The sequence below is a fragment of the Desemzia incerta genome, from assembly GCF_900115825.1.
Lineage (GTDB): Bacteria > Bacillota > Bacilli > Lactobacillales > Carnobacteriaceae > Desemzia > Desemzia incerta.
In genome coordinates this window covers 1-57,671 of record NZ_FOXW01000009.1, presented here as the reverse complement: position 1 = coordinate 57,671, position 57,671 = coordinate 1, and the positions used below count along the sequence as shown (strand labels likewise).

Here is a 57,671-nt window from a genome sequence, read left to right as displayed (position 1 = left end):
GCAGAAGACAGCATTTAATGGAGAAAATCTTACCAGCTTTGGATCGTGGTGAAATCGTTTTATGTGATCGGTTCGTAGACAGTTCGTTGGCTTATCAAGGACATGCTCGCGGGATTGGAATGGAAGAAGTAGCTTCTATCAATCGTTTTGCGACAAATGACATTGAACCGGATTTTACACTTTATTTGGATATTGAAGCAAGTGTAGGATTGGAACGCATTCATAAAGGGAAAGCTGATCGTCAGTTTGACCGTTTAGACCAAGAAAAATTGGAGTTCCATGAAAAAGTACGTGAAGCTTATCTGAAATTAGCAGATGAACACACAGAACGCATCACACTGATTGATGCTGCTCAAGAGCTGGATGAAGTAGTGGATGAGTGCTATAAAATTATCGTGGAAAAATTGAAAAACAGAGTATAAGTGAAACAGGAGGGTGTTAAGGATGAAACTGATATTAGCGATTGTTCAAGACAAAGATGGAAACCGGTTATCAAACGAGTTTGTAGAAAGAGGTATTCGAGCTACGAAGTTATCTACAACAGGTGGATTTTTAAAAGCGGGAAATACGACTTTTATCGTAGGGGTAGAAGAAGAACGAGTGGATGAAGTGTTGGACGTTATTCGCGAAAATTGTTCTGCAAGAGAACAATACATGCTTCCTCCTACTAGTTTTGATGTTTCTCTTGAAACGAGTTTCCCTTATCCTGTTGAAGTTGAAGTCGGAGGCGCTACGGTTTTTGTTATGCCTGTCGAACAATTTGAACGTTTCTAACAACGAAATGAATTTAACAAATGAAATAAAAATTTCAGTACAGCAAGGTCGTGAAATCCAATCAAAAATAGAATAAATCGGCTTCAGCCTGTATTAATACAGCAATTTCAAAAAAACATGCAACACAATAAGTTGGCTCACGCTTATCTATTTGAAGGCGCACGAGGGACTGGTAAAAAAGAATTGGCTCTATGGGTCGCAGCGGGCATTTTTTGCGAACACAAAAATGAAGGTCTGCCGTGTACAACTTGCCAAAATTGTACACGAATATTGGAAGGACATCATCCTGATGTCGTGGAAGTGGAACCGAGCGGGCTGTCGATCAAAGTGGAACAAATACGCTACTTAAAGTCTGAATTCGGCAAACGTGGAGTGGAAGGAAACAAAAAAGTGTTCATTGTAACGGACGTTGAAAAAATGACGGCTGGAGCAGCGAATAGTCTATTGAAGTTTCTAGAAGAGCCCAACGGAAATGTGACAGCATTTCTGTTAACGACGGCTAAAAATCGTGTCTTGCCTACTATCTTATCCAGATGTCAGCTGATTCACTTTTCGCCTCTTCCAAAACCGGTACTGCAAGAAGAATTAGAGAACACTGGAGTTACCCCAAACCAAGCAGCGTTATTAGTCCACTTGACTAATGATGTAACAAAAGCTGTTGAGATGAGCCAAGATGAATGGTTTATAGATGCCCATCAATTGATATGGAAATGGTTTTTGAAAATAGCGAAAAAAGACAAACAAAGCTTTGTGTTTGTCCAAACGTCTATCATGAACCATTTCAAAGAACGTACTCACTATCAAATGGCTCTGGAGTTGCTATTGATTATTTATCGTGACGCTTTGAAGCTGGCTTTTGATGCTGATACTAAGCAGTTGGCTTTTCCTCGATACCGTCAGGAATTGACGCGATTTGCGGAGGATAAATCTTCAAGGATCATCGTTTCATCCTTGGAAGAAGTTTTAACCAGTCAAAAAAAATTAGAGAGTAATGTCAATGCGCAAGGCGTATTTGAACAGTTAGCTATTCGTTTGATGGACGAAAGAGCCCTTTTATCAAGAGAATAACTTATTTTGAAAGGAGATCAATGATAAGCGTGGGTGAGAAAATGGATAAAAAAGCATTGTTTGATAGTTTCAATCGTTTGGAAAATGATGCAGGCGAAACATTGAATCGAATTTCAGAATTAAAAGATGAAGTCGAAGCACTTGTTGAAGAAAATGCATCATTGAGAATCGAGAATCAACATTTAAGAGACCGTCTGACAGATTTGGAAAAACAGCAAGAAGATGCAAACAAAGAAGCAAGCGGAACGGAAATGTCAAAATCCCGACTGAATTTGGAAAAAATTTATGAAGATGGATTCCATGTCTGTAATGTGTTCTACGGCTCAAGAAGAGTCAACGATGAATCGTGCGCGTTTTGTTTGAACGTTATTTATGGTGAGCGTCGCTAATTTAAAACGTATTAGAATACTCAGACAATACCAGTCTAATGATTGGTAATGGATGGGTATTTTTTGTGGGTCAAATAAATGCTGCTAGAATCGCAAAAGACAAAGGAAACCATTTATCAGCCATGAGGATCTAGAATTGAGACCTCATGGCTAATATTGGATTCATTTCGGCCATGAGAGCGAGCGACAAACTCTTCATGGCCGAAAAGGCAGCAACGAACGGCCATGAGCACTAATGCATAACAACTCATGGCCGAAAAATAGAAATTCGCCCAGTTTTGAAGCTGTGGCATGCGAATAGATATCTAAAAAATGACGTGTTATAGTAAATAAACAAAAGGACCCAGAAAGGTGAGATAACATGAAAGCTGTTAGTATCAAACAACCAGGAAGTGCAGAGGAACTAGTGATTGAAGACCGTGAAAAACCTGTAGCTCGTGAAGGAGAGCTGCTAGTGAAAGTGGCTGCAAGTGCTATCAACAGAACAGACATTTTGAAACGAGAAAGCAACCAGCTGCAGCCTCCTTATCCTATCTTAGGTGTCGAAATGGCTGGGGTAGTGGAAGAAAACAACAGTGGAAATCCTGGTTTTGCTCCAGGAACTCGAGTAGCGAGTTTAGTCAATAATGGAAGTTATGCAGAGTATGTGACGATACCTGTGGAAAGAGCTATCGTGTTGCCAGATGAGTTTTCATTTGAAGAAGGGACGGCTATCCCTGAGGTATTCTTGACGGCGTACCAGACATTGTACTGGCTGGGTGAGTTAAAAGAAGGCGAAACGGTGCTGATTCATGCAGGCGGGAGCGGAGTAGGAACTGCTGCCATTCAACTAGCCAAAGTTTTGACAAAAGCAACCGTGATCACTACTGCCGGGTCGCAAGAAAAGTTGGATTTTTGCAAAAGCTTAGGGGCGGATGCAGCGATCAATTACAAAACAGAGGATTTTTCTGAACGCGTTGAAGAAGTGACTCAAGGCAGAGGAGTCGATTTGATTTTAGACTTTGTAGGGGCTTCTTATTGGGAGAAGAACTTCCGCTCGATTAAAGTGGATGGTCGTTGGATCGTCATTGGAACATTAGGCGGAGCAGTGATAAAAGAAATGAACTTGTGGGAATTGATGGGAAAAAGAATCACGCTTAAAGGAACTTTGCTGACTGCTAGAAGTGATGAATACAAAGCTGAATTGACAGCCGATTTTGTCAAAGATGCCTTGCCTCATTTCAAAAATAAGAAGATCCATCCGATCATAGACCGCGTGTTTCCATTTGAAGAAGTGCAAGAAGCACACCGCTATATGGAGTCCAATAAAAATATCGGGAAAATCATTCTATCTTTAGATAAATAACGCTGTGAAGGCAAAACTTCTATCAAATGGGATACCTTCATTATGCTATAATAAAAAAGTATAGTGTATGGAGGAAGTGTAAAAATGGATCAGTTATTACAAAACGACGAAAGGCTCGACCGATTGATCAGCCATGATTTAAGTATTATCCAAAGTCCATCAGTGTTTTCATTTTCACTTGATGCGATTTTACTAGCAGATTTTGCTCAAGTTCCTAAGCACCACAAAGGAAAAGTAGTGGATTTATGTGCAGGAAATGGCGTTATTGGGTTAATCCTTAGTCAAAAAACAAAGAGCCCAGTGATCGGAATCGAATTGCAAGAGCGATTGGCTAATATGGCTGAGCGCAGTATTCGCATGAATAATCTGCAAGATCAGGTGTCGGTAATTAAAGGAGCTATTGGAGATGTATCGAATTGGATACCCAAAGATACGGTGGATGTAGTGACGTGCAACCCACCTTATTTCGCAGCTACTGAGAAAAGTACGCGCAATCCGAATCAACATTTAGCGATCGCCCGTCATGAACTGCACACGAACTTGGAAGAAGTGATGGAAGTGACCAGCGGATTGCTGAAAATGAATGGCAAAGCTTATTTTGTCCATCGTCCGGATCGGTTGCTGGAGATTTTAGAAACGATGAAAGCTCATCGATTAGCACCGAAAAAACTACGGTTTGTGTATCCTAAAATTGGGAAAGAAGCCAATACGATTTTGATTGAAGGAATCAAAGATGGTAAAGATACTGGTTTTAGAGTGTTGCCTCCTTTGATCGTCTACAACGAAGAGAATGAATACTTGCCGGAAGTGAGTGCTATGTTATTTGGAAAAGAAAGTGATTAGCTACTTTTATGTATTGTTTTGTGCGGACGGAACATTTTATGGCGGTTATACAACCGATTTAAAGCGCCGAGAAGCTGAACACAATGCTGGAACAGGTGCTAAGTATACGAAGCCGAGTAACAGGCGTCCAGCAAAGATGATTTATGCTGAGGGCTTTTTTACTAGAAGCGAAGCCACAAAAGCAGAATACGCATTTAAGAAGCAAACCCGTAAAAAGAAAGAAAGCTATCTCATGCAACGAGGGGTGAAATTCCCGCTCGATACCCGGCAGGCATGCGTGGTGAACTTGGAAATGGTAGAAACTAAGGAGGAAACTGCACATGTTTCAGCAAAAGAGTTTTGAGGTTCAGTCCACAGGAACGTTGTATCTTGTTCCGACTCCAATCGGAAATTTAGAAGATATGACTTTTCGGGCGATTCGAACCTTAAACGAGGTAGACCTTATTGCCTCGGAAGACACGCGCAATACACAAAAGTTATTAAATCATTTTGAGATCAAGACAAGTCAAATCAGTTTCCATGAGCACAATTCTCAAGAAAGAATTGGGCAATTGATCGAACGTTTAGAAAATGGATCAGATATTGCTCAAGTGAGTGATGCTGGAATGCCTTCTATTAGCGATCCAGGCCATGATTTAGTAGTAGCTTGTATTGAGTCGGGAATCACAGTCGTGCCGCTTCCAGGAGCTAATGCAGCTCTTACAGCATTGATTGCTTCTGGACTCAGCCCACAGCCTTTTTATTTTTATGGATTTTTACCACGCAAAAAGAAAGACCAGATCGAAGCGCTAGAAGAATTGAACCAGCGTCCAGAGACGGTTATCTTATATGAGTCGCCGCATCGCTTAAAAGAGGTGTTGAAAAATATGGGAACCGTATTAGGTGACACTAGAAAAATCGTTTTGTGTCGTGAACTGACGAAACGTTATGAGGAATTTATTCGCGGAACCCTGAGTGAAGTACTTGAATGGGCTCAGACCTCAGAAATTCGCGGAGAGTTTTGTTTGATTGTAGAAGGCAATAGTGAAGGCTCTTTATTTCCTGAAGAAGATACAAGTTGGAACACATTGACGATACAAGAACACGTTCAACTAATGATGGAAGAACATAACTTGCGCAGTAAAGAAGCGATAAAAGAAGTAGCCAAAGTACGTGAACTGAAAAAACAAGAAGTGTATGCTGCTTATCATGAAATAGATTAGTAAAGAAAACAGGTATGAGCCTTTTAAGGCCCATACCTGTTTTGGTATAAATTTAGGACAAAAAATAAAAAATTCAAAAAAAAATATGCTCACAATGTAACAATGTTTTGAACTGTTTTTTGAACATTCAATTATGTACAACACATTAAATAGAAGTTTTTCCTTTCTTTTCAAACGAAAATGATTGAACAGACTGAAACAGGAAGAACGAATTTGTGATACAGATTCAAGTGAATTTAATCACAAAAATGCTTTACTTTCCGAAATTAGCGAGCTATAATCATATGTGAAAAACATAACAAGTTATGGAGGGAAAGTAATGTTAAAAGAAGTTGTAAAAGAAATGAAAAAGTCAGAAGTTACTGTAGAAGAAATGATTCAGAAATATACCAATAAAGCGAAGCATGCTTTGGTTGAATTGGAAGATTTCAATCAAGAGCAGATCGATCATATTGTTCATCAAATGGCGTTAGCTGGATTGAACGACCATATGCGCTTAGCAAAAATGGCTGTAGAAGAAACAAAAAGAGGGATTTACGAAGACAAATGTGTGAAAAATATGTTTGCGACAGAATCCATCTGGCATGACATTAAAAATGATAAAACAGTAGGGATCATCCAAGATGATGAACAAGCAGGCGTAATGACGATCGCTAGTCCAGTTGGTGTAGTTTGCGGAGTGACTCCAGTGACAAATCCAACTTCAACTACAATGTTTAAAGCATTGATTGCGGTTAAAACAAGAAATCCAATCATTTTTGCATTCCATCCAAGTGCGCAAAAATCATCTGCCGAAGTAGCTAAAGTGTTGTATGAAGCTGCAGTAAAGGCAGGCGCACCAAATAATATTATTCAATGGATCGAAACACCATCTTTAGAAGCGACTAATGGTTTGATGAACCATCCGGATATTGCCATCGTTTTAGCTACAGGTGGTTCAGGAATGGTCAAAGCAGCGTATTCAACAGGCAAGCCAGCTCTTGGGGTAGGACCGGGAAACGTTCCAAGTTATATTGAAAAGACAGCAAAAATCAAACGTGCTGTAAATGATGTCATTGTTTCTAAAACCTTTGATAATGGAATGATCTGTGCTTCTGAACAGGCAGTGATCGTCGACAAAGAAATTTACTCAGAGGTCCGTTTTGAATTTGAGGGTCAAGGTGTTTACTTCGTTTCTAAAAAAGAGTTGCCTTTATTGGAAGATGCAGTCATGACAATGGATAAAACAGCAGTTAATCCTGCTATTGTCGGACAGTCTGCAGACACGATTGCACAGCTTGCAGGCATCAAAGCTCCGAAAGGAACAAAAATACTGATGGCGGAGTTGGAAGGCGTAGGAAGCGATTATCCTTTATCCAGAGAAAAATTATCTCCTGTGTTAGCCATGTTAAAAGCAGAGACTACTGAACACGGATTTGAATTGTGCCAAAAAATGTTGGAGCTTGGCGGCTTAGGCCACTCCGCTGCTATTCATACAAAACGAATGGATCTTGCAGCAGAATTTGGTGAAAAAATGAAAGCAGGCCGGATCATCGTCAATTCGCCAACTGCTCAAGGCGGGATCGGGGATATTTATAATAATATGCTTCCATCATTGACACTTGGTTGCGGAAGTTACGGTCGTAACTCAGTTTCTACAAACGTTTCAGCAGTCAATTTGATCAATTTGAAAACAGTAGCTAAAAGGAGAAACAATATGCAATGGTTTAAATTGCCGCCAAAAATCTACTTCGAAAAAAATTCTGTTCAGTACTTACAGAAAATGCCGAATGTTAAACGCGCTTTTATTGTGTGTGATCCAGGAATGGTTGAATTCGGATATGCAGATATTGTGGAAAATGAATTGAACAAGCGTCAAGATTCAGTAGCTGTACGCATTTTTTCAGATGTTGAACCGAACCCTTCTATTGAAACGGTTGAACGCGGTACAGCAGCAATGAAAGAATTCCAACCAGATACGATCATTGCTTTAGGTGGCGGTTCAGCAATGGATGCTGCTAAAGGAATGTGGCTGTTCTACGAGCAACCAGAATCCAGCTTTAGCGGAGCGAAACAAAAATTCATGGACATCCGTAAGAGAACGTATAAGATTCCAGATCTCAAAAAAACGACCTTTGTTGCGATACCAACAACATCAGGTACAGGATCAGAAGTAACTCCATTTACAGTCATTACAGATAATGCCATCAATGTGAAATACCCATTAGCAGACTATGCTTTGACACCTGATGTAGCAATTATCGATTCCCAGTTTGTCATGACTGTGCCCAAATCAATCACAGCGGATACAGGTATGGATGTGTTGACCCACGCAATAGAGTCTTACGTATCTGTTATGGCAAGTGACTTTACAAAAGGTCTGAGCTTGCAAGCAATCAAATTGGTCTTTGAATACTTGGAAGAATCTTATGCTTATGGTACAGAAGAAGCAAGAGAAAAAATGCATAATGCTTCTACTTTAGCTGGTATGGCATTTGCAAATGCATTCCTAGGGATCAATCATTCGTTAGCTCATAAAATTGGTGCTGAATTTGAAATACCGCATGGTAGAGCAAATGCGATTCTTATGCCGCATGTCATTCGCTACAATGCATCAGCTCCAACGAAACATCAAATTTTTCCAAAATATGAGTACTTCAGAGCCGATGAAGACTATGCTGAGATTGCTCGTTACCTTGGATTAAAAGGAGAAACTACAGCTGATTTAGTAGAAGCATTGGTTCAAAGAATTTACGCACTTGGTAAAAAGTTGAATATCCAAATGAGCATGAAAGAGCAAGGTGTATCGAAAAACCAATTGGATAAAGCGGCAGATAGACTAGCAGAGTTGGCTTTTGAAGATCAATGTACGACGGCTAATCCAAAAGAACCGTTGATTGCTGAATTAAAAGAAATTTTATACGCCACTTACGAAGGTTAAAAAGGCACGAAAAAACACTTCTCTCTAAATTTAATTTTAGGGAGAAGTGTTTTGTTTTGCGCACTAGATAATATCATCTTTGGATTCATCTTTGGCAAGTAAATCGCGTATTTCTTTTAAGTATTGCTCAGCAGGTGGGACTTCAACTTCGATCTCTTCTTCATCCATTTGCTTCGTAAATTTATTCTGAGCATTATTGATGACTTTTACAAACAAAAAGATAACGAGTGCAATAATCAAGAAGTCAATCACTGAACTGATAAAAGCTCCATAAGTGAGTTCAACTCCAATAATTGTAAAAGATAAATTCGATAAATCTGAGCCACCAGTAAGAGCGCCAACAATAGGGCTGATAATGTTGTCTACTAGCGAAGTTACGATTGCTGTAAAAGCAGAACCAATCACAACCCCAATTGCTAAGTCTAAAACATTTCCTCTAAAAGCAAATTCTTTAAATTCTTGCATAAAATTTTTCATATTCTTTCACCCCCTTATTTACTTATTATAGTATTATATGGATTTAATTGACAGTGAAATGAGAGAGTGTAAAATATTTTGTGTTAATGAATAAAATCCATACAAAAAAGGAAGTCCCTTCTGTAGAATAAAATCAATGAATAGCGGAGAGAAAAAAGACGGGATTGATTGGTGTATGATGGAACCGGAGCGGATTTTTGATAACAGATAAATAAAAAGTGTAAGAATAGCAGGTAGAACTCTTGATGGAGTCTACTGGCTATTTTTTTCTTTTTCTTGATGCACGTCAATTATTTTACCGAAAATCTATCCTATACTAAATACAACAAAGAAAAAGGAGGCGCAAATCAAGGCTGAAAGGAATAAAAAATGAGATAAACCACAGGAGGAATGAATCATGGTAAAAAATAAAACAGCTCAAGAAAGATTGCAAGCAGAACAAGAACACAAGGAACATGTTCATCATACGAAAATTAATGCAGCGGCCATTGCGGATCATCTTTTAGGCAACATGCATACATTACATATGAAACTGCACCAATATCACTGGTATGTAAAAGGAGCCAATTTCTTTACGTTGCATGAAAAATTTGAAGAGTTGTATAACGAAAATGAAAAATGGTTCGACAAACTTGCGGAGCGTCTAATTACTTCTGGGCATAAACCTGCTTCGACAACGGTTGAATTTGAAAAATATTCGATGCTTTCGGAAGATGCAGTTAATAAATACGCTAAAGCAGAAGACATGGTTGAAAATATTATCGAGGACTTCAGAAGCACTCGTGACCTAACTATTCGCACGATTCGTTTAGCTCAAGACGAGGGTGACGATGCTTTAGAAGATACATTGATTGCTTTTAAAAATGACTTAGACAAGAACATTTGGATGCTGCAAGCGTTCATTGGTAAAGAAGCATTAGAAGATGATGACGCTCTTGATGAGGATGAAGATTAAGGTAAAAGTAGAAGCTGATTTAGGGATTGGAATTCTTTCCAGTCCTTTTTCCATTTTCTTGATGTGCATCAATTTTTTTGTAGTAAGAGACTTATATAATAAAAGCAGCGAATATAAACAAAATAAATAAAGGGGGAGAATGAATTGACTAAACATACCCATCATGAAATTGGTGACCACGCAGCCTGTATCCGCTTGGTTCCAATATTCAATCACTTAGAGGATAGCGCGATGAATTACATTGCTGAAAAAGCCCACACGAAACAGTATCAAAAAGGAGAGTTTCTGTTTCGTTCACAAGAAAAAGAGGATACTTTATATATTATCAATCGTGGGAAAATCCGTATTTATCGATTGGCAGACTCTGGCAAAGAGCAGCTAGTGCGGATCTTGAACCCTGGTGATTTCACCGGAGAATGGACCTTGTTCAACCCGGATGCAGTACACGAGGAATATGCCGAAGCAACCCGAGATACCGTTGTCTGTATGATTCAGCAAAAAGATGTCCAAGATTTTCTGGAACAATACCCAGCTATTTCTTTAAAACTATTGGCGGAAATGTCTAAACGGTTAGAAAGTTCAGAACGTCAAACGACACAAGTAGCAGTAGAACAAGTAACTACCCGTTTAATTTTATTTTTGGCAGAAAGTGTGGAACCTGAAATGGACAACTCTCCAACCATCACTTTACCAATGGCAAAAAAAGATATTGCTTCCTATTTAGGAACAACACCTGAAAGCATCAGCCGCAAATTTACTGAACTAGAAAATGAGGGATTAATTCAACAGCTGCCTGGTAAAAAGATTAAGATTCATGATTTAGATGACTTATTGCTTTATGGCGAATAAAGAAGGTTTTATGTTTAAAAGACAAAACTTGATGAGCGTCAAGTTCCATTTGCCAGAAATGGACTATACTACAGTTGTAAAGAGGAAAAGCAGTGCTTATCAAAGCCACTGCCGATAAATACACACACGAAGGAGAAATGAATCATGGAAAAAGCGACCTTGCAATTAGAAACGTTGTCTTGTCCAAGTTGTATGCAAAAAATCGAGGCTGCCGTAAAATCGGTTAATGGGGTGGATAAAGACAGTATTAAAGTCTTGTTCAACTCCAGCAAAGTCAAAACTAATTTTGATGCAGGCGTCACATCGATTGACGCCATACAACAAGCCATCGAAGAGGTAGGTTATCCGGTTCTGAAGACAAGAGTTAAAGCCGGCTAATGCTGAATCGCTAGCGAAGTATGAGCAATCCTGGAAAAAAGCCATTTTCCGGGATTGCTTTTTTTAATGCTATCAACTTTGAGCGGATTAGAAAATATCCCTTTTTTAAACTTGATAGCTATCAAGTTCTATCCGCCGAAAAGGCTCTATAGTAATCAGTGTAGAGAGGCAGTGGAATTCAAATTAAAAAATAAACTCTTTTTTCAAAACTTGACGGCAGTCAATTTGTTGCTGAAGCGATTATTCTATACTAAAGACATCAAGAACAACACTAATAAATTTGGAGGGAAAAATCATGCAACACTATATATTAAGTAAGAAAAACAGTATTACTGTCATCAGTGGATTGTTGATTGCAATAGGATTCTTTAGTCACTTTGTTTTAGGAAATGTCGCTCTTTCTGAATGGTCTTTGATCATCGCATCTATCTTTGGGATTGCACCGATTGCTATCCAAGCGGTGCAAGCAATGAAAGTGAAAGTCATTAGTATTGATGTCTTGGTCAGTATCGCGGCAATTGGAGCACTCTTCATTCAAAACTATGAAGAATCTGCTATTGTTACCTTCTTATTCTTGTTTGGTCACTATTTAGAACAACGAACATTGAAGCAAACGCGCTCCGCTATCAAAGAATTGACTGAAATGGCACCCGAAAGCGCCTTGAAACAAATGGACAATGGCGAATTTGAAGAAGTCGAAGTGGATGATGTTGATGAAGGAGATATTCTGCTTGTTAAAACCGGCGCTAAGGTACCGGTTGACGGTACGGTGATTTCAGGCGATGGCCATATCAATGAAGCTAGTATTACCGGTGAATCAGTGCCGGTCACTAAAGCTGCTGACGCTGAAGTTTTTGCGGGAACCATTTTAGAAAATGGGACGCTTCAAATTCGAGCAGACCGTGTCGGTGAAGACACCACCTTTGGGAAAATTATTGAACTTGTGGAAGAAGCGCAAGATTCGAAATCGGAAGCTGAACGCTTCATTGACCGCTTTTCCAAATATTACACCCCCGCTGTCTTGGTACTGGCATTTGTCGTTTGGGTGGTCAGTCAAGATGTAGAATTAGCCATTACGATTTTAGTTCTCGGTTGCCCAGGCGCATTAGTCATCGGGGTTCCCGTTTCAAATGTGGCGGGCATCGGAAACGGCGCACGCAACGGGGTTTTGTTGAAAGGCAGCGAAGTCATCCAAGATTTCAGCAAAGTGGATGCGATTGTATTTGATAAGACAGGTACGTTAACTGTTGGAAATCCAACCGTTGCAGCGACTGAACTGTATGAAAAGGATTCTGCTGAAACGCTTGGCTACTTGGCAAGTGTGGAACGCGAATCCGACCATCCCTTAGCAAAAGCGGTCTTACAGCAAATTGGCGAAACAACCATTTCTCCTGTTGAAGGAACTGAGGTCGTGAAAGGCGGCGGAATCGTTGCAAGTGTAGCTGGACATAGAGTGGCTGTTGGAAACGTAGCCTTGATGGAAAAAGAACAGGTTATCCTCAGCAAAAAAGCGCAAAAAGATGTTAAACGGTTTGAACAAAATGGGAATTCTCTTGTTCTGACAGCGGTAGACGGCGAATTGAAAGTACTGATGGGCATTCGCGACCAAGTTCGTCTGGGAGTAAAAGCTAATTTGCAAGAATTAAAAGATTTAGGTGTTAAAGATCTAATTGTTCTTTCGGGAGACAATCAAGGAACTGTTGATGTTGTAGCAAATGAACTCGGTTTGACCGAAGCACATGGGAACATGCTGCCAGAAGATAAGTCAGCTTATATCGGAAAGCTCCAAAAACAAGGTCAAATCGTAGCCTTTGTCGGAGATGGAGTCAACGATAGTCCGTCCTTAGCTTTAGCGGATATCGGTATCGCAATGGGCAGCGGGACAGACGTCGCGATTGAAACATCCGATGTGGTTTTAATGAACTCGGACTTTAGTCACTTGCCTCATGCATTGGGCTTAGTAAAAGCTACCGCAAGTAATATGAAACAAAATATCGTGATTGCAGTTGGAGTAGTCTTAGTCTTGTTGGCCAGCGTTTTCTTTAGTGAGTGGATGAATATGTCTATTGGTATGCTGGTCCATGAAGGCAGTATTTTAGTGGTGATCTTCAACGCGATGAGATTGATGAAGTTCAAGTTGAAAGGCCGAAAAGAGCAGAAAGAAGTTTTAGAACCAGCAGAAATAGTGAAAATATCTTAAGGTTAAGTTGACAAATCAATGTAGAATACTCGGAATTTTAGAACTATTCAACTTGTTGAACTCCCGACTTTTCATTAAAAGTCGGATCGGTTGTTTAAAATGACTGGGTATCCAAAAAAGGGGCTGAGACAATAATCTTATTCTCCAGTGTAAAACCAAACGTCTGCTTCCAGAATACGAGCCAAAATGCAGCCCTAGTCTCAAATAAGCCAAAAAACGAACGAGAAGGTATTCTCTCGTTCGCTTTTTGGCTTATTTGAGTTATTCAGAGTACATATTTCCTCTATTTACACAAAATTATTGACGCTCCCGAAAATGACTAAATCAGTGGAAAACAAATTTTAATAGTAATTTAGTTTTATTATTATATAATTGAGTTAAGGGATTTCAACTTTATTTCCATTCCGAAATAAAGAGTGAGATTTGAAGCTAATGGATTGTGTTTAAGAGTGTGTTAGTTTTAAACTAAAAGAAATAAGGAGGCTACATCATGAGAAACAAAAAAGTTGCAACGGCAGTTCTTTTTCTAAGTACGCTTGTTATTGGGGCATGTGGAAATGGTGGAGATAGTGCAAATAGCGCAAGTTCTGCAGAAAGTCAGTCGAGTTCTGAAGTTACTCAATCAGAAGAAATTTATCAAAATATGTATGATGATGGTTTAATTTTATTTGAATCTGAAAAATATAGTGAAGCTGGCGGAATTATTGATTTGTTGTTGCAAAACGATCTTTCTGAGTATGCTGATTTAGAGGCGCAAGCTCAAGAATTAAGAGAAAAAATCAGCAGCGCACAAGTTGAAACAATCAAAGAAGAACCTACTTATGAATTAGTTGAAAATTCTGCATATAAAGATGAACGAAATTCTGTTTTAATCAGTGAAGATTATATGAAAGCTACAGGAAAGAGTATTATGGAAGCTTCTGATGAAGAGATTGAAACTTGGTTAGCAAGTAAAGAGCAAGAAACTAGTCAACCAGAAGTTAATCAATCCCAAAGCAACAGCGAAAGTGAAAGTACAGAGAGTAGTGAAAGTACTGAAACAGAGGAATCAGAGAGTACCGAACCAGCTTTGACTCCTGAAGAAGAAGAAGTTTTTGTTTTAGAACAAGTTGTTGCCTTAACTGGAATTTCTCCAGAAAACAACCAATTCTTCACTTCCAAGTTGGATGAAGATACCTATCAAGTTGAGATTCGTAATTCTCATGAAGTAGATGGAGTAGAAATATCCAACATGGTTGGTATGTTTGAATACACGTTGTCTACAAATGAAGTTGAGAAAATGAACCCAGTGACGGGTGAATACGAAGTCGTTGATCCTCAATAAAAAAATCTGTCTGAACGCTAAGAAAAGGGCTTCCTCTAAATGAGGGAGTCCTTTTCTTGTTGTGCAGTGGTGTTAACTTAGTGAGAAGGCCCGTAACGGTAGTATCAACATAGTTGAATGTCACTAACGATCCGAATAGCCTCCCTATCGATTATGTAAAATGTCTGGAAGGCACTAACGACCAATTAAGTTATCAGCAAAGAACGAAATTATCCTCGTCTCGTCAGACTAGATATCTAAAAATAAGCATAGCTCAAAAGTAACTTTACTTTGGGTTATGCTTATTTGCTGATCAAAAAAGCCAGTTCTTATTGTAGTTTTGAAAATGGGGAATAGTTGGTTGAACTGGAAAAACTTGAGAAATGCCGCTTTTTTTAAGCGAACGATAAAAGGGTGTTTAACAATAATAGTTAGTTTTTAGTTAAAGTCTCCAGTACTACAATATATAACAAACCTTTATTAAACGCAATATGTTTACAAAAACAAAATAAATGAAGTTATCAAATCACGAACTTTACAATAAATTTATGTATCCAAATTCGTTTTGGTTTGTTACAATGTTTTTGGATAGGAAAGCCATCAAGAAAAAAATAAGAGGTGAAAAGTGTGCAAGTTCATTTTGAAGATATTGCCATGGATTATGGAGACAAAGAAGTGTTACATGATCTGAATTTTGTTATTCCCGAACATTCACTAGTTTCTATATTAGGACCAAGTGGGTGTGGAAAATCAACTACATTAATGTTGATTTCAGGCTTAACATTTCCCACAAAAGGGAAAATATTTTTTAATGACAAAGAAGTTACCAAGCAAGATGCTGTAAAAAGAAAAGTCGGAATGGTTTTTCAGAATTACGCCTTGTATCCTCATTTATCTGTTCTAGAAAATATTATGTTTCCGTTGAAGATGGCGAAAATGCCTAAAAAGAAACGGAAAGAAAGAGCACTAGAGTTAGCAAAGCTTGTACAAATTGAAGATCATATACATAAAAAACCTAAACAACTTTCTGGTGGGCAACAGCAACGAGTTGCAATCGCCCGAGCTTTAGCAAAAGAGCCGGATATCTTATTGATGGATGAACCGTTATCCAACCTAGATGCTCGTTTGCGGATCGAAATGCGTGAAGAGATTCGCCGGATACAACAAGAAACAAACGTTACCACCATTTTTGTCACACACGACCAAGAAGAAGCGTTAAGTATCTCAGATCACGTGATGGTATTAAATGAAGGACATATTCAACAAATTAGTGAGCCACAAAAGTTGTATGAGCACCCAAGCAATTTATTTGTAGCTGAATTTTTAGGGAATCCAGCTATCAACACATTTGATGTAGAAGATTCGCGAATAAATGTTTCTGCTTGGAACATTCCTGAAACCCTGCAGCAGCAAGTGAAGAAAATCGGTATTCGTCCTGAAAACATTGAACAAACATTGGATCCAGCTAAAGCTTTTTACACAGGAGAAATTACTCATGTTGAGCGAATTGGGAAAGACACATCGATTAAATTAAATCAAGATGGTCTAGTCGTTGTCACTAATAATATAGCAGGAGAATTTCATACGGGAGAGACTCTTCAGCTGACAGTTGATGCAAAAGACATTCTCTACTTTGATGGTGTTGGACAAGCGTTATTGATGGAGGAGGTTGCTCAATGATCCAGAAACCAACCTGGAAAAGTTCTTTGAAAGCTTATATGTACCTAGCTCCGATGTTGATTATCATGTTGACGTTTAATATCTACCCGATTTTTAAATCTTTGGCGATGAGTTTATATACGGATTACAATTTTTTCCAGGATATCGTCAATGAATATGGTATTGGAAACTTTGTGGAGATATTCCAAGATCCTAATTTTCATATTGCATTAAAAAATACCTTCATTTTTGTATTAGGTGTAGTCCCTTTATCGATTGGGTTATCCCTACTTATTGCCCTGATGTTGAACAAAATAAAATTGCTATCTAGTTTTTTCAGAACCATTTATTTCTTGCCTTTTGTAACGAGTACCGTAGCAATCTCATTGGTTTGGAACTGGATTTACCATACACGATTCGGATTGATGAACTACTTTTTAGGCTGGTTTGGCATCAACCCAATCAACTGGCTGACGGATCCGGATTACGCTTTACTGGGATTGATTATTATGTCCGTTTGGAAAGGATTAGGCTTTAACATCATCCTCTTTTTAGTGGGATTGAACAATATTGATGAGAGTTATTATTCAGCAGCTAAGATTGACGGCGCAACTCCGTGGCAACGATTTTTAAACATTACAATTCCATTGTTGAGTCCGACAACATTTTTAGTGACGGTTACAGGATTCATCAATAATTTTAAAGTGTTTGATGAAGTGTATGCGATGTTCCAAGGCCGACCGGGTCCAGGAAACTCTGCGTTGACAGTGGTGTACTACTTGTATGAAAAATTTTATACCGAATTCAATTACGGTGAAGCGGCAGCAGCGGGAGTAGTCTTATTCGTTATTATTTTACTTGTGACTGTTCTGCAGTTAGCTTACAATCGCAAATTTGTCCATTATTAAGAAAGGAATTGGCTAAATGAGTGAAAAAGTACAAAAATCCATTTTATATATTTTACTAACGCTTGGTGCCATTACGATGTTGATTCCTTTTGTATGGATGTTGTCAACGTCTATCAAATCTGCCGGTGAAACCATGCAGATGCCGCCTATATGGATTCCAGAGGATCCTAAATTTGAAAATTATATTGAGGCTTGGAATGCAGCACCCTTTGGACGGTATTTCTTAAACAGTGTTTTGGTGACGGTGCTTTCGACAGCCGGTGAACTGATCACGACGATTTTAGCGGCCTTTGCTTTTGCTAAGATGGAGTTTTATGGAAAAAATATCCTCTTTACGATTTTAATTGCGACTATGATGGTGCCGGGAGAATTGTTGATTATTCCGAACTTTGTAACCTTGTCCCGATTTGATTTGATCAACACGTATGCCGCACTGATTGTTCCTTGGCTGGCAAGTATCTTTTCTGTGTTTGCATTACGTCAGACTTTTCAAGGCGTACCGAATGAGTTGTATTACGCTGCAAAAGTGGATGGCTCCAGTGACTTCCGTTTTTTATGGTCCATCATGGTGCCTTTAGGAAAATCTTCTATTGTAGCGATTGCGATTTTAAAAATTATTGGAAGCTGGAATTCATTCATGTGGCCGCTGATTGTGACCAATGACACCGAGCTTCGGACATTACCTGTTGGATTGCAAGCTTTCACAACCGAAGCAGGAACACGCTTTGAGCTGTTAATGGCGGCTTCAACAATCGTTATTATCCCAATGGTCATCATTTATGTTTTTCTTCAAAAACAGATTATTGCTGGGATATCTAAGAGTGGGTTAAAAGGGTAAAAGCCCAAAAAAATATACATATAAGGGAGAGAAAGAAGAAATGAAAAAGTCTAAAAAGTTGTTGGCAGGAGCAGTTACATTAATGAGTGCGTTTGTATTGGGAGCTTGTGGAGCTGGTGAAGGGGAAACGGCAACAACGGAAGAAAACAGTTCAGCAGATGCAACAGGCGAAACTGTTGAAATCACGTTTTGGCATGCGATGAATGGACCTCACCAAGAAACCATCACGAAATTGACGGATGCGTTTAATGAATCACAAGATCAATACGTGGTTGAAGAACAAAACCAAGGCGATTACGATACACTGCAACAAAGAATCATGGCATCTGGAGTTTCTGGCGATCTTCCTACTATGGCTCAGTTAACACCAGGCGATGTTCCAGATTTGGCTGAAAACAATTTATTGGTTCCTTTGACAGATATGCTTGTTAGCGACAGCGGCTTTACTCAAGAAGCGATGGACGATATTTATGAAGGATTCTTAAGCAGCTCGACATACAACGAAGAACTTTACGCAATGCCTTTCTCCAAATCAACTCGGGTAATGTATTTCAACCAAGACATTCTTGATGAATACGGGGTTGAAGTCCCAACGACTTGGGAAGAAGTAGAAGCTTTAGGAGAACAAATGGTAGCTGCTGGAGACGATGCTGTAGCTCTTGGACTTGAAAATTCATATGAAATGGAATACGAAACATTGGCTCATCAAAACGGTGCAGAATTTATCAATGGCGAAACTATGACTACCGATATCGGTGGTGAAGAAAGTGTGGAAGCTTTAACACTCTTAATGGACTTGATTGATCAAGGATACGCTCGTACAGCAGGTGAAGATGGATTCTTCTCTGGTCCATTTGGCCGTGGAGAGAGTGCTCTATACATTGGTTCAAGTGCTGGTTTAGCTCACGTAGTTCCTGTTGCTGAAGAAAATGGCATCAACTGGAGTACAGCTGAACTTCCTGCTTACAACGATACTCAATTGACTTTATTTGCTGGAAATGACTTAGGCGTATTCTCATCTGCAACAGAAGAAGAACAACAAGCTGCGATTGCTTTCATGGCTTTCTTATTAGAACCTGAAAATACAGCTACATGGGCAATTGAAACGGGTTATGTGCCGATTCGTCGTTCAGCATTAGAAGTGGAAGAATACAAAACATATTTAGAAGAAAATCCTCGTGCACAAGCAGCTAACTTAGAATTAGAATATGGGATGTCTTCTCCTTCATTTGTAGGTTCTGGAGAATACCGCAATAATCTATTGGAAACGCTAGATGGTGTATTGGTAAATGATGCAGATATTCAAGAATCATTGACTCAACTAGAAGAATCTACCCAAGCAATATTAGACGAAAACAAATAGGAGCGATTGAATGACGACATTTCAAATTTGGAATGGTCTGAATACAATTGGCGGAAATATTGTTGAAATACGGACAGAAACAGCGCGAGTTATCTGTGATTTTGGACTAACGGGTATTGGAAAAGTGATTGAAAATACCGATGGACTTAGTGAAATGGAATATTTGGTCAAACATGGTTTTATGCCTGCTATTCCTGAATTATATGATACTTCAGCATTTCAAACGATAACACTGTCTTCATATGAAGACAGTTCACTGGAAACAGCAATTTTTATCTCTCACTTGCATTTGGATCACATGGGATTATTGAAATACTTGCCCGCTACAACGAAAGTTTATCTTTCAGAAGAAACAGACAAATTGTACCAGACATTAGTAGCAGTAGGAGAAGAAGATAAGAGTCATGTGGAACGCATTACTTTTAGCGATGACGAAAAAATTCAGATTGGTGATATTCAAGTCCAACCTAAATTGACCGATCACGATACGATAGGAGCTTGTGCCTTTTTCATTGAAGCGCCAGGATTGAAATTAATCCATTCAGGCGACGTGCGTTTGACAGGGTATTATCCGGAACGCGTTGAAAAATGGGTGCAAGAGGCTGCAAATTGGCATCCTGATGTATTGTTGCTGGAAGGGACCACGTTTAGTTTTGAAAGTCCAAAAGAATCTGGTTTCGATTCAGAAAAAGGGTTAGTGGAAAACTGGAAGCAATTGCTCCAATCCACAACTAATCAAATCATTTTTTACAATCCTTATATTCGGAATGTGGATCGATTACGGAATGTTTCTTTAGCAACAGAAGAATGCGGTCGAATCTTTGTATTTGAGGAATCTTATGCCCAATTGATGCACGCTTTTTATCCAAATGAAACATGGACAGTCTTGACAGAATCAGCCATTGATCTTCAAAAACAGTCTGATATAGAGTGGATTTCTTTAGCAGAAGTACAGCAACATCCAGAACAATACGTGTTGCAAAACAGCTTTAAAAATATTGAGGCAGTATCGACATTTGATAAAGGTATTTATGCCCACAGCAATGGCGAACCACTTGGTGATTACGACAGCAATTATGCCGTTTTATTGGACAAATTAGCTGCCAATCAGTTTGAGTTTCTGCCATTTAGCGCCAGTGGACATGCGGCTCAAGGAGACTTGATCGGTATTGCCCAAAAAGTGCACGCCAAACACACAATACCTTGGCATACATTTGAACCAGAAAAAATGCACCGAATATTTATTGCAGAAGGAGTGCCTTCTTTCTTAGCAGAAAAAGGAGTAGTTTATTCTGCGAGTGAAATTGAACAGGACTAACCATAATGCATCAGGAAACCATTTGGCGATAACGGCTGAATGGTTTTCTGTGTTAAAATCAATAATATTAAGAGATGGAGATGACGCAAATGGAATTGACGATTCTAGAAACGAGTGACTTGCATGGTTATTTATTTCCGACAACTTATCAAAAAAGAAACATGGACGAACCGTTTGGTATTTTAAAAGCCGCAACGGTCTTTAAAGAAGAACGTAAAAAAGCCAAGGGTCCTGTATTTACAGTGGAAAATGGAGATTACATCCAGGGTTCTTCTTTAAGTTACTACTTGGCTAAACAGCGTAAAGACCCTGCTGAATTGATGCAAGCATTGAACGCGATGAAATATGATGTAGGCGTTCTGGGCAATCACAGTTTTAACTATGGGCTGGAGTATTTGAAAAAAGGCATTGCAGCAGCTGATTTTCCGGTGATGTCAGCCAATATTTTGAATACCCATAATGAACCAGCTTTTGGCAAAGGGTACGGTGTGTTTGAAAAAGAAGGTGTGAAAATCGGCTTTCTAGGATTGACGACGCAATACATTTCGCAATGGGAACATCCGAATCACTACGCAGGATTGCATTTCCAATCTGCTGTAGAGTGTGCTAAAGAAATCGTCCCTTTATTGCGAGAAGCAGCTGATATTGTGGTGGTCAGTTATCATGGCGGATTTGAGCGGGATTTAAAAACGGGCGAGCCGACAGAAGTATTAACTGGTGAGAATGAAGGGTATCAATTGCTCAGTGAAGTGGCTGGGATTGATGTCTTATTGACCGGGCATCAACACCGGGTAATTGCAGAAAACGTGAACGGAGTTGCGGTTATCCAACCGAGTGATAAAGGCAGTTATGTGGGAAAGGTTGTTGTGCAATTAGAGCAAAAGGCTGATGGATATGTGGTTGTGTCGATGGTGCCGAGTTTGATTTCAGTAGCAGAAGTTGAGTGTGATTCCGAATTGAAACAACATTTTGAGCCACTGCACAACGAAGTGGAAGACTGGCTAGACCAGACAGTCGGAGTGGTAAAGGGCGACATGCACATCACTGACCCTCATCAAGTCCGCGTCAAAGAACACCCGTATATTGAACTGATTCAAAAAGTACAAATGCACGCTACGGGAACGAGTATTTCGGGGACAGCTTTGTTTAACAATCTGGGGACTGGATTTGGCAACACGATTACCACCCGAGATATTGTGACCAATTACATTTACCCCAATACACTAGCTGTTTTAGCCATTACTGGTGCTGATTTGAAAGCGGCATTGGAGCAATCTGCAGGATATTTTGCTTTGGAAAGCGATGGTTCAATCGGAGTAAATCCCGATTTCATGGATCCGAAGCCGCAACATTACAATTATGATATGTATGAAGGGGTTGAGTACACGATTGATGTCAGTAAACCCATCGGCTCGCGTATTGTAGAGTTGACCAAAGATGGCAAACCCATTTCTGAGGATGAGCCGTTAGAAGTGGTCACCAATCAATACCGCGCAGTTGGCGGGGGAGATTACATGATGTTTGATGCTTCGAAAATCGTGCGTGAAGTAACCACGGACATGAGCGAACTGATTGGCGAGTACATCAAAAAGAATCCTGTGATTGATGCAACGGTGAATGATAATTTTAAAGTCATGAATGGTGAAGGATAGTAATAGAAGAAAAAAGAGTGTCTGTGAATTTTGATAGGCACTTTTTTCATATTTAGTTATTTAAGGGGTTTTAAAAAAAGCTTATTACAAATTTTCTCTTGGTAGCTCGTGTACTCGGCTGTCTAGCTAACAAACCATTCTGAAAAGTTACAGCAAATGTGAGCTGGAGGCCGTCTAGTTCGCAATTGGTTTTAAAAATCCGAGTAAATGTGAGCTATAGCCAGTCTACTTAACAATAGACCTCAAAAAAACCGATTAGATTATAAACTAGAACCAGTCTGCTTAACGATTGACAGCAAAAATCTGAGTAGAATATGAGCTAGAACCCCTTTAGCTCATATTTTGACTAAAAAAACAACGTAGAATGTTAAGTAAAAGACTCTCTAAAGGAACTTTCTTTTTATAAGCGAAGCGAAAATCATAAAAAACAAAAACACCCTATCTAGCGCTCATGATACATCGAGGAACGCTAATTAGGGTGTTTAGGTAATAACCAATTTTGTTATTTTTTAATGTAGTTTTCAATCGGATAGTCTCTCACAGGCAAATATGTAACCTCTCCATTGATGAGTTGCACCAAAATTTTCGCAATCATCGGACCACTTGTCAGTCCAGACGAACCTAATCCGCTAGCTGCATACAATCCAGGAGCATCAGAAACTTCCCCGAAAAATGGCGCAAAATCAGAAGTATAAGCACGCGTCCCCACTCGAATACCTTTGATATCCGCGTCAGCTAACCCAGGAGCTATTTCAATCGCTTCATCTAACATCACACGCAATTGCTTTTTAGTCGGTTCTAAATCATAGCCTTGATCATTTTCATGCGTTGCTCCGACAATCACTTTTCCGTTGGCAAATGGAATAATGTCTTTTTCCCCATCGGGCATAACCACCGGCCAATCGTCTGTCTTTGCATCCAAATGCAATTCGACCAATTGGCCTTTTTGAGGACGAATATCCACTGCATATCCCAGTGGCTCAAGCAATCCCGGTAACCAAGCACCGACTGCCAAAACGACTTTATCAAATGAGTACTGATTAGTTTCAGTCTTTAAGCGATAAGGTTGTTTTTCCCCAAGCTCGATAGTTAGTTGTACCTCATCATTATAGACTGAAGCACCATTTTTCTGAGCTTTTTCTTTTAATTTGCCAGTCAATAAGGCACCGTCAACTTTAGCACCGCCAGAAGCAAATAAGGCAGATTCTGTTGTTTCAAGAAGCGGCGTTTTTTCTTTGATTTCTTCAGGAGACAAGATCGCTAATTTTCCAATAGTAGGGGCATCCTCGCGTCGTTTTAAAGCAATTTTTTCTAATTTAGCTAAGAGTTTAGGCGTTTTTTTGAACACTAAAGTTCCGACTTGACGGTAAATGTCCGAACGAGCGGGATCTTCGCCTAAGTCTTGCATCAATTGAGGGTAAAAGGCCGCACCACTAGCGGCTAATTGGTACCACTGCTTGTTTCGACGTTGCGACAACCATGGACAAATAATCCCGGCTGCAGCTGAAGTAGCTTGACCAATTCCACTATCAAAAAGAGCCACCTCGTATTGAGAATGTTGGCTGAGGTAAAAAGCTGTTGTGGAGCCGACAATTCCGCCACCCACAACAGCAATCTTTACTTTTTCACTCATCGTATTTGACCATTCCCATAGACAATGGTTTTGTAAGAAGTTAATTCTGGCAATCCCATTGGTCCACGAGCGTGAATTTTTTGAGTACTGATGCCAATTTCCGCTCCAAATCCAAATTCAAATCCATCTGTAAAGCGAGTAGAAGCATTGATATAAACAGCAGCTGAATCGACTTCATGAAGGAATTGCTGACTAGATGCATAATCGTCTGTCACGATAGCTTCAGAATGCCCCGTGCTGTAACGATCAATGTGTTCAACTGCTTCTTCCAGATCTGAAACCACTTTAACAGCTAAAATGTAATCCAAAAATTCTGTTTCCCAATCTTCTTCAGTGGCAGGAATCGATTTGGACAAAATAGTACCCGCTTTTTCGTCTGCACGCAATTCAACATTGTATTCAGACAAGGCTGTTTCAATTTCAGGTAAGAAAGCAGCAGCCACATCTTCATGGATCAACAATGTTTCAGCAGCGTTGCATACGGACGGACGCGAGCATTTGGCATTGACGATAATGTCTTTAGCCATTTCAAGTTGCGCATCTTTATCAATGTACACGTGGCAATTGCCGACACCTGTTTCAATGACTGGGACTGTAGCATTTTCCACAACTGCTTTAATCAAACCAGCTCCGCCTCGAGGAATCAAAACATCTAAATACTCGGTCAATGTCATCAATCCTGTAGAGGATGCTCTAGAAGTATCTTCTACCAATTGAATCGATTGCTGAGGGAAATCCGTTTGACTCAAAGCTTTTTGTAAGATAGTAATAATCGCTTTATTCGTGTGAATCGCTTCTTTTCCACCACGCAAAATAACGGCATTTCCGGATTTAAAGCACAACACACCAGCATCTGTCGTGACATTTGGACGAGATTCATAAATGATTCCAATAACGCCTAAAGGAACGCTTTGACGGCCGATAGTTAAGCCGTTGTCCAGTGTACGCATAGAATGGACAGTTCCGATTGGATCGGGCAACCCAGCTACTTGTTTGATACCTTCTGCCATAGCGATGACGCGTTCTTCATTCAATGTCAGACGGTCCAACATCGTTCCTTTAATTCCGTTGCTTTCAGCGGCAGCTAAATCTTGTTGATTCGCTGTTAGAATATCCTTTTGGTGTTCCACTATTAATTGACTCATAATGAGTAGAGCTTGATTTTTTTCTTGAGCAGAAGCTTGAGCTAATTTGCGCGAAGCTTTTTTGGCGTTTAGGCCTAACTGATTTAAAGTTTCCATAGTAAACTTCCTTTCTGGTTAATCTTTAGGAGTAAACAACGTTCCGACTTCTTTTCCGACCACGATATCAAAAATCGTATCCGGTACTTTTCCGTTCGTTAAGACCATTTGTGCATGAAGATTCAGCATGTGGTCTGCAGCTTTTAATTTCGTGATCATTCCACCCGTTCCAAATCGAGAACCTTGGCCACCGGATTGCTGGTAATGAGCGTCCGTAATGTCAGAAATTTCAGAGAATAAAACAGCATCTTGATGTGTATTCGGATTTTTATCATAGAATCCAGCTACATCCGTCAGCATGATCAATAAATCAGCGTTTGTAATTTCAGCAACAATCGCAGATAATTGGTCGTTGTCGCCAAACTTAGTCAAATGATCCAATTCTTCTACTGAAACTGAGTCGTTTTCGTTCACAATTGGGATGACGCCAGTTTTGAGTAATTGTTCAAATGTGTTTGAAGCATTTAATCGGCTTTCGGGAAAGTCTACAATATCGCGGGTCATTAAAATCTGCCCGATGATCTGACCGTAGCTAAGGAAAAATTTGCTGTATAGATTCATGAGTTGGCTTTGGCCGATAGCAGCGACCGCTTGTTGTTCCGGTATCGTTGCAGGGCGTGTGGACAAGTTAAGCAGATCCATGCCTACACCAATTGCACCAGATGAAACTAAAATAATATCTTTTCCTCTGTTTTGCAAATCGGTCAGTACAAATGCCAACCGCTCAATACGTTGTAAATTGACGCTCCCATTCGGGTACATTAAAGTGCTCGTACCCACTTTAATGATAATACGTTTGCTGTTAGCAACTTTTTTTCTGGCTAATGTATTCAAGTATATCCCACCTTAATGTTTCATCATTTTAGTGATTATTGTATCAGTTTAACGAAAGAAAAACCACCACAGCAAGAAGAGGATTAAGATGAAAGCCTTTAAAATGAAAGGAAACACATTTTAAAATGACGCATAAAGAACAAATGAGGTGCAATACAAATGCTTGTATCAAGACGAATAAATTGCTAGAATAAAGGCGTAGAGAAATCTAAGAAAGGTACAGGTGTAAGCCGATGCGTATTATTCAATCTTAATTCAGAAAAGAATGTGTTGTTCTATAGAAGAAAAGTTGATGTTTTCAGCTTATTTGATATGGACAAAATAACAGGACTGAACGTAGATTGAATGGGACATAATGGCTATACCTATACTATAAATAGGCTTATTTAGTTATGTGCAGGCAATCTTCTTCAGAATTGAAGGAGGTTTTTTTGTGCTTTTAGAAGTAAAACAAATTGAAAAATCTATTGGAGAAAAGACACTATTTACGATACCAGAATGGCACATCTATGAAGGCGATCGAATCGGTATCGTTGGAAGGAATGGGTCCGGGAAAACGACGTTGCTGAATATTTTGGCTCAAAAAGAAGAGCCCGACACTGGTTTTGTCCAACTCAATGGCATGGCAGGCTTTATCGAGCAGTTGCCGGATCATGAACCATTGGATACGTTAAGCGGTGGAGAACAGACGAAACAACAAATCAATCGAGCATTGTCAATTCAGTCAGGGATTTTATTTGCGGATGAACCCACTAGTCACCTAGATACGGATGCCCGCCACTATTTGGAAAAACAACTGAAGCATTTTTCGGGAGCTGTCTTAGTAGTTTCCCATGATCGAGCTTTCTTGAATCGCGTGTGCAACCGGATCGTAGAGATAGAAGAAGGCAAGGTACATTTTTACACAGGAAATTATGAGTCCTATCAAGCTCAAAAAGAACAAGAAAAAGATTTTGCCCAGCAAGAATACGAGGCCTATACAAAAGAAAAGAAACGCTTAAAGAAAGCCATGATAAGTACTCATCAAAAATCAGAAAACTTACGAAAAGCACCTAAACGGATGGGTCCTTCTGAAGCGAGGTTGCATAAAATGGGCGGACAAGATTCCCGTAAAACCTTGGACAAAGCCGTGGGGAATTATGAGAAACGAATGGAACATTTGGAAGTGAAAGAAAAACCCGTTGATCTTTCGCCAGTTAAAATCCAATTGGACAAAGGAAGAGAGATTCACAATTCTATTTTGATTTCGGGTACAAAAATCCAGAAAAAATTTGGTTCACGAGTGTTGTTTGATAACGCAGAATTTCAGTTATTGAACCATTCAAGAACTGCTTTAATTGGACCAAATGGATCTGGGAAAACATCTTTAATCAAAATGATGCTCCAAGCAGAAAAAGGGATTCATTTGGCAAAAAATATTCATTTCGGCTATTTCAGCCAGTCATTGGATCTATTAGATGAATCTGAAACGATTTTAGAAAACGTGATGAAAAAAAGTACGAAAGAAGAATCATTTGTCCGTATGTTGTTGGCAAGACTATTATTTAAAGGCAATGCAGTATTTAAGCCCATTTCAGTTTTAAGCGGCGGAGAGAAAAACAAAGTTTCTTTAGCACTTTTATTGGCGAGTGATGCGAATGTATTGATATTGGATGAGCCAACGAATTATTTAGACATTGCTTCTATGGAAGCTATTGAAGAAGCCTTAAAGGGATATGAAGGAACTATTTTATTTGTTTCTCATGATGAGCAATTCGTCAACAATGTTGCGACTCACATTTGGCAAATTAAAGACCGAAAAGTTCTTGCAAAAGAAGTTGATACAGATGATGAGACCTTTAGCCAACAAGAAAAGCCGGAAAAAAAGAATGTTGCTAGTGAAGAAGAATTGCTTGTATTGGAAAATCGACTGAATGCAGTGATTTCAAAGTTATCTCTATTGCCGGAAAAAGAGCCTAAAGATCAATTGGAAGAAGAATATTCTACATTGCTCCAACAGATTCGTCAGTTAAAAAAATAATCGTGGAATTTATAGAAGTTTTGGGACAATAGTTCAAACGTCTACTATAAAACCGAACGCATTTTGACCCGCTCCCTTCCTACGTTTTTCAAAAGGATTATATTTTAGTTCAGCTTTTAGAAAAGGTATACTAAAGCTATTAAAGAAGCATTGAGGAGGGGTTGGATGAAGAAGAAAGCCGGATTATGGACTTTAGCCCTATTATGCTTATTGGTTGGCTGTTCTTCAAATGGAGTAAGTGATTCAGAAAATGCTGCGGAGGATAAAGGCATTACCCAGATGAATGAAGCGCAAGATACCACATCCCAAGAAGAGAATAGCGCTAATTTATTGATCGGAGAAAAAGTTATCACCACGATAGACATGACTTACGAGACTATCGAGTATCAAAACTCTGTCACTCAGTTAAAAGAAATTATAGAAAAACATCAGGCTTATATCGAGACATCAAATGAAACGACAAATAGCTACAATGGCAACAGCAATAGGACAGAAGCCAAACTTCGTCAAGGAACGTTCTCTATTCGTATCCCAGTTGAAGCAGTGGATGATCTTTTAGCTGATTTAGAAGGAAACCTCGGAACTAAGGTCAGTGAACAAATTGGAAACGAAGATGCGACTAAACAGTATCAGGATACGCAGATGAGAATTGAAGTATTGCAACGCAAAGAAGACCGGTTGCTGGAATTATTAGATCAAGCTACAGTGATAGAAGACATTTTAGCGATTGAAAATAATTTATCCGAAACCGTTGCAGAGAGAGAAATATTGCAGTCTCAAAATGATAACATCGATGAACTTGTGGAGTATTCTACTTTGTATCTAACGCTTTTGGAACGATCTAGAATCTCCAGCCAACCAGGTTCAACTATGCCATTTTGGGAGCGGGCAAAAGAAGCCATTGTGGATTCAGCGTACACATTCTATTACTGGCTTCAAGATACAGCTATCTGGTTGATTTATGCATTGCCTTATTTGATTATACTGGCGGTTATTGTTTTGTTAGTATTGGGAGTGCGCCGTACGAATTGGTGGAAGAAAAGAGAGGCTGAAAGAGCATCTAAAAACCGACAACCGAGTCGCTATCAAGAAAAGAAAAAAATAATGGCTAAAAGAAGCGACAAAAAAGAGCCGAAAGAGAAAGATTCAGAATAGAGTGGGCCTTTAAAAACAGTTGTGACTCCTATCCCTTAGCAGCAATAAAAAACACAAAAAAATCGATGACACAAAAAAGCACTCCCATTTGCCTAACGAAGCAAATGGGAGTGTTTGTGTTCAACTGCTTTAGCATACGTTGAATCACAGAAAAGGGCTGTCTCTACTTTGGAGGAGTAAAGAGTAAACAAGGGGTTGCTTGTTTATTTGGTATAAATAGAGTATAGCTTTCAAATATGAAGAATCTGTGATAGAACTTTTTTCTTTTAGCGAAATCAGTTTTTGCAGTCCCAATCCATTAAATTTATCTTTCAATGGGCCCTAGCAAAAGGTTTGCCCATGAATCATGGAGCGATTCTTGGTCAGAAGGTTGGAACAACCCAGCATAGACATCCCGCAGTAAACGAGACAATTCGCTACTGTTGGAGTAAGAACCGCCTCCAGAAGCGCGTACCATTTCTTCCACTGTTTTAAACGAAGCTTCCACAGAATAGTTTTTAATCGCGGACAGCCGCGGCATCCAATATTTTCCATGGTCCACATCGTTTTCCACATCATCGGCAAGGGTATTGATTTGAGGCGGAATAGAGTCTAATAATAAAGCAGCTTCCGCGATACGCCAACGGATATTTTTGTCTTGGTCGTAAGTCGTCCCTTGAGCAATTGATTTGCGCTTTTTCACACGTTCAATTCCTAATTCTAAAGCGCGTTTTCCAATTCCGTGATATGTTGCAGCTAGTAAGATTTCAAAGTGGGCAAAAATACCAAATACGACGGGATCAAAACTTGGTCCTGGAGCTACTTTTGTCAAAATATTTTTTTCAGCCGCATAAGCGCCCTCCAACATTAAGTTGTAGGATTGGGTACCTCGCATACCAAGTGTATCCCATTCTGGTTTAACTTGGACCGTTTCAGGATTGTTCTCGATATAAGCAAACACAGATTGCGGATCGCCGTTGTTATCATCCATTCCATAAGTCACCATACGAGTAGCTTCTCCAGACATCGAAATAAACACTTTTGGTCCATAAAAACGGTAACCGCCATCATCTTCAGGCTTCGCTTGGCAAATAGATCCAAAAAGAACACGATCATTAGCAGGCTCTGAAATAGCAAAAGAGAGCAAGTGCCCATCAACTGCATCTTTTAAAAGTTGTTCGCCTCGCTTATTACCATGGCTGATCATATATTTTCCAACGCCCACAATGATTTGATGCATATTAATACCTAAAGCTGTCGCAGGAGCTGCTTTTGCAAGACGAGTTTGCTCCTGTGCGATTTCTTTCAGCGTCAATCCATGGCCGCCATATTCTTTAGGCACAAAGGCTTTGTAATATCCCGCTGCCTTTAAGGCTTCGTAATCTTCATAGGGAAAACTATTTTCTTGATCGTATTTTGGTGCACGATTGTGAATCTCCTCTAATAAATCCTCGCTCAAAAACATGCTTTTTCCTCCTTGAATCCATTTATTTATATAACTAAAGATAATTCAAAACAAGTCGCCACTGCAAGCATACAAATGAAATAGGAAGGCTTTGAGGCGTATTATGGCTATTATTCTTTCAAATAAGTAGAAGAATCTCTTTTTTAAATACAATGATGTTTTTTTCAGAAATCTCTGGAGAAAACAAAAAAACCACTTGCTGCTTGAGCAAGTGGTTTAAAGGAGTAGTACCTGATACTTTGGAGGAGTATAAGGTAAAAATGAAAATATAAAAAAGTTGGTTGTTATTGGTATGTATTTATACTACTGAATATTTGTGAAGAAAATGTGTTCAAAATGTATTTTTTCTATTGTCTTTCTTTTTAGGCTTAGTCCAAAAAGTCTCATAAAACACCAAAAGTAAGTAAAAAAAGTATATAATAGAAGAGTTGCAGATACTCATCACTGCATAAAGTTAGTAGAAATGGGGGATGAAATGAATAAAATAAGCCTAGCATTTAAAGACTTGCTGAAGATAAAAGAAACAGAAGACTCTATATTGCGTGTCTTGGGAGCTGGTGTGACAACTGGTATCATGCTTTTACTAGGATATGTATCAGGGAATATGCAGATTGGAACCTTTGGTGCATTAGGTGCCTTTGCCTTTTTATATTATCTGCCTATCCCCAACAAACAGTTGATCAAGCGCATATTTAGAGTAGGATTGTGTATGACAACGGGTTTCTTTTTAGGAGCCCTATCTACCTTTGTCCCTTGGGTAATTCCCATCACAATGAGTTTAATCAGTTTAGCCGGTTTTATTGTATTTAGAGTTCTACATGCGCCAAGACCGGGAGCATTCTTCATTATTATGGTCAGTTCGATGGCAACAGGAACTTCCTTAGACTTTAGCGGAATTGCAGCTGCTACTGCCTACGTCGCTTTAGGAGTCGCGGCATCCATTGGAGTTGCGGTCATCGTCAGGATCGCGCATCGCAAATTAAGCGGTGTGGAGGTCTCTATAGAAAATAGTTCTTTTAACGAAAGATGGAGACATGCACTCACACATGATTCGCGGTTATTGTTATCTTCAATTCATCATGCCTGCATTATTTTTTTCGCTACCTACATCGGAATGGCTCTAGGATTAGGGAACCCTTATTGGGTAACAATCTCTTGTGCTGCGGTTTTGCAGGGAAGCGAGCTGATTGCTATCTTTCAACGTAACGTACAGAGAATCGTTGGAGGAATGGTTGGTTTATTAGTGGGGATCGTATTATTTTCTTTTGATTTGAATGTCATTTCGACAATCACCATTATTGTGATTCTCAATGTATTCGTGGAATATGCGATGGTCCGCAATTACGCCATAGCCAACTTTTTTACCAATCCCTTATCTCTGTTGTTGGCAAATTTATCAAGCGGAGCATTTGTCAACGACTTGGTCAGTTATCGGTTTTTTGGTCTGGTTTTAGGCAGTATGATAGCCTTTATAGGTGCAGCACTGATATCTTATGCGCTTCGGTTATATGATGGTGAAATGAATTCAGTTAAAAAGAAATAAGCAGCAAGAAAATCTAGATTTAAAAAAGAGTCGAAACAGTTCGACTCTTTTTTACTGTCCAAATAAAAAAGCAGAAACCGGGATAGGGTTTCTGCTTTAAGGGATAAGTCTCTTTTCATTAGGGGGAGAAAAGAGAATGAAATTTTAGGTTTACTTAAACGACTAAAAATAGTATACCAACTTCACGGATTTAGTTCATGAAAGCATGGTGAAGTTTTTACGGTACTTTTATGAAAAATTACTTATTTAGTAAGCGATTAATTTAATGCTTCTACAATCGCTTTGTTGAAAGCAGGTAAATCTTCAGGAGTACGGCTTGAAATTAGTCCGCTTTCATCCGTTACTACTTCAGCATCTACAAAGTCTGCGCCAGCATTTTTTAAATCAACAGCGACTTGTTTAACGGCTGTGATTTTTTTCCCTTTTACAACTTCTGCATTGATTAACAGTTGTGGACCATGGCAAATCGAGAAGATAGGCTTTTCGTCATTTGAGAAAGCTTTTACGAAAGCAAGGAAACGATCATCTTTACGAAGTTGATCCGGAGAGAAACCGCCTGGAATCAGTAAAGCGTCAAATTCTTCAGGTTTTACATCATCAATCCCTTTATCGATAGTGACAGACGCTTCGCCTTTTTTACCTTCAACTGTTTCGCCAGCTTCAAATCCGATTGTAATGACTTCATGTCCAGCTTCGGTCAAAGCTTCATTTGGCGAAGTAAATTCTGAGTCCTCGAATAGTTTGGTAATGACTGTTGCAATTTTTTTACCCATAAAAATCCCCTTCACTTTTGTATTTTTGATCTATTTTTAGTGTAACGAAAGTAGAAACAATCTTCAAGAAATTGAACTTATAGAAAAAAGGTGCCACGGAACAAACTTCATTTGGTTTTCAAAGATTAAGTGATATGATGAAAGAGAAAAGAATGCTGAATGGAGTGGATGATTTGATGAAACTGAATATTGCTTTAATCGCTCATGATAAAAAGAAAGATGAAATGGTAAAAATGAGCATAGCGTATAAAGAAATTTTAAAAGATCACACCCTTTACGCTACTGGGACAACAGGTGGAAGAATTGTTGAAGCTACAGGACTTTCTGTTCACCGATTCAAATCCGGCCCACTAGGGGGAGACCAGCAAATAGGAGCTTACGTATCAGACAATAAAATAGATATGATCATCTTTTTGCGTGATCCTTTGACATCACAACCTCATGAACCAGACATATCTGCTTTACTGCGCCTTAGTGATGTGTATGAGATCCCGCTAGCCACTAATCTTGGAACAGCTGAGATGTTGCTGCTCGGTTTAGATGCCGGTTTTTTAGATTGGAGACCGATCGCTAAAAAAAGAGAAATAGATCCTGCAGCTGATCCTCTTGACGACAATTAACATTAACAAAAAAACAACACCCGCTATCAATAGCGGGTGTTGTTTTCTATTATAAGCCGCATTTCAATTGTGCATTGCAGTTGGTACATGTATTGCAGCCGCCTAAATCTTCAACGGTTCCTTGACGACAGATCGGACATGTGTCGCCGACTTCATTTCCGTAAGAAACTTCTATATCTGACGTTGAAGTTTGTGGAGAGGATTCAACCGGTTGTTCAACGATTGATGAAGATTCGTCATTCCAGTTATTGTCTTCAGCTTTCAAAGTCAAGACTTGGGTGTCACGACTTCCGTCAACATAGACTGTTCCGCCTTTTGCGCCGCCATTGTACAATCGCTCGTAAACTTTTTGCACTTGTTCTACGCTGTACCCTTGAGGAGCGTTAACTGTTTTAGAAATCGAACTGTCTACCCAGCGTTGGATCGTTGTTTGTACATCCACATGCGCTTCAGGAGAAAGTTCCATAGCTGAAACGAAATAGTCCGGCAAGTTTTGAGTGTCTGCTTCAGGATGGTTGTCCAAGTATTCTTGAACGATATCTGCTTTGACTTCAATAAATTTGCCTAAACGGCCGCTTCTAAAGTAAGAGAAAGAGAAGTAAGGCTCTAACCCTGTTGCGACTCCTACCATGGTTCCTGTTGAACCTGTCGGTGCTACAGTCAGTAAGTGTGAGTTGCGGATACCGTATTTCAATACACCTTCACGAATGTGTTCAGGCATGTCTTTCATGTAGCCACTGTTGATAAAGTTTTCTCTCAATTGTTGAGTTTCTTCCTGAGAAGTACCGATTAAGAATGGGAAGCTTCCGCGTTCTTTAGCTAATTCAATAGAAGCTTCGTAGGCAGAAACCGCAATAGTTTGGAAGACTTGGTCAACCAATTGGTTCCCAGATTCAGAACCGTAAACTTCTCCTGCGTAAATCAATAAGTCGGCTAGTCCCATAACACCTAAACCGACTCGACGTTCGCCAAGGGCTTGTTTCTCATTTTCGGGCAAGAAGTAAGGAGTAGCATCGATAACATTGTCTTGCATTCTTACACCCGTCTTAACAGTTTGAGTTAATTTGTTAAAATCGACTGTTTTCGATTCTTTATCTACCATCAAAGCCAAGTTGACAGCAGCCAGATTACAAACTGAATAAGGTGCTAGCGGTTGTTCGCCGCATGGATTAGTAGCCACGACTTTTTGGCCGTAAGCTGCAGCATTGGTTTTTTTGTTGGCATTATCAATGAAGAAAACTCCAGGTTCAGCAGAGTACGTAGCGCAAATGTTGATTAGTTTCCATAACTCTCGAGCTTTCACACTGCGGTAGATACGGACACCATGTCCTTGAGCTTCCCATTCGCGCACATCTCCACAATCTGCCCAATGAGTATTGTAGTAATCCATTTCTTCAGGACTGTAATTTTCAACATCCGGGAATTTCAATTGGTACTCTCCATCATTTTCTACAGCTTCCATAAAGTCGTCTGTTAAACAAATAGAGATGTTAGCACCTGTTAAAAAGTCTGGTTTATGAACAGAATACGTTCCTCCAGCCGCTAGTTTATCTTCAGCTTCTTTTATTGTAGCTGCATCAAATCCGCCAGTTCCAGGAATGTGTTTGTAATTTAAAATACCTCGGTATAAAGCTTTTTCTTTTTCTGTAAAAGGTGTGAACTTCAGTTTTTCTTGAGCTAGTTCTCTGATTTGTTCGTCTTCTGTTTGTTCGATCAAGAATCGAAGAATACGCGGATTTTGCATCTTTGAGATGATGAATTCGATAATGTCAGGGTGCCAGTCAGTCAACATGATCATTTGAGCACCTCGACGGCTGCCGCCTTGTTCGACCAAATGGGTTAGTTTAGCAATATCATCCAACCAAGATACAGAACCAGAAGATTTTCCGTTTACTCCGCGTGCTAAGGCGTTTCTAGGACGCAAAGTTGAACCGTTCGTTCCGACACCGCCGCCACGACTCATGATTTCCATGACTTGTTTACGGTGTTCTGAAATCCCTTCGCGTGAATCTTGGATAAATGGCATGACATAACAGTTAAAATAAGTCACATCGGTTTTAGATCCTGCACCATACAATACACGTCCTGCAGGAACAAAATTCAATGATTTCAATTCAGCATAAAACGTATCAAATGCTGCTGCCTTTTTCTCAGGATCAGTTTCAACAGAAGCTAATCCTGTTGCGTTTCGTTTAGCAATTTGTTCATAGAAGACTTCTAAAGGCTTTTCGATTGCATCGATGCTGCGCACGATTTCTCCAGACTCTCTTTCATGATCGTGCTCTAGAATGCTTCTGTAATCTTCTTCTACGATAACTGTCGCTTGATTTTTTTGATGATTCAACTCTTTGATGTACCCAACGCCTCGAGCAGGGTACTGCGGATCGTCTTTGATTGTTAAAACAACCAAGTCGCCAGCAGAAAGAGTTATTTTGGAAGTATCTTTAAATGAATAACGATCCAGCATAACTAAACGAGAGACCCCTTCAAAAGTCAGTCTCATATCCTCCGTAATAGGGTGAACTTGAGAAAACCCCTTTATATCCTCATTCAATTGTTCTTTATTTAAAGTAATTTTCGATGATACATTCATCGCCATAACCAGCACTCCAATCTGTAGAATATAAGTCCATAACCAAAGCGTTAGAACACTATATGTAGTATCCTTATTGTTGATTATAATCTATATGTTGTGAAACCTCATCTATTATACCTCATACAAAAAAAGTTTTTCAGCCTTGATTTTGAGGAACGATTGTGCTTGTTATTTGAAAAGTATATGAAAGCTCGAGTAAACGAGTTTTTGAAAAAATAAAAAAAACTTAGAAAAAATATCTAAGTTTTTTTTGAATGGAAATTTTTATTTAAATTTCGTTTAGGAAGTCGAGGGCATAGTTGACATGTAATTCAGTAGCGATAGCCAATCCTTTTTCGTCAATATCAAAATTTTCATGATGATGACCGTACCAAGTATCTGGATCTTCCAGATTACGTGTCCCAACAAACGCGTAGACTCCTTGAGCAACCGCTAAAAAGTCAGCAAAATCATCAGCACCCATGCTTTTTGGTGCATCTGTAATAATCTGTTCTTCACCAACGATTTGAGCTGCCACTTTCCGCGCCCGTTTTGCTGCGATCGGATCATTGATTAAAGGAGCAGCAGCATCGTAATTCTCAAAGTCGACCGTTGTACGGTGTGCTTTTGCGACATCACGAGCGACTCGTTCCACCGCTTCTAAAACAAATCGCCGAGTCTCATGGCTGAAAGTTCTCACGGTGCCTTCTAGACTAGCTTCATTTGCTACGATATTGTAACGAGTACCGGCGTTTAAAACACCAACAGCTACAACGGCTTGATCTAGTGGATCGACTTCACGAGCTACGATACTTTGTAATTCCACAGTTATAGCTGCTGCTGATAACAAGGCATCTTTTCCTAAATGCGGTTTTCCCACATGACTGCTTTCTCCATGCACATTAATTTTAAAAATGTCGCATGAAGCATTAGAAGCACCGGAAGTGATTTCAATTTTTCCAGTGGGTACAGCAGAGGAGAGGTGGATGCCGAATACTTGATCAACATTGTCCACAAAACCACCTTGTACAAATTGACGAGCGCCTGCACCGATTTCTTCCGCTTGCTGAAAAGCTAATTTGACGGTGCCGTTGAAATCAGCAGCGTGATTTTTCAAAATTTTTGCTGCTCCTAATAAAGCTGCAGTATGACCATCATGTCCGCAAGCATGGTGTAAACCAGGCTTCAACGATTTATAAGGTTTGTCTTTTGCATCAGGCAACTCAAGAGCATCGATGTCAGCTCGTAACAGAATCGTTTTTCCTGGTCCTTTTCCGCCTGTAATAGTACCTATAGCACCTGTCTCGCCAACTGATTCAAAAGGGATGTCTAATTTAGTCAGTTCTTGCTTGATTCGTTTGATCGTTTCATATTCTTTTAAACTAGGTTCAGGATGTTGATGGAAATACCTTCTCAAAGCGATGACCTCATCTGCCCCTTGTTGGATTTCTTCCTTGATAGTTGATTTGGTTAACGTTGTCATAATAAATTCCTCCTTGATATTGGGGTTAGGTTGTAGTTATGTGATTTAAAACGAGCTGCACAGAGCAGCTTTCGCGTTTATAAGCCAATCCCAACTGCCAGGTAAAAAGCACCTGTCCATTGGGATTTTCTTATACCCGATAGGCTAAACGCTTTTCTGCACTCTCTACTCTAAAACGCGTTGCGAAAGCCAAACTTTCTATGATTTCATTTTGACTTTTTGGTGGTAAAGAGCACCACCTAAAAGTCAAAAGTGAACTCTACAAAAGTTTAAACGGCTTTCTCCACGCTCTACCATGCTGGGACGGATGATCCTTTTGAGGTTTCTTCTATGATTTCTTTGGTATCTTCTGATTGGTAGGCTTCGACTATTTTTTGGTAGACTTCGTTTTCTGTGTCTTCAGATTTTGCAACGATGATGTTGATGTAGGGTTCAGAGTTTTCGTCGACTGGTTCTAAGAAAATAGAGTCTTCTGTTGGGACGAATCCAGCGTCAACGGCCATACCGCTGTTGATGATAGAAGCCGCTACATCAGGAAGTGCACGTGCTGTTTGAGCAGCATCTAATTCTTGGATGTCTAGGTTCAAAGGATTTTCTGTAATGTCGTTTACAGTAGGTGTTGATCCTGCTTCAGGATCAACTGTGATCAATCCTGCAGTTTGCAGCAGTAATAATGCGCGCCCACCATTTGTAACATCGTTAGGGATAGCGATACTGTCGCCATCTTTGATCTCTTCGATAGAAGAAATGTTTTGAGAGTAGACCCCAAGCGGAGCGATAACCGTATTTCCAATGGCAGTTAGGTCGGTGCCGCTGTCTGCGTTATAAGAATCCAAGAATATTTGATGTTGGAAAGAGTTTAGATCTATCTCGCCTTCTGCTAGTGCATTATTTGGTTGAGCATAGTCTGTAAATTTGACTAGTTCCAAGGTAATCCCATCATCAGCTAATTTGTCTGAAACGAAATCCCAAACGTCTTGATCCTCACCGACAACGCCTAAAGTGACTGTCGTATTCTCGTCTCCAGAAGCTGCGTTGCCGCAAGCGCCTAGAATGAAAGCTCCAAAACCTAATATAATACTAGCGAATAATTTTTTGTTGTTTGTCATGTTAAAAACTCCTTTTTAGTTGTTTGATGGTAAGTATTAGTGACTGATTTTTCGAATCAAATAATTTCCGATTCCTTGACTGATAAAAACAAGCAAGAGAATCAAAACAGTAGCTACAAGAGTGACATCTGTTTGGAAACGATTGTAGCCTCTGGCAATAGCTAAGTTCCCTAGACCGCCTCCGCCAATAGCTCCTGCCATAGCTGTTAGGCCGATCAAGTTGATGATTGTTAAGGAAGAGACACGAATAATCGGAATCAATCCTTCTTTCAAATAAACCCTAAAAATGATTTCTAGTGGAGTAGACCCCATTGCTTGTGCTGCTTCAATGATTCCTTCGTCGACTTCTAATAAAGCATTTTGAATTTGTCGAGCGAAGAAGGGAGTAGTCCCGACTACTAAAGGAACAATAGCGGCGGAAGTACCGATAGACGTTCCGACCAGCAGGCGAGTAAAGGGAACAATAAGGGCCATCATAATAATGAAAGGCAAAGAGCGGAAAATATTGACGAATTGATCCAAGAAATTATAGATCCGTTTATTTTCAAGTATTCCATTAGGACTGGTAACTACTAAAACAACTCCTAAAAGAATCCCAAGGATACCTGCGACAGCTGCGGTTACAAGGACCATATAAATCGTTTGAAAAGTACTTTCGATCACTTCCTCTTGGATTTTAATCACATTTGGGAAATAACGCGTTAAAAATTGTGTCATAAGATAAGTCCTCCTTAACTGATTTTTTGTTTAAATTGAACGATTTTTTCGGATTGATTTTTTAACGTATCTATTGAAACATTTTTGCTTTCTAAGTAAGCAAAAGCTTTTTGTTTTTGGACAGGGTCTCCAGATAAAACGACCAATAAATTGCCGACAGGAGTTCCTTGTAAAATTTCTACGTTTCCATAAAGAATATTGGTAGCAATATGAAAGCGACTGGATAAGTGAGAAATCAAAGGTTCGCTTGTATTAGTCCCAACATATGAGATATTTGCTAAAGTATCGTTTTCCTGCAAATTCAGTAAAGTAGGGTGGCTCAAAATTTTATCTAAAGCTTGGTCAATGTGAGTAGCTGTATTGATGAATTCTTTTGTAATGAGTTCTTTAGGTTGAGTGAAAATAGAAACGACATCGCCATTCTCAACAACATGCCCATTTTCCATGACCGCTACTTTGTTGCAGATTTCTTTTACGACTTGCATTTCATGAGTAATGATAACAATGGTCAAAGCTAATCGTTTATTCAGTTCTTTCAGCAATTCTAAAATCGAAAGAGTCGTTTTAGGATCTAGAGCACTGGTAGCTTCATCACATAAGAGAACGTCGGGATCATTGGCTAATGCTCGAGCGATCGCTACACGTTGTTTCTGACCTCCAGAGAGTTGAGAAGGGAAGGCGTCGTATTTATCTGAAAGACCCACCAACTCCAGCAGCTCAACCACTTTTTCTTTGATAGCTGTTTTGCTTAAACCAGATTTTCTCAATGGGTAAGCGATATTTCCAGCTACGGTGCGCGAATCCATCAGATTAAAGTGTTGGAAGATCATTCCCACTTTTTTTCGCGCATTCCGCAGCTCTTTAGGGCTTAAAGCCAACATGTTTTGACCGTTTACCCACACAGAACCTTTAGTAGGTCTTTGCAGCAAATTGATCGTTCGAACCAAAGTACTTTTTCCTGCGCCGCTGTAACCAACGATTCCGTAAACATCCCCTTTATCAATGGAGAGGTTGACTTTTTCTACAGCGTTTATGGTTCCCTGCGTTCCTTTGAAAGCAACTCCGACATCTTTTAATGTGATCATTTTATTTTCCTCCTTTTGGTTTAAACGAGTTTCTTTAGGATCTTTCTGAAACGAGCTGCGCATGGCAGCTTTCGCGTCTATAAGCTGATTTTGACCTGTTAGGAAAAGCACCTAACTGGTCGAAATCTTCTTAATATCCGAAAAGCTAAACGCCATGCTTCGCTCTCTGTCTAAGCGCCCTGTTCCGCTCTCTAAAAAAAGCGCTCGTCCTTTCTATAATTTGTTTATAGAAAAGGACGAACGCTTCTGTTCGTGTTACCACCTTTTTTCAAGATTCCTTCACAGAAATCTTCTCATCAAGTACCTAAACAGTTTTGTTTAGAGACTCTGGCACTGTAATGGGTGCATCCATGATAGCCTTATGATTTCACATTCGGTATCCCGCTCGGAGGCCATTTTCCTTCTTCTCCAGCAAACCTGTTCTCAGCATCCAGGCTCTCTGTTGTTGCTTTACAAAGAAGTACTTTTCTCGTCATCGCATTTTTTCTGTATAAAATTGTAAAAAAAAAGTCGTCCTTAACAAAAGCCTGTAAAAGACTTTTGTTAAGGACGACAGCTTAATTTCGCTTCGTGTTACCACCTTAATTTGTAAATTCATCACTGAATTCACCTCATACAGTACTCAAGACCAACGCGTCTTTTTATACTGCGGCACTGTAACGGGTGCTCCCGTAATAAGCTATATCCTTTTTAGGGTAGTCGCTTATTCCACTCAAAGACCATCTTCTGCCAGGCTCCGCTGCTCATTTTCACCAACCATGAGCTCTCTAAAAGTTTTGCCAAAACGTACTCTTCTTTTCGTTGCGTTTCTTGTTGTTTAACTTGTGTCTTAATATAACGGTAATTTATGAGGATGTCAATAGAAAAATTTGAAAAAACTCATTTTTATTTTTTTGAATGCTGAAAAAGAAGATGAAAATTCTTCTCTAGTTTAAAATCAAATTCATTTCCTAAATGAACTTTGCTTTATTCTAGAAATGAAAAGTACATTGTAGAAAGGTGTGAAACATAGTATAGTGGTCTGTGGAGAATTTGAAATAATTCTTTAAAAATCAGAGTAGAAAATAAAGCGTCAAGTGCTGAATGGATGGGATGTTGCCTTCAGACGAAAAACCGACTAAGTTGGTTTGCGGTTTTATTTTTGCATTCGCTGCATAATTAATGTGTGGGGAGCTCTATAAAGGAGATCTTCAAGATGAAAGATATAAAATGGGATGCTAGGACCATCTCGAGAATTGCTTTATTAATGGCGTTAGACATAGTCTTAACTCGATTTATCGCCATTCAAACACCTATTGTACGGATCAGTTTCGGCTTTTTACCTTCCGCTATGATTGGGATGTTATTCGGACCCTTAGCTGCAGGGGTAGCTGGAGCACTGGCAGATTTAGCAGGGACATTTTTGTTTGGCAGTGGAGGACCGTTTTTCCCAGGCTTCACATTATCAGCTTTTCTAGGCGGACTGATTTATGGGGTATTTTTATACAAAAAGCCTAAATCTTTATTGCGTGTCAGTTTAGCTGTTGTTGTCATTACTGTTGTAGTGAACCTAGGATTGAACACATTGTGGGTCTATATATTGACTGAACAAGCTGTTGTGGCATTTTTCCCAGCTCGATTGGTTCAAAATCTGGTTTTAGCACCAATCCGTATAGCCGTGATTTATTTTGTAGCCAATAACCAAACGTTGCGCAGAGCGATGCAACTGACTGATTAAACACTGAATTGTAAAGTCGTTTCCAATAATGGAAACGGCTTTTTATTATTTTCTAAAACTGAAACACTAAATTATTTATGATAATCATTTCATCTGTTTTTCATTGTGTTATAATCTTGGTAAAAGATTCAATAACAAGGATTACGCAAAGAGAGGTGACGTAAGGTGATTGCAAAAACTATTTTTCTAGAAACCATAAAAAAAATGATGCGCAACAGCAAAAATCGGTTGGTTTTGATCGTGGCTTTGCTTGGGGTAGTGATTTATTCAGGGGTAGTTCTTCCAAATAGTGAATCAATGGATACTGTAGATATGGAGCGGTTAGGTATTGATTTGCTGGGAAATAAAGGGTTGATGGAAAGCCAATTTGAGAAAGGAACAACAGAAGCCAACATCTTTACTGGAATGTCTACTTATGAGATGGCGAAAAGTAATTTTGAGCAGCAAAGGGCCTTTATAGGAGCGGTCAATACAGGTGATGCACGAAGATTTATCGAGTTGAATTACATACCGGAAGAACTTGCTAAAGAAATAGAAAATCATTACTTAAAGAATTCTGAAGAACCTCTTAAAGACTTGCACTACGATCGCAGCAATAAACAATTGAGGTTAAATAGTTACATAGAAGAGGTTCCGAATATCACCTTTCATCTCATTCAAGAAAAAACGGCTTGGCAGCAGATCCATTTATTCTTACTTCGCATTGGGCCGTTAGCTATTCTTATTTTGACGGTTTTTATGGTGAGTGATGTAGTGACTGGCGACAGAGATGCTCGAACACAAAAAGCAGGTATCCCTTATAGTTGGAGAAAATATTTGGCGGTAAAATCTGCCGCATCTTTTTGTTTTGTATGTGTGTTTTTTCTCGTGATTTTTTGCTGGTTTTTACTCGTTAATGGTCTTTTATTTGGGTTTGGAAGTTTGGCGTTAAAGGTGCCGGAGTATACCTATTCGTCAGATTACGCAACCAATAATGCTGTTTTTGGCTTAATGTCGATCGGAAATTTTTTGATTCAAGTCGTTCCTTTTATAGTCTTATTTATTTTCTTAATGATTCGTTTGACCGTATTGTTCAGTTTAGTGTTCAAAAATGAAGTTGTTGTTTTGATTCTAGGAATATTCGCTGTTGTTTTTGAAAAGATTTATTACAGCAGGCGGATGAGAGATATTTTTGGAATCGATTTAAGCTTTTTTCCGCAGACATATATGGATTTTGGCAAAGTTGTCAGTGGAGAAAAGAATTTTCTCTTGAATACAGACTCTATCACGGCTGGAAAAGGGCTGCTTGTCGTAGGAGCAACCATTCTGATCATTGAAGGTTTGTTATGGGTGACGACTAAGTATATTCCTAGACAACGATTCGTAAGGTAAAGGAGGAGAGTAAATGGGTTTAGCGAAATGGCATTGGTTGAAATTAGTGAGAGAATGGAAAACCAGAATCATTCTAATAGCATTCCTCATATTTTTTAGTTCTTTTTCTTTATTCTACCGTCAACAGAGTTTAGATCTGCCGTTGGATGAAGCGAGGAGTCAATACGAAGTTACACAGCAACTATTCCATATTATTCCTGAAGCGCATTTCGAAGGAGAGTTGGGCACTGAAGTGTATGATTTATTAGCTCAGCAACAACGACTTTACGGGATGCAGCGATACATTTTATCTGAAAAAGAAGGGAATACGGTCGAAGCTATGGTGTCGGTCGTTGATAATTATTTAGACAACGGACGAACGATTGCCGAAAATCAGCTTCGCTTATGGGAAATGACAGATTTTGAATCCTATCTCGTATTGACGGGTACCTTGCCGGATCGTGAGGAACTGCAGCAAGAGTTAGCATTTTATACGTATTTAGATGATCATCAACTTAATATTGAATGGAATCCTTACTCGGCCAGTCAAGTCTTGTATCAACAAGCGGAATTGATTGTAGGGATCGTCTTATTTGTATTTGCAGCTTTGCTGGCAGCGGATCGGTTCACGCAAGATCAAAAAAACAATTGGAGCGTCACTCAAGGAAACCCTATTTCTTGGAAAAAACAGTGGCACCAACGCAGTGCGCAGTTGTGGGGATTGATGTGGATAGTGACGGGAACGGGTATGTTGGTAAGTTATGGAGTCAGTGTAGTGCGAGAATCAACTGGCAGCCTCTGGTATCCCATAGGAGTATTCTTTGGAGAAAAGATCGAGTACATTGCGACTTGGCAATACATAGGAATGCTCGTTTTTTTGGGGATGATATTAAGCTACATCCTACTTTTGTTCAGTACAGGGCTGAGCTGGATGATTCGAAATATTTATTTGACCATCGGGTTAACCATCAGTGTTTACTTTATCCCATACATTTGGCAATTGATGGGACCATTTAGTTCGTGGCAACCTTCTCTTTATTTGCACATTGTACCGGTCGTAAAAGGTGCAACTGCTGCTGAATTAGGGATATCTTCCATCAACACATGGAAAATAGTGTTGTCTTTTGGGGTGTGTCTGTTATTGCTGGAAGGAATATTTGCTTTGATTTTTCAATTGATTCCTACCAAGACGATGGGGTTGAAAAGGAGGGAAACGTCATGAGCTTAGAAATAAAAGGATTGCAGGTATCTTATGGTGAACGTTCGATCTTAGAGCAGATAAACATTCAATTAGAAAATGGGCAGATCGTAGGTTTGGTAGCTCCAAATGGAACAGGAAAGACATCGTTGTTCAATGCTGTTATGCGATTTATTCCGATCAAAGAAGGCCATATTTTGATTGATGGAAAAGAATATACTAGTTCGGATAAAGATGTGTTAGAGCTCCATAAACAGGTAACGTTTTTTCCAGATCAAGCAGATTTGCATGAAAATTTTTCTGGGAAAGAACACATTCAAATGTACGCGGATATTTGGAAGAAAAAGAATCATTCTATCGAAGAAATCATTGACCGGTTGCAAATGAGAGGGTATGTGGATCGAAAAGTAGAGACATATTCTTTAGGGATGAGACAACGGCTATGTTTTGCGATGATGATTGCAGCTGATACTCCGATCATGTTAATGGATGAAGTAATGAATGGCTTGGACCCGGAAAATGTGAATTTAGTATCGGAAACGTTAAAAGAGTTGAGGGAAACAGGTAAAATTATTTTCGTTTCTTCTCACTTATTGCACAATCTGGATGAGTACGCAGATCAAGTGATTTTCTTGAAAGATCGAAAAGTCCATTTTGTTTATCAGCGGCATGTAAAAGCTGTTGACTTCTATAAAGTGCTGTTGGACGGTGAGCAACAAAAGCTTTTGATGGATAAATGGAATTTACCACCAGGAACTATTTGGCTGAACCAAGATAAACTATGTATCCCTTTAGAAAACTATTCACCTCAACAACAGATAGAATTGTTCCAAGTTTTAAGAGAGCTGGAGACAGAGAGCTTAGAAGTTGGAGCATTAGGAACGGCTGAATATTATACACATCTTTATGGAGACTCTAAAACGACAATAGAGGAGGCTGCAGAATGAGTCGAAAAGGTCGGTCAATACTTCTCCAAACGAGTGTACTGTTGGTGATGAGTTTCCTGCTTTCTGGATGCGCAAGTTGGAAAGGCTTGATGCCGGAAAAATACGATGGAAAGACCGTTCAAAGAGACGAGACATCTATTGAAGCTTATTCAAAGGCAAAAGAAATCGTTGGAGAAAGTAAGGATTTATACATCTTGGAGCCGTTTAGTGAAAGTTTATTAAACCCTTCTCTGCCTCTAGAGGAGTCCGATTTCTTTAAAATAGAGGCTGGAGAATACATTGTGGGAGAAGATTTTCCGGCTGGAAGATATCAGTTTCGATACATGAATGAGCAGCTAGAACCTCATTTGATGAATAACGCAACTTTACGAGTGACAGACGAGAAAGACCAGCTGATGACAGAAGAACTGCTGACGCCTTATAAAATTGGTTATGTAGAAACGGATTTGTACGAGGGAAACAAAGTGTCGTTATCAGGAGAAGGATTTTCAGTAGAAATGGGAGCCAGCAAAGATTCAGCTTCACAGTTAGTTAAGCAACCACTAGAAGTAGGAGAAGTACTGCTCACAAATGGAGTCTGGGAAGTGGGGAAACAGCTAGAAGCAGGTACGTATGTTTTTACGGAGTTACCTCCCGGCGGTTATCTTTACTTATTTGACAACACTCTTGATCCTAGAGTATTCGAACTTCGAGGACAAATGGAACTGAACGAAGAGACTGGGGAATTCATACCTGTCAAAACTCACCTGGAACTAACGCTGGAGAACGGACAAAAAATGTATTTGAAAGATTTAAATCAACCGTTAAAGTTTACAGCGAAAGATACATCAGAATAAAGGCAGAAGGCTATTGTTGACTAGGGGAAAGTTATTGGTTATGATGATGAGAATTAGATTAGAAAAGAAACAAGAAAAGTAGGGATGATATGACTGCTAACCAGTTTGGAAAGAAAATAGAAGGAGTCGCGTACCAATTCAGAATGGGTATCCACTTGATCGTTTTTAATTCTGCACAGGATAAAATCTTGCTTGTTTCACCGCCAAATGGCTCTTACTTGTTACCAGGAGGAGAAAGAGAAGATGATGAAACCCACATTGAAACGCTTAAACGTGAATCAATGGAAGAGCTAGGTTTTGACATTGAAGTAGGAGAGTACTTAGGGAAAGCGGATGAGTATTATTATTCCACTCACCGCAAGCAATACTATCATAATCCTGCTCATTTTTATGTCTCTTCTTCATGGACAAAGGTTAGCGAACCCTTAGAGGATTTCAATACGCTGAAATGGGCGACTATTCCAGAAGCTTTACGTTTACTAAAAAGAGGCAGTCATCGCTGGGCCGTTGAACAACTTATTGGGATTGAACAATAAAAGAGGTTTCTATCTATAAAAAGACCTCCTTGAGAAACGAATTCTCAAGGAGGTCTTTACAGGTCTATGTTTATTCTTCGCCTGAATATTCTTTTGTTTTGATCGTTACGTCGATATTACCGCTGGTTGCTTTTGAGTAAGGGCAGTAGCTGTGTGCTTTGTCCGCTAATTCTTGGACTTTTGCATCATCTAATCCTTCGATCGCTACTTCGATTACTGCAGCCAGTTTAAATCCGCCGTCCGTTGGATCACTCAGTAAGTTGATCGTTGTAGTAACTTCTGATTTATTCGTAATTTTTTCTTCTCGTTTGTAATGGTCTAATGCTGAATGGTAACAAGCACTGTAACCTAGAGCGAATAATTGTTCTGGGTTACTTCCTTGTCCAGGACCGCCCATTTCTTTAGGAGTAGAAACTTTTACCGAAAAAGATTTATCCGGCACATGACTTTCACCTACACGGCCTCCAGTGTTTATTGCAGTTGCGGAATATTTTACTTCTGATTCTGACATAACATAAAATCTCCTCTCATTTAGTTCTGATTACACTTACTATTATACAAAGCCTAAATAAGAATGCGAATAAAACGATTCTGGTACCTTTAATCGATCAAGGCAAATTTCTCGATAACAGTTGCCACGCCGTCATCTGCGTTGGTATCAGTGATGTAAGTCGCGTTTTCTTTCACTATAGGAACAGCATTCCCCATAGCTACACCCATTCCTGCAAATTGAATCATATCCAAATCATTTTCGTTATCGCCGATGGCCATTACTTCGTCTGGCGTTAATCCCAAAATATCGATCAAGCTCTTTAAAGCTTGACCCTTACTTGCAGAAGGATTAAGAATCTCTAGGTAGAAAGGTTCGCTGCGCAAAACCGTGTAACGGTCAAGAAACTCTTTAGGGAGTTGTTTGATTCCTTCATCCAACACAGCAGGTTCATCGATCATCATCATTTTACTAATTGCAATAGACTCATCCATTTCTTCAACAGTACGGAATTTCAACGGCATATTCACCAGCATGGCTTCACGAACGGTATATGCACTGATGTCTTTATTAGAAGTATACATCGCGTCTTGAGTAGTAGTGTGGTAATGAACACCAACTTTACGACTCATTTCTTCGATTCGGTAAAAATCGTTGATATCTAAAGTGTGGTTTGCTAATACTTCTCCAGAATGTGTATCTTGAACCAAGGCGCCATTATACGTAATGGCGTAGTCGCCTTTATTGGTCAGATCTAATGCAGTTAAGTATTCTGTAGCACCGGGTAAAGGTCGCCCAGTACTCAATACGATTTTGATTCCAGCTTCTTTAGCTTTTAGTAAGGTTTCTTTCACACGTTCGCTAATAATCTTTTCGGGTGTCAATAAAGTTCCATCGATATCAATGGCAATTAATTTGATCGGCATGTTGTAGTTGTTCTCCTCTATAAATATATATTTTAAAATGCAAATTTCTCTATCGCTGTAGCTACTCCATCATGTACATTGCTGTCGGTAACGTAATCGCTGGCTTCTTTAGCTTCAAAAGAAGCATTTCCCATAGCTACGCCCATTCCGGCAAACTCCAACATGTCTAAATCATTTCCATTGTCTCCAATCGCCATGATCTCTTCTCTTGGAATTTCTAAGATTGCTGCCAGATCTCTTAAAGCTTGTCCTTTACTAGCAGATTTGTTTAGTACTTCTAAGAAAAAGTCTTCACTTCTTAATAAAGTATATTTTTCAGCGAATGCAGCTGGAATTTGAGCAATAGCTTCTTCTAGAATTTCTTTTGGTTCAACGAACATCATTTTGCTGATCAATATAGAAGGATCCATTTCTTCAACAGTTCGGTAACGCAAAGGAACGGTTGTCAAAAATGACTCGCGAACAGAGTAATAACTGATGTCTTTGTTCGTCGTATAGACTCCTTGGTCATTCACAGCATGACAGTGAATTCCTAATTTTTGGCTGAGACTTTCGACTTCAAGAAAATCGTTGTGATCCATAGTATGATGCGCCAGAATTTTCCCGTCATTTGTTTGTTGAACCAAAGCCCCGTTATAGGTGATGACATGATCTCCTTCGTTTTCTAAGTCCAGTTCTTCTAATAAGGGCAGTACACCCGGTAGAGGTCTTCCAGAACAAAGGACTAATTTGATGCCTTTTGAACGAGCAATCGTTAATGTTTCAGCTACCTTTGGAGAAACAGTGCCGTCTGGAAGCAGAAGTGTGCCATCTAAATCAAGTGCAATCAATGATATTTTCACAATATAAACTCCTTTTTATTCGTTTTTAGTCGGGTCATAAATGGCTCCGTTTTTAATGTACTTAGAAAAACCCGTGTAAAGTTCTTCAAATAAGGTAATTTCGACCGATTTATCGGGTTTTAAAAATTCTTTAGGAACATAGAAACGTTCGTCTCCGTATTCTTTTCCGGCTATCGAAGTTACTAAAGCACTAGCTTTAGACAATTCGGTGAACGAGCCGTCAGGGTACATCAATTCGATTTGAGTGATTTGGTTGTCTGTTTCGGGCCGATAGAAATCATACGGCAAATCGTAACTATTGTTGATAGCTGTATAATAATCTGTATCGTATCCAGCTTCTTGAATCAATTTGCTGAGTTTTTCAAGAATGGCTTCATCAGTTTGCTTAGAAAACGTCACCGATTTAAATGGCTTTCGGTCAAGGAAACGAGTAGACAGATCACTGAGAATAGGGTCTTGGTCTGCTCGCCATAAAGTAAAGTACGTATTCAGTACTCCATCATCTAGGGCCAAATAGTCTTTTAAAGTAAAGTTGCCTTCAAAAAACGGCACGAGTAATGAAAAACTGTGTTTAAAACTGACCGATGGATCTTGGTAAACTTTCTTAGCTCTCTTGAGCAAATGATCCAAAATGACTTCCATCCCTCTAGATACTCTGTGAAAATATACTTGCATGTACATTTGATAGCGGCTGACAATATAATCTTCTACGGCATGCATCCCTTGAATTTGAAACGCGATGCCGTCTTTATAGGGACGAATCACACGCAGAATGCGAGTCAAGTCAAATGTCCCATAGTTGACTCCAGTGAAGTAAGCATCTCTCAGTAAGTAATCCATACGGTCCGCATCGATTTGACTGGAGATCAATTGGACAACTTGAGGGTTAGGATATGTTTTTTCGATAACACTGGCTACTTTTTGAGGAAAGTCTAAACTCACTCTACTCAACACTTGATTCACTTCAGTCTCTTGTGAAAGAATGATAGCGATTGTCAGTTCTTCATGATTGGTTTGGAAGATGCTTTCGAAAGTATGCGAATAAGGACCGTGACCGATATCATGCAGTAAAGCGGCACACAACACAACTAATCGTTCTCCATCGTCCCAACCACCGTCACCCGGTTCTTTAGTAGGGAAATTACGCGCAAATTTATCGCAGATTCTTCGAGTGATCTCATAAACACCCAAAGAATGGCCAAACCGTGAATGCTCTCCACCGTGGAAAGTGAAAGAAGTCGTTCCCAATTGTTTGATGCGGCGCAGACGTTGAAACTCTTTAGTGTTGATCAAGTCTAAAACGACTTGATGTTGAACATGGATATAATCATGAACAGGATCTCTAAATACTTGTTCTATAGGAAGTAATTGATCATCGTCATACATTAGGTTCATCCAAAAGCCTCCGATCTAGATGGTCGCCCAGCATTTGTTCATTTCGGCGAATCATTTTTTGAAAAGCCGATTGGTAGTCTTCTATAGTCTCTTCTGTATAGGTTCCTTTAGACAAGGAAGCACCTAGGTCTCTTAAAGAGTTGAGAATCAATTCTTTTAGTTCATCGACTGTCATGTGAACCTCTAAGAGATCTTCTAAAGTGGCCATAACTGAAGGGTTGATCTTAGGGTAGTGCCATTTGACCGTTTCACTGTTCAAACCGGCTTGATAAAATTCTCGAATCAATTCCGCACGTTCCTGTTGATTGCCGGTAACGCTTATATAAATCATAATGGCGATTCCGTTTTTCAATCGTCTTTGGGCGATCCCGGCAAATTTTTTGCCGTCGATACTTAAATCGAAGTCTCCAGGACAATAAGAATCTTTTATTTCATAAGCTTCGATTGTTTTACCGTATTGTTTTAGGGCGCAATCTACAAGAAGCAGCATAATAGCATACCCGACATCTATCGGGATACGCTCGCGCTCAGGCAAAATAATGGAAAAGTTTAATACACCTTCATCGCCTACAACTGCTAAACCTCCAGAGTTTCTGACGATAGTATTTTTTCCAGCAGCTTTTAAGACAGCTAAAGCATCGCTGAAGTAGGGAAGTTTGGTATCCATCATACCTAAGATGACTAAGTTGGAAGTAGGCCAAAAGTGAATCATGGGCTGCTGGTGTCTTCCGGCTGAAGCCATCAAAGCGTCAGATAGAGCAAAGTGAGAAATAAAATTATTTTTAAAAGGCATTGTTTCAGCGTCATAATGAAGAAAGGATTGATCAGTAATATAATTAGCGGGTTCTAAAGAAGTCATTCTATTGACGTACTCCTATCTATTAAAGTAATCTCAAATCAAACGAATTTAATCGTATCGATTGTATTATACCAAAACCTTGTCAATAATAGGGAATTAAACGAAAAGACCCCAAGGATTTTATTCAAAAGGAACGTTTCTGATGAAATAAAAGATTTTACTAAAGCCATTAAGTATTCTGTGCTAAAATGAAAGAGATAAAATATGTTTGAGGTGAATAAATTGGATTTATCTAAAGGAATGCCGGCAAAAGTACATGTTCAAACCACTATTACTCAAAATAATGATACAGAAGAATTTGTTTTTGACGAAAAAGGAAAAGTTGTTCAAATGGGTGGTTCGTATTACGTTCGTTACGAGGAGACTTATCAAGAAGATGGACGAATTCCTGTAACATTTAAAATCGAACCGAATGGGATCGTTACGTTGACTCGAAAAGGAGACATGACGACAAGGATGAGATTCGAACAAGGAAAGAGCTATGAAACGCTTTACCGCACAGCCCAAGGCAATATATTCGTAGATACGATCACGCGTCATTTGCAGATCAGCTACACGGATAAACCCTTTTCTGGAAATGTCCAAGTTGCATATGATTTGTTTGTAGGCAATGAAAAATTAGGAGAATACAAAATACGATTGCTTTTTACTGTTTAATTATTGTAAGATAAGGGATAGACTCTTGAAAGGACGGAACTTTAATGGAATTAAAACAATTTGATGGACAAATTAGAAGTGAATTGTCAATGATTGAAGTTGCTCATGCTATTTTGGAACAAAAAGGCGAGGTCATGGACTTTTCTGATTTGTTGAAAGAAATTATCGACTACTTGAATTTAAGTGATGAAAAAGTTGAACGAGAAATGACACAATTTTATACCGACCTGAATATCGACGGGAGTTTTATCTCTTTAGGGGATAACCGCTGGGGCTTGCGCTCATGGTATCCAATTGATTCAATTGACGAAGAATTAACACATGACAATGATAACGAAGATGAAAGACCTCGTCGCCGCAAAAAAGGCAAGACTACTACTTATGGCGAAGACGAAATTGACTACAACGCTGACGATCCTGAAGATTCTGACGAATACGAAGAAGAAGAAATCGTTGAAGATGAAGAAGAAGAAAAAGCAACTGTTTATGGCGGACGTGTAGATGTATCTGATCATGGTGTAATGATCGATGAAGAAGACGAAGAAGATCTTGGCGAATATAAAGAAGATCTTTCTGCTATAGGCGCAGATGACGATGATGAAGAAGATGAATTACCAGATGGCGTCGAAGGCGATTTGACACTAATCGAAGACGATGAAGAAGAGGAAGAAGAGTTTTAATTTTTCCTAAAAGCGCTTGGTCCAGATATTGGATCGAGTGCTTTTTTCGTTTCATAAACAAATAAAATCCATCACAAACTAAAGGAAGTAATTCAGTAGAAAGAAAGTAAAAACACTTTTTAAAGTTTCACTATGTGATACTTTCGAGTGGTGAGAAGAGCGGTAGAGCGTCGAAAATGAGAGTTTTAGGGTGTAAAATGAGAACCATTGACTTTTTTTACAAATTCGTGGAAAAAACATCAATTCTCTGATACAATTGGAACGTCGGCTAAGTTAATTAGCACGCAAAGATATCTCTGAGGAGGCAACAAAGTATGACTCGTTTAGTAAGCATGACAGATATGTTACAAAAAGGGTTGAAAGGTCACTACGCAATTGGTCAATTCAACATCAACAATTTAGAATGGACTCAAGCTGTACTGACTGCTGCACAAGAAGAAAAATCACCAGTAATTTTAGGTGTTTCAGAAGGCGCAGCAAAATACATGGGCGGATTTAAAGTAGTAGCCGCTATGGTAGAAGCTTTAATGGAAACAATGGATATTACAGTTCCTGTAGCATTGCATTTAGACCACGGTTCATCTTTAGAAAACTGTACTGCAGCTATTGATGCAGGTTTTTCTTCAGTAATGATCGACAACTCAAAATTCCCAATTGACGAAAATATTCAAGCAACAAAAGCTGTTGTAGAATACGCACACTCAAAAGGTGCTTCTGTAGAAGCTGAAGTTGGAAGTGTTGGTGGAGAAGAAGACGGCGTAACAGGCGGCGTTATCTATGCAGATGCTCAAGAATGTAAACGTATGGTTGAAGAAGCAGGAATCGATGCTTTAGCAGCTGCTCTAGGTTCTGTTCACGGAAACTACGATGGCGAACCAGTTCTTGGATTTGATGAAATGAAAGAGATCTCTGAATTAACAGGAGCTCCATTAGTATTACATGGAGGATCTGGTATTCCAGAACACCAAATCAAAAAAGCTATCGAGTACGGTCACACTAAAATCAACGTTAACACTGAGTTGCAACAAGTTTGGACTAAGAAAACTCGTGAAGTTATCGCAAACAACGAAAAAGTTTACGATCCACGTAAAATCATTGGCCCAGGTAAAGAAGATATTACTGCAACAACAAAAGCAAAAATGCGCGAATTTGGTTCATCTGGCCAAGCATAATTGTCTTTCTCTAACAAGAGTAGAGAAAAAAGAAGTCTTTCCTTTTTGTAAGGGAAGGCTTCTTTTTTGTTTTTATCCCCATTAAACAAAGGAATTAATATTCCTCAAATTGTATTTTTTAAAACACGGAAGCTGATAAAGGGCTTTTTCTCTTTTCTTTGTCTGATTAGTGAAACCTTCTATTATGCTGTTGCCCCTCAAACTATTATAATGGTTGTAAGATGGAAAGTGATGTAGTAAAATAGGGCTAATGTCTTACAGTTTTACACTATATGAAACTGAACAGGAGTGCATATGACCCTCAAAACGGACTACTAGATTTATGATTCATAAGCTAGTAGCTGTACCTCGTTACCCACCATAAACCTTTTTCCTGCGTAATAGAAAGAACGATCTTCATTAAGTGAAAGAGAGTCCATCATTATTCAAAAAAGTTATCCAGAACAAGGGACTAAAAGTGGTCGATTGTTATAGAGGTGATTGTCATAAAGAACTTTAAAATAGTGCGACAGATAAAGAGTAAGTCAAAGTTATCAGAGCGATAACTATCAGGCTGCTCGTTAAAATGAACAGTGTATAAGAATTTTCCGTAAAAAAATAAATTTGAACGTATATTAATAAGTGAGGTAAAAAAAATGAAAAAATTTGTCATCCGCGGCGGTAAAAAATTATCAGGTGAAATCAGCATCAGCGGAGCTAAGAACAGTACAGTTGCGTTGATTCCAGCTACGATCCTTGCCGATTCTCCTGTAACATTAGAGGGTGTTCCAGACATCCAAGACGTTCACTCTCTCATCGAAATCCTAAACGATATGAATGTAAAAACAGACTTTGACGGGAGTACATTAGTGGTAGACCCTACCGAAATGATCTCTATCCCGATGCCGAATGGAAAAATCAAAAGTTTAAGAGCTTCATACTACTTCATGGGAGCATTATTGACTAAATTTGGTCAAGGAGTTGTAGGATTGCCGGGTGGTTGTTTCTTAGGACCTCGACCAATCGACCAACATTTGAAAGGATTCAGAGCATTAGGAGCAACTGTTGATAACGAAATGGGTGCGATGTATCTGAAAACTTCTGAAGAAGGATTAACAGGAACTCGTATCTACATGGACGTGGTATCGATTGGTGCGACCATCAATGTCATGTTGGCAGCTGTAAAAGCTAAGGGTAAAACGATTATTGAAAATGCAGCAAGAGAACCTGAAATCATTGACGTAGCAACCTTGTTAAATAACATGGGAGCAAAAGTACGTGGAGCAGGAACGGACATTATTCGTATCGAAGGTGTGGAAGAAATGCACGGTTGCCGTCATACGATTATTCCTGACCGAATTGAAGCAGGCACATACTTGTCTATGGCAGCAGCTGTCGGAACGGATATCTTAGTAAAAAATGTCATTGTAGAACACATTGAAGGGCTACTGGCTAAAATGGAAGAAATGGGTGTGCCTATGGAAATAGGAGAAGACAGCGTACGAGTATTGGAACCGAGTGAATTAAAACCAATATCTGTGAAAGCTGTTCCGTATCCTGGTTTTGCTACTGACTTACAACAACCTTTGACACCATTATTGCTGATGGCAAATGGAGAATCGATCATCAAAGATACGATCTATCCAAAACGAGTCAAACATATACCGGAATTAGTGCGTATGGGAGCTAAAGCAAGAGTAGAAAGTGATACAATTGTCTTAGAACGTTCAAGCAAATTGATTGGTGTGGAAGTGGAAGCGAGTGATTTAAGAGCCGGAGCTTGCTTAGTTATCGCTGGATTAATGGCTGAAGGAACAACAACAATTACAGGGATTGAAAATATTCTCAGAGGTTACGATCATATTATTGAAAAGCTGACCGATCTAGGAGCGGATATTAAGATGATTGAAGATTAAGAGAAAGCGAGTGAGGGGCAACTAATGGATGAAATTCTAACACTAAAGGAATTAGAGAGTAAGACATTAAAAGAAATTTACCAGTATGCTAGAGCGTTAAAAATTCCTTATTACAGTCAAATGAATAAAAAGGAACTTTCTTTAGCAGTTATTCGGGCGCAAGAGGAAAAACAAGGCTTCTTTATCGTGGAAGGCGTATTAGACATTATGGATCAGCAAGATTTTGGATTTTTGCGTCCCATCAATTACACACCGAGTAAAGAAGACATTTACATTTCCGGCTCTCAAATCAAACGTTTCGGTTTAAGAAATGGAGATAAAGTTTCAGGTAAAGCTAGACCTCCTAAGCCATCCGAGCGGTATTATGGTTTGATGCACGTTAATCTAGTTAACGATAAAGACCCTGAAGACGCAAAAGAACGTTCTCATTTCCCTGCCTTAACACCTCTTTATCCAGACAAACAAATCGTTTTAGAAACGGCACAAACAAAAGTGGCTACGCGTATTATTGATGTCATATCGCCAGTTGGTTTTGGGCAGCGTGGATTGATCGTTGCTCCGCCAAAAGCTGGTAAAACAGTTTTGCTGAAAGATATTGCTAATGGGATCGCAGAAAACTACCCTGACGTTGAATTGATTTTATTGCTGATCGATGAACGACCGGAAGAAGTAACAGACTTAGAAAGAACCGTAAAAGGGGAAGTTGTTTCTTCGACATTTGATCAATTGCCTCAAAACCATGTTCGAGTATCAGAATTAGTTCTTGAAAGAGCGATGCGTTTGGTGGAAGATAAACGAGATGTCGTTATTCTAATGGATAGTATCACTCGTTTAGCTCGAGCATACAATTTGGTCATTCCGCCAAGCGGAAGAACATTGAGCGGCGGGATCGACCCTGCTGCATTGTATAAACCGAAGAAATTCTTTGGAGCGGCTCGAAACATCGAAGAAGGCGGAAGCTTAACAATTCTGGCTACAGCTCTTGTAGATACTGGAAGCCGTATGGACGATATTATTTATGAAGAATTTAAAGGTACAGGAAATGCTGAGCTGCATCTTTCAAGAGAATTGGCAGAAAGACGGATTTTCCCTGCTATTGATATCAAAAAATCAGGTACCAGAAAAGAAGAATTATTATTGGACGGCAGTCGCGTAGAGTCTATATGGAAAGTTCGCCACGCTATGATCGGTGAATCCTTAGAATTTACGGATCAATTCATACGAACGTTGAGAAAAGCTAAGACTAATGATGAATTCTTTGAGACGTTTTCTGAATCAACTTTGGCACAATCTAAAAATTACCGCAATAAACGCCGTTAATCATGCAATTTTAAGTAAAGAAACAAGTCTTTTCAGCTGAAATAATTCATTGCATTTGTTTATTAAACATGATAATATGCTAGTCTTCTTTGCTTGGCGTCATTTGAATACTCCTTTTTTCTTTCGCATACAGGCGTGAAGCATGGATCAACAGTTGTTGCCTGTAAAAGCTCGCTTA

At 39.3% G+C, this 57,671-nt stretch carries 51 protein-coding genes, 1 riboswitch and 2 other annotated features (1 of these 54 running past the window's edge); of the genes, 35 read left to right on the top strand and 16 right to left on the bottom strand.

Annotated features, from left to right (window positions below; genetic code table 11):
- From tmk to adhE, 9 genes are all read left to right on the top strand, one after another.
- On the top strand, positions 1-422 hold the 3' portion of the coding sequence (gene tmk / locus BM137_RS10400; RefSeq protein WP_092481104.1) for a dTMP kinase. The gene continues 220 nt to the left of window position 1, outside the view; 422 of the gene's 642 nt are visible here — the last part of the coding sequence; its start codon lies off the left edge, out of view; the stop codon is at positions 420-422.
- 22 nt (positions 423-444) lie between these two features.
- Entirely contained in the window at positions 445-774 is a 330-nt protein-coding gene (locus BM137_RS10395) for a cyclic-di-AMP receptor (protein ID WP_092481103.1), read from the top strand.
- 60 nt (positions 775-834) lie between these two features.
- Complete coding sequence (gene holB, locus BM137_RS10390) at positions 835-1,842, top strand: DNA polymerase III subunit delta' (protein WP_092481102.1); 1,008 nt, start codon at positions 835-837, stop codon at positions 1,840-1,842.
- Positions 1,843-1,883: 41 nt separating this feature from the next.
- A complete protein-coding gene (locus tag BM137_RS10385) occupies positions 1,884-2,231 on the top strand; it encodes a DNA replication initiation control protein YabA (RefSeq protein ID WP_092481133.1) in 348 nt (115 codons plus the stop codon).
- A gap of 361 nt (positions 2,232-2,592) precedes the next feature.
- Positions 2,593-3,576: an NAD(P)H-quinone oxidoreductase gene (locus BM137_RS10380; RefSeq protein WP_092481101.1), complete on the top strand. Its 984-nt coding sequence runs from the start codon at positions 2,593-2,595 to the stop codon at positions 3,574-3,576.
- A gap of 84 nt (positions 3,577-3,660) precedes the next feature.
- Positions 3,661-4,419: a tRNA1(Val) (adenine(37)-N6)-methyltransferase gene (locus BM137_RS10375; RefSeq protein ID WP_092481100.1), complete on the top strand. Its 759-nt coding sequence runs from the start codon at positions 3,661-3,663 to the stop codon at positions 4,417-4,419.
- A complete protein-coding gene (locus tag BM137_RS10370) occupies positions 4,400-4,762 on the top strand; it encodes a GIY-YIG nuclease family protein (protein ID WP_092481099.1) in 363 nt (120 codons plus the stop codon). The genes BM137_RS10375 and BM137_RS10370 overlap by 20 nt, the downstream gene beginning before the upstream one ends.
- On the top strand, positions 4,740-5,621 hold the full coding sequence (gene rsmI / locus BM137_RS10365) for a 16S rRNA (cytidine(1402)-2'-O)-methyltransferase (protein WP_092481098.1): 882 nt from the start codon (positions 4,740-4,742) through the stop codon (positions 5,619-5,621). The genes BM137_RS10370 and rsmI overlap by 23 nt, the downstream gene beginning before the upstream one ends.
- Positions 5,622-5,940: 319 nt before the next feature.
- A complete protein-coding gene (gene adhE / locus BM137_RS10360) occupies positions 5,941-8,541 on the top strand; it encodes a bifunctional acetaldehyde-CoA/alcohol dehydrogenase (RefSeq protein ID WP_092481097.1) in 2,601 nt (866 codons plus the stop codon).
- 63 nt (positions 8,542-8,604) lie between these two features.
- Here the strand turns inward: adhE and mscL are convergent, their stop codons facing one another.
- Complete coding sequence (mscL, locus tag BM137_RS10355; RefSeq protein WP_092481096.1) at positions 8,605-9,018, bottom strand: large conductance mechanosensitive channel protein MscL; 414 nt, start codon at positions 9,016-9,018, stop codon at positions 8,605-8,607.
- Positions 9,019-9,415: 397 nt separating this feature from the next.
- Here mscL and BM137_RS10350 point away from each other — a divergent pair, with 397 nt between their 5' ends.
- From BM137_RS10350 to BM137_RS10295, 11 genes are all read left to right on the top strand, one after another.
- On the top strand, positions 9,416-9,973 hold the full coding sequence (locus BM137_RS10350; protein ID WP_092481095.1) for a Dps family protein: 558 nt from the start codon (positions 9,416-9,418) through the stop codon (positions 9,971-9,973).
- Positions 9,974-10,117: 144 nt separating this feature from the next.
- The gene (locus tag BM137_RS10345) at positions 10,118-10,822 is read left to right on the top strand and encodes a Crp/Fnr family transcriptional regulator (protein ID WP_092481094.1); all 705 of its coding nucleotides are present in this window, start codon (positions 10,118-10,120) and stop codon (positions 10,820-10,822) included.
- Positions 10,823-10,966: 144 nt separating this feature from the next.
- Entirely contained in the window at positions 10,967-11,200 is a 234-nt protein-coding gene (locus tag BM137_RS10340; RefSeq protein WP_092481093.1) for a heavy-metal-associated domain-containing protein, read from the top strand.
- 295 nt (positions 11,201-11,495) lie between these two features.
- Entirely contained in the window at positions 11,496-13,400 is a 1,905-nt protein-coding gene (locus BM137_RS10330; RefSeq protein WP_092481091.1) for a heavy metal translocating P-type ATPase, read from the top strand.
- 490 nt (positions 13,401-13,890) lie between these two features.
- Positions 13,891-14,724, top strand: coding sequence for a hypothetical protein (locus BM137_RS10325; protein ID WP_092481090.1), 834 nt, complete (start codon positions 13,891-13,893; stop codon positions 14,722-14,724).
- A gap of 606 nt (positions 14,725-15,330) precedes the next feature.
- The gene (locus BM137_RS10320; protein WP_092481089.1) at positions 15,331-16,383 is read left to right on the top strand and encodes an ABC transporter ATP-binding protein; all 1,053 of its coding nucleotides are present in this window, start codon (positions 15,331-15,333) and stop codon (positions 16,381-16,383) included.
- Positions 16,380-17,270 carry a carbohydrate ABC transporter permease gene (locus BM137_RS10315; RefSeq protein ID WP_092481088.1) on the top strand — a complete coding sequence of 297 codons (891 nt, stop codon included), beginning with the start codon at positions 16,380-16,382 and terminating at the stop codon, positions 17,268-17,270. Before BM137_RS10320 ends, BM137_RS10315 begins: the two co-directional genes overlap by 4 nt.
- 16 nt (positions 17,271-17,286) lie before the next feature.
- Entirely contained in the window at positions 17,287-18,108 is an 822-nt protein-coding gene (locus BM137_RS10310; protein WP_092481087.1) for a carbohydrate ABC transporter permease, read from the top strand.
- A 40-nt stretch (positions 18,109-18,148) separates the two neighbouring features.
- Positions 18,149-19,471 (top strand): ABC transporter substrate-binding protein, encoded by a 1,323-nt coding sequence (locus tag BM137_RS10305; protein WP_092481086.1) that lies wholly within the window; start codon positions 18,149-18,151, stop codon positions 19,469-19,471.
- Positions 19,472-19,481: 10 nt separating this feature from the next.
- Complete coding sequence (locus BM137_RS10300) at positions 19,482-20,789, top strand: MBL fold metallo-hydrolase (RefSeq protein ID WP_092481085.1); 1,308 nt, start codon at positions 19,482-19,484, stop codon at positions 20,787-20,789.
- Positions 20,790-20,878: 89 nt separating this feature from the next.
- The gene (locus BM137_RS10295; protein WP_092481084.1) at positions 20,879-22,441 is read left to right on the top strand and encodes a bifunctional metallophosphatase/5'-nucleotidase; all 1,563 of its coding nucleotides are present in this window, start codon (positions 20,879-20,881) and stop codon (positions 22,439-22,441) included.
- 502 nt (positions 22,442-22,943) lie between these two features.
- Here BM137_RS10295 and BM137_RS10290 read toward each other — a convergent pair.
- Genes BM137_RS10290 through proB form a run of 3 tightly spaced genes read right to left on the bottom strand, consistent with a single transcriptional unit; the run spans position 22,944 to position 26,149 of the window.
- On the bottom strand, positions 22,944-24,074 hold the full coding sequence (locus BM137_RS10290) for an NAD(P)/FAD-dependent oxidoreductase (RefSeq protein ID WP_092481083.1): 1,131 nt from the start codon (positions 24,072-24,074) through the stop codon (positions 22,944-22,946).
- Positions 24,071-25,315 (bottom strand): glutamate-5-semialdehyde dehydrogenase, encoded by a 1,245-nt coding sequence (locus BM137_RS10285; RefSeq protein ID WP_092481082.1) that lies wholly within the window; start codon positions 25,313-25,315, stop codon positions 24,071-24,073. The genes BM137_RS10290 and BM137_RS10285 overlap by 4 nt, the downstream gene beginning before the upstream one ends.
- A gap of 18 nt (positions 25,316-25,333) precedes the next feature.
- On the bottom strand, positions 25,334-26,149 hold the full coding sequence (gene proB / locus BM137_RS10280; RefSeq protein WP_223156071.1) for a glutamate 5-kinase: 816 nt from the start codon (positions 26,147-26,149) through the stop codon (positions 25,334-25,336).
- A 433-nt stretch (positions 26,150-26,582) separates the two neighbouring features.
- On the opposite strand from proB, the gene abc-f reads away from it, so the two are divergent.
- A complete protein-coding gene (gene abc-f, locus BM137_RS10275) occupies positions 26,583-28,169 on the top strand; it encodes a ribosomal protection-like ABC-F family protein (protein WP_092481081.1) in 1,587 nt (528 codons plus the stop codon).
- A gap of 165 nt (positions 28,170-28,334) precedes the next feature.
- Positions 28,335-29,324 carry a DUF4349 domain-containing protein gene (locus BM137_RS10270; RefSeq protein WP_092481080.1) on the top strand — a complete coding sequence of 330 codons (990 nt, stop codon included), beginning with the start codon at positions 28,335-28,337 and terminating at the stop codon, positions 29,322-29,324.
- 304 nt (positions 29,325-29,628) lie between these two features.
- On the opposite strand, the gene BM137_RS10265 is transcribed toward BM137_RS10270, so the two are convergent.
- Complete coding sequence (locus BM137_RS10265; RefSeq protein ID WP_092481079.1) at positions 29,629-30,768, bottom strand: acyl-CoA dehydrogenase family protein; 1,140 nt, start codon at positions 30,766-30,768, stop codon at positions 29,629-29,631.
- A gap of 475 nt (positions 30,769-31,243) precedes the next feature.
- On the opposite strand from BM137_RS10265, the gene BM137_RS10260 reads away from it, so the two are divergent.
- Positions 31,244-32,311, top strand: a complete 1,068-nt coding sequence (locus tag BM137_RS10260; protein WP_177192559.1) for an FUSC family protein — start codon at positions 31,244-31,246, stop codon at positions 32,309-32,311.
- A gap of 257 nt (positions 32,312-32,568) precedes the next feature.
- Here BM137_RS10260 and BM137_RS10255 read toward each other — a convergent pair whose 3' ends face one another.
- Positions 32,569-33,084: a type 1 glutamine amidotransferase domain-containing protein gene (locus BM137_RS10255; RefSeq protein WP_092481077.1), complete on the bottom strand. Its 516-nt coding sequence runs from the start codon at positions 33,082-33,084 to the stop codon at positions 32,569-32,571.
- A 182-nt stretch (positions 33,085-33,266) separates the two neighbouring features.
- Here BM137_RS10255 and mgsA point away from each other — a divergent pair, with 182 nt between their 5' ends.
- Complete coding sequence (gene mgsA / locus BM137_RS10250; RefSeq protein ID WP_092481131.1) at positions 33,267-33,704, top strand: methylglyoxal synthase; 438 nt, start codon at positions 33,267-33,269, stop codon at positions 33,702-33,704.
- Positions 33,705-33,753: 49 nt separating this feature from the next.
- Here mgsA and BM137_RS10245 read toward each other — a convergent pair whose 3' ends face one another.
- The 5 genes from BM137_RS10245 to BM137_RS10225 all read right to left on the bottom strand — a co-directional run bounded on the left by BM137_RS10245 (position 33,754) and on the right by BM137_RS10225 (position 40,673).
- Positions 33,754-36,297: a vitamin B12-dependent ribonucleotide reductase gene (locus BM137_RS10245; protein WP_425248185.1), complete on the bottom strand. Its 2,544-nt coding sequence runs from the start codon at positions 36,295-36,297 to the stop codon at positions 33,754-33,756.
- A gap of 271 nt (positions 36,298-36,568) precedes the next feature.
- Positions 36,569-37,762 carry an amidohydrolase gene (locus BM137_RS10240; RefSeq protein WP_092481075.1) on the bottom strand — a complete coding sequence of 398 codons (1,194 nt, stop codon included), beginning with the start codon at positions 37,760-37,762 and terminating at the stop codon, positions 36,569-36,571.
- Between the two features lie 290 nt (positions 37,763-38,052).
- A complete protein-coding gene (locus BM137_RS10235) occupies positions 38,053-38,871 on the bottom strand; it encodes a MetQ/NlpA family ABC transporter substrate-binding protein (protein WP_092481074.1) in 819 nt (272 codons plus the stop codon).
- Positions 38,872-38,907: 36 nt separating this feature from the next.
- Positions 38,908-39,588: a methionine ABC transporter permease gene (locus BM137_RS10230; RefSeq protein ID WP_092481073.1), complete on the bottom strand. Its 681-nt coding sequence runs from the start codon at positions 39,586-39,588 to the stop codon at positions 38,908-38,910.
- Positions 39,589-39,602: 14 nt separating this feature from the next.
- Positions 39,603-40,673, bottom strand: a complete 1,071-nt coding sequence (locus tag BM137_RS10225; protein WP_092481072.1) for a methionine ABC transporter ATP-binding protein — start codon at positions 40,671-40,673, stop codon at positions 39,603-39,605.
- Positions 40,674-40,902: 229 nt separating this feature from the next.
- Positions 40,903-41,158: a binding site (T-box leader), on the bottom strand.
- Positions 41,159-41,215: 57 nt separating this feature from the next.
- Positions 41,216-41,484, bottom strand: a binding site (T-box leader).
- 240 nt (positions 41,485-41,724) lie between these two features.
- Positions 41,725-41,828, top strand: a riboswitch (THF riboswitch).
- 40 nt (positions 41,829-41,868) lie between these two features.
- Here BM137_RS10225 and BM137_RS10220 point away from each other — a divergent pair.
- From BM137_RS10220 to BM137_RS10200, 6 genes are all read left to right on the top strand, one after another.
- On the top strand, positions 41,869-42,390 hold the full coding sequence (locus BM137_RS10220) for a folate family ECF transporter S component (RefSeq protein ID WP_092481071.1): 522 nt from the start codon (positions 41,869-41,871) through the stop codon (positions 42,388-42,390).
- 165 nt (positions 42,391-42,555) lie between these two features.
- Positions 42,556-43,761 carry a hypothetical protein gene (locus BM137_RS10215; protein ID WP_092481070.1) on the top strand — a complete coding sequence of 402 codons (1,206 nt, stop codon included), beginning with the start codon at positions 42,556-42,558 and terminating at the stop codon, positions 43,759-43,761.
- Between the two features lie 13 nt (positions 43,762-43,774).
- Positions 43,775-44,962 carry a hypothetical protein gene (locus BM137_RS11225; RefSeq protein WP_143084256.1) on the top strand — a complete coding sequence of 396 codons (1,188 nt, stop codon included), beginning with the start codon at positions 43,775-43,777 and terminating at the stop codon, positions 44,960-44,962.
- Positions 44,959-45,885, top strand: a complete 927-nt coding sequence (locus BM137_RS10210; protein ID WP_177192558.1) for an ABC transporter ATP-binding protein — start codon at positions 44,959-44,961, stop codon at positions 45,883-45,885. The genes BM137_RS11225 and BM137_RS10210 overlap by 4 nt, the downstream gene beginning before the upstream one ends.
- Positions 45,882-46,721, top strand: coding sequence for a hypothetical protein (locus tag BM137_RS10205; RefSeq protein WP_092481068.1), 840 nt, complete (start codon positions 45,882-45,884; stop codon positions 46,719-46,721). Before BM137_RS10210 ends, BM137_RS10205 begins: the two co-directional genes overlap by 4 nt.
- 89 nt (positions 46,722-46,810) lie before the next feature.
- Positions 46,811-47,257: an NUDIX hydrolase gene (locus BM137_RS10200; RefSeq protein WP_092481067.1), complete on the top strand. Its 447-nt coding sequence runs from the start codon at positions 46,811-46,813 to the stop codon at positions 47,255-47,257.
- A 70-nt stretch (positions 47,258-47,327) separates the two neighbouring features.
- Here the strand turns inward: BM137_RS10200 and BM137_RS10195 are convergent, their stop codons facing one another.
- From BM137_RS10195 to BM137_RS10175, 5 genes are all read right to left on the bottom strand, one after another.
- On the bottom strand, positions 47,328-47,768 hold the full coding sequence (locus BM137_RS10195; protein WP_092481066.1) for an organic hydroperoxide resistance protein: 441 nt from the start codon (positions 47,766-47,768) through the stop codon (positions 47,328-47,330).
- 89 nt (positions 47,769-47,857) lie between these two features.
- Positions 47,858-48,673 carry a sugar-phosphatase gene (gene yidA, locus BM137_RS10190; protein WP_092481065.1) on the bottom strand — a complete coding sequence of 272 codons (816 nt, stop codon included), beginning with the start codon at positions 48,671-48,673 and terminating at the stop codon, positions 47,858-47,860.
- 32 nt (positions 48,674-48,705) lie between these two features.
- Positions 48,706-49,515: a sugar-phosphatase gene (gene yidA, locus BM137_RS10185; RefSeq protein ID WP_092481064.1), complete on the bottom strand. Its 810-nt coding sequence runs from the start codon at positions 49,513-49,515 to the stop codon at positions 48,706-48,708.
- 15 nt (positions 49,516-49,530) lie between these two features.
- A complete protein-coding gene (locus BM137_RS10180) occupies positions 49,531-50,910 on the bottom strand; it encodes an HD domain-containing protein (protein WP_092481063.1) in 1,380 nt (459 codons plus the stop codon).
- Complete coding sequence (locus BM137_RS10175) at positions 50,894-51,769, bottom strand: lipoate--protein ligase family protein (protein ID WP_092481062.1); 876 nt, start codon at positions 51,767-51,769, stop codon at positions 50,894-50,896. Before BM137_RS10175 ends, BM137_RS10180 begins: the two co-directional genes overlap by 17 nt.
- A 222-nt stretch (positions 51,770-51,991) precedes the next feature.
- On the opposite strand from BM137_RS10175, the gene BM137_RS10170 reads away from it, so the two are divergent.
- The 5 genes from BM137_RS10170 (at position 51,992) to rho (ending at position 57,493) form a co-directional block, all read left to right on the top strand.
- Positions 51,992-52,426, top strand: coding sequence for a YwiB family protein (locus BM137_RS10170; RefSeq protein WP_092481130.1), 435 nt, complete (start codon positions 51,992-51,994; stop codon positions 52,424-52,426).
- A gap of 44 nt (positions 52,427-52,470) precedes the next feature.
- Positions 52,471-53,106, top strand: a complete 636-nt coding sequence (rpoE, locus tag BM137_RS10165; protein WP_092481061.1) for a DNA-directed RNA polymerase subunit delta — start codon at positions 52,471-52,473, stop codon at positions 53,104-53,106.
- 314 nt (positions 53,107-53,420) lie between these two features.
- On the top strand, positions 53,421-54,278 hold the full coding sequence (fba, locus tag BM137_RS10160; RefSeq protein WP_092481060.1) for a class II fructose-1,6-bisphosphate aldolase: 858 nt from the start codon (positions 53,421-53,423) through the stop codon (positions 54,276-54,278).
- A gap of 635 nt (positions 54,279-54,913) precedes the next feature.
- The gene (locus tag BM137_RS10155; protein WP_092481059.1) at positions 54,914-56,173 is read left to right on the top strand and encodes a UDP-N-acetylglucosamine 1-carboxyvinyltransferase; all 1,260 of its coding nucleotides are present in this window, start codon (positions 54,914-54,916) and stop codon (positions 56,171-56,173) included.
- 24 nt (positions 56,174-56,197) lie between these two features.
- The gene (rho, locus tag BM137_RS10150; RefSeq protein ID WP_092481058.1) at positions 56,198-57,493 is read left to right on the top strand and encodes a transcription termination factor Rho; all 1,296 of its coding nucleotides are present in this window, start codon (positions 56,198-56,200) and stop codon (positions 57,491-57,493) included.
- Positions 57,494-57,671 lie beyond the last annotated feature (178 nt).

Excerpts from the sequence above, each read along its gene's own strand:
- BM137_RS10395 (WP_092481103.1), top strand. The coding sequence starts at position 445 with ATGAAACTGATATTAGCGATTGTTCAAGACAAAGATGGAAACCGGTTA.
- BM137_RS10385 (WP_092481133.1), top strand. The coding sequence starts at position 1,884 with ATGGATAAAAAAGCATTGTTTGATAGTTTCAATCGTTTGGAAAATGAT.
- BM137_RS10380 (WP_092481101.1), top strand. The coding sequence starts at position 2,593 with ATGAAAGCTGTTAGTATCAAACAACCAGGAAGTGCAGAGGAACTAGTG.
- BM137_RS10375 (WP_092481100.1), top strand. The coding sequence starts at position 3,661 with ATGGATCAGTTATTACAAAACGACGAAAGGCTCGACCGATTGATCAGC.
- rsmI (WP_092481098.1), top strand. The coding sequence starts at position 4,740 with ATGTTTCAGCAAAAGAGTTTTGAGGTTCAGTCCACAGGAACGTTGTAT.
- adhE (WP_092481097.1), top strand. The coding sequence starts at position 5,941 with ATGTTAAAAGAAGTTGTAAAAGAAATGAAAAAGTCAGAAGTTACTGTA.
- mscL (WP_092481096.1), bottom strand. The coding sequence starts at position 9,018 with ATGAAAAATTTTATGCAAGAATTTAAAGAATTTGCTTTTAGAGGAAAT.
- BM137_RS10350 (WP_092481095.1), top strand. The coding sequence starts at position 9,416 with ATGGTAAAAAATAAAACAGCTCAAGAAAGATTGCAAGCAGAACAAGAA.
- BM137_RS10340 (WP_092481093.1), top strand. The coding sequence starts at position 10,967 with ATGGAAAAAGCGACCTTGCAATTAGAAACGTTGTCTTGTCCAAGTTGT.
- BM137_RS10330 (WP_092481091.1), top strand. The coding sequence starts at position 11,496 with ATGCAACACTATATATTAAGTAAGAAAAACAGTATTACTGTCATCAGT.
- BM137_RS10325 (WP_092481090.1), top strand. The coding sequence starts at position 13,891 with ATGAGAAACAAAAAAGTTGCAACGGCAGTTCTTTTTCTAAGTACGCTT.
- BM137_RS10315 (WP_092481088.1), top strand. The coding sequence starts at position 16,380 with ATGATCCAGAAACCAACCTGGAAAAGTTCTTTGAAAGCTTATATGTAC.
- BM137_RS10310 (WP_092481087.1), top strand. The coding sequence starts at position 17,287 with ATGAGTGAAAAAGTACAAAAATCCATTTTATATATTTTACTAACGCTT.
- BM137_RS10305 (WP_092481086.1), top strand. The coding sequence starts at position 18,149 with ATGAAAAAGTCTAAAAAGTTGTTGGCAGGAGCAGTTACATTAATGAGT.
- BM137_RS10300 (WP_092481085.1), top strand. The coding sequence starts at position 19,482 with ATGACGACATTTCAAATTTGGAATGGTCTGAATACAATTGGCGGAAAT.
- BM137_RS10295 (WP_092481084.1), top strand. The coding sequence starts at position 20,879 with ATGGAATTGACGATTCTAGAAACGAGTGACTTGCATGGTTATTTATTT.
- BM137_RS10290 (WP_092481083.1), bottom strand. The coding sequence starts at position 24,074 with ATGAGTGAAAAAGTAAAGATTGCTGTTGTGGGTGGCGGAATTGTCGGC.
- BM137_RS10285 (WP_092481082.1), bottom strand. The coding sequence starts at position 25,315 with ATGGAAACTTTAAATCAGTTAGGCCTAAACGCCAAAAAAGCTTCGCGC.
- BM137_RS10270 (WP_092481080.1), top strand. The coding sequence starts at position 28,335 with ATGAAGAAGAAAGCCGGATTATGGACTTTAGCCCTATTATGCTTATTG.
- BM137_RS10265 (WP_092481079.1), bottom strand. The coding sequence starts at position 30,768 with ATGTTTTTGAGCGAGGATTTATTAGAGGAGATTCACAATCGTGCACCA.
- BM137_RS10260 (WP_177192559.1), top strand. The coding sequence starts at position 31,244 with ATGAATAAAATAAGCCTAGCATTTAAAGACTTGCTGAAGATAAAAGAA.
- BM137_RS10255 (WP_092481077.1), bottom strand. The coding sequence starts at position 33,084 with ATGGGTAAAAAAATTGCAACAGTCATTACCAAACTATTCGAGGACTCA.
- BM137_RS10245 (WP_425248185.1), bottom strand. The coding sequence starts at position 36,297 with ATGAATGTATCATCGAAAATTACTTTAAATAAAGAACAATTGAATGAG.
- BM137_RS10240 (WP_092481075.1), bottom strand. The coding sequence starts at position 37,762 with ATGACAACGTTAACCAAATCAACTATCAAGGAAGAAATCCAACAAGGG.
- BM137_RS10235 (WP_092481074.1), bottom strand. The coding sequence starts at position 38,871 with ATGACAAACAACAAAAAATTATTCGCTAGTATTATATTAGGTTTTGGA.
- BM137_RS10230 (WP_092481073.1), bottom strand. The coding sequence starts at position 39,588 with ATGACACAATTTTTAACGCGTTATTTCCCAAATGTGATTAAAATCCAA.
- BM137_RS10225 (WP_092481072.1), bottom strand. The coding sequence starts at position 40,673 with ATGATCACATTAAAAGATGTCGGAGTTGCTTTCAAAGGAACGCAGGGA.
- BM137_RS10220 (WP_092481071.1), top strand. The coding sequence starts at position 41,869 with ATGAAAGATATAAAATGGGATGCTAGGACCATCTCGAGAATTGCTTTA.
- BM137_RS11225 (WP_143084256.1), top strand. The coding sequence starts at position 43,775 with ATGGGTTTAGCGAAATGGCATTGGTTGAAATTAGTGAGAGAATGGAAA.
- BM137_RS10210 (WP_177192558.1), top strand. The coding sequence starts at position 44,959 with ATGAGCTTAGAAATAAAAGGATTGCAGGTATCTTATGGTGAACGTTCG.
- BM137_RS10205 (WP_092481068.1), top strand. The coding sequence starts at position 45,882 with ATGAGTCGAAAAGGTCGGTCAATACTTCTCCAAACGAGTGTACTGTTG.
- BM137_RS10200 (WP_092481067.1), top strand. The coding sequence starts at position 46,811 with ATGACTGCTAACCAGTTTGGAAAGAAAATAGAAGGAGTCGCGTACCAA.
- BM137_RS10195 (WP_092481066.1), bottom strand. The coding sequence starts at position 47,768 with ATGTCAGAATCAGAAGTAAAATATTCCGCAACTGCAATAAACACTGGA.
- yidA (WP_092481065.1), bottom strand. The coding sequence starts at position 48,673 with ATGCCGATCAAATTAATTGCCATTGATATCGATGGAACTTTATTGACA.
- BM137_RS10180 (WP_092481063.1), bottom strand. The coding sequence starts at position 50,910 with ATGAACCTAATGTATGACGATGATCAATTACTTCCTATAGAACAAGTA.
- BM137_RS10175 (WP_092481062.1), bottom strand. The coding sequence starts at position 51,769 with ATGACTTCTTTAGAACCCGCTAATTATATTACTGATCAATCCTTTCTT.
- rpoE (WP_092481061.1), top strand. The coding sequence starts at position 52,471 with ATGGAATTAAAACAATTTGATGGACAAATTAGAAGTGAATTGTCAATG.
- fba (WP_092481060.1), top strand. The coding sequence starts at position 53,421 with ATGACTCGTTTAGTAAGCATGACAGATATGTTACAAAAAGGGTTGAAA.
- BM137_RS10155 (WP_092481059.1), top strand. The coding sequence starts at position 54,914 with ATGAAAAAATTTGTCATCCGCGGCGGTAAAAAATTATCAGGTGAAATC.
- rho (WP_092481058.1), top strand. The coding sequence starts at position 56,198 with ATGGATGAAATTCTAACACTAAAGGAATTAGAGAGTAAGACATTAAAA.